The following is a 57,671-nucleotide window of genomic DNA, read 5'->3' as shown; positions in this document are numbered from 1 at the left end:
TAGTGGTACTAGTATGAAATACAGTAGCTTTTTCCAGTATCTTGATAGACAAAAATAGAGAATTGTTACACCAATAATCATAAAATTTAAAACTAATAATTTACTAAACGAAATCCAAATAGTTAATAATAATACTATTAATGCTAGAGTAGGACTAATTATTTTCTTCTGCATAATAATAATTCTCCTTTACATAATGTAGCGTATTCTCTGAAATTTCAATATGATAATCACTCTTATTATTTAGTGGTTCCAGTCTATGACTTACAATAATAAATGATTGTCCAGAAAGTCTTTTATTTTCTTCAATCCAATCCATTATAAATGAGCATGCTCTTTCATCAAGATGGGTAAAAGGTTCATCTAATAGTAGCAACTCGGTTTTCTGGCTCAGTAAACACATAAGTTGAATAAGTTTTCGTTGGCCACCGCTATAATAATAGAGGCTTTTATCGAGTTCTTTTTCTAAATCAAATTCTTTTAAAAGTCTCTCTTGCCATAATGGAGCGTGCTCCCAAATATCTTTTTGCATTGAAATCTCTTCACGAGGCATTAAGCTAATAAACTGTTGAAAGGCATCTTGTAAACAAGTACTTATTTTTTTATACAACCTTCTTGATTTCTTTACTTTTGTCTCATTAAAGAATATATTTCCATCGTATTTTTTTAATTGTGAAATAGCGTGTAATAATGTTGTTTTTCCTGTTCCATTATCTCCCGTTAAAGTCGTAATTCCTTTAAATATATGAAAATCGTCAACATTTAATAATTCTTTTTTTCCTTGTTGTATAGAAATGTTTTCTAGTCTTAAGATTTGTTCAGATTGAGTATTGTTACATAACTTCACATTAGAATTTTTAGAAGTTGGATTTGTTACTAACTTTAAATTCCCATCAGAAAGATAAGTAAAGGTATCTGCATAGTTCAAGTATAGATGATGCTCATGATCGCACACGATTATAGTCACACCATGGTTATTTAAATCTTTCAGAAGAGTTAGTAGTGAATTACGAGTCTTCTTATCGACATTTGCAAAAGGTTCATCTAAAATTAAAACTTCGCTTCCCATTGCTAATGCTACTGCAAAAGCAGCTCGTTGACGTTCTCCTCCAGACAATGTATGGATATGTTTTGTAGAAATTTCACGAGTATTTGTAATAGATAAAGCATAATCCAGTTTTTCGTTAATAACCTGTGGTTCTAGACATAGGTTTTCTAATGCAAATATTATTTCTTCTTCTAAGGTAGGCATAATAAATTGATTAATCGCATGTTGCATGACATAGCCAATATTTTTAAGGTGTTCTTGCATAGGAATATCAACAATGTTTTTCCCTTTGTAAGTAATTACTCCTTCATAATGTTCTTTATTTAATTTACAAATAGTACGAAGCAGGGTAGACTTACCACTACCAATATTTCCAGTTAAAACTAACCAACTATGTTCTTTTATTTTTAAACTAACATTATCAAATAAGACTTTATCTTTAATTTTCAAAGAAAAGTTATCGATTTCTATGATATTCATTATTTACTACCGCTGTTTTGTACTTTATTTACTATATTCAAGATTAGTTTAACACAGATAACTCCAAAGAAGAATACAGAGATAAAACGTACTATTAGAATCGCTAGAATCATACCTACGGAAAATGCTTCGTATCCAGCTTGGAAATATTTATAAGCGAAGCTAAATAGCGTAATACCCACTGCAGAAAGGAATAGTGAAAATGTGTCGTAGCGTTTGTATCTTGTAGCTAAGAAACCAACCTCAGAACCTACTCCTTGTACTAATCCTGAAACTAGCACAGCAGCACCAAAGTATGAACCATATAGCATTTCAGCTAATGCTCCTAGAACTTCTCCAAGTGTAGCACTACCTGGTTTTTGAATAAGTACTGCAGCAACTGGACCAGCCATTACCCATAATCCAAATAAAATTGAGTTAGCAAAAGGTGCGTACCCCACTGCTCCAAGAGCAGCTTTTAACGGAACGTAAACCAAGCTTGTTGCAAGGAATATCCCTCCGAATAAGAAACCTATTAAGGCTATAATAATTATGTCCTTTGTAGACCATTTTTTCATAAGAAAAACCTCCTGTTATTTGTATTCATTAAAACAACAAGAGGTATTTTTAAATTATATATATACTTTAAAATAGACTTGATTAAAAATAAACATTTTCCTACGGTTGTACTAACAACATCAGGTTCTATGGGTATATTCTCAGCAAAAAGCACCCCAAATGTTTTAATGATTTGTTAAAATTATAACATGTGTTGATAACGGTGTCAAAAAAGTAGCTTACAGAAAAAATTTATTTAATTTTTTTAGCTAGCATAGTAGCAAAACGTAGTTTAAACCTATTACCATTAGCATCAGTCTTATGAAGTTGTCCAAAATCCTCATTATATTTAATAAATTCCCAGTCTTTGTAATATTCTTTAAGTTCATTTTCTTTGAAAGTGAAAGGGAAAGGTAGAGGACAAGGAGCATCATCAGTAGACATTGCTGCAACTATTAGATTATAGCCACCTATATTAGTTTGGTCTTGCATATTTTTAATAACATTAGGTATAGATTGTTCTTCGATAAACATTAAAACTACTGTTGAAAAGATGAAATCATAAGTATTTCTAAGAGCTGCTGTATTTATATCATAGCTTCCTATTTTAATATCTAAATTTTCAATTTTTGATGTTTCCATTAAAAATTCTAAAGCGGGAATATTATTATCTACTGCAGTGACTTCAAAACCAAGTTTAGAAAGGAATAAAGCATTACGCCCCTGACCAGATCCTAAGTCCAATGTTTTACAAGGTTTAATAATCTCCATGGCTTCTACTACTTCAGAGTGAGCAGGATTAATATCGTATTTGTTTTTGAAATAGTTTTTTGGTTCGCAGTAAAACTCCAAGAAACATTCTAAATCATCAGATAACGGTGCAACACGGTGCCATGCTTGTGGTTCCGCGAATGGAATATTACTCTCAGGTGTAAATATATGCTCCTTCACAACTTCATTATCTTCAGTTAATTCTGTAAATTGGAGTTTTCCTTTAAGAATAGTTAATTTTGCCCAGACGTCTTTTCTAGTATTGTGTTTTTGCCTAAATGGTTTAGGAAGTGTTTCGGCTGTCCAAAGTGGTAATCGTTTATAGCATACTAAGTTTTTTGTCATATTAATCTCCTTACTAACGGTTAAGTTTAACTTCATTATATCATGTAAAATATAAAAATAAAACAATGGGAGTGACTCAAAAATCGTGATTTCGTAGAAACAAGATTTTGTCGAGTCACCCCTGCACAGTTTATTAGATATCTAAAAAGCTTTTCTAAAGCGATTTTAGATATCTAATAAACCACTGCGTCTATGAGTTCTTATATACACGTTGTTAAAATTTAGGTCTTTTGGGTCACCCCCTTGTCTTTATTGTGTTGAATTAATCTCTTTGTGTTATAATAAGATGGATAATAAATATAAGTGAGGTATTGGAAAAATGGTAAAAGTGTTATTCGTTTGTTTAGGAAATATCTGTCGTTCACCTATGGCAGAAGCAATATTTAGAGATATGGTAGAAAAAGAAGGTTTAAGTGAAAAAATCCTAATTGATTCAGCTGCAACAAGTAGTTGGGAACACGGTAATCCAGTTCACAGTGGAACTAGAAAAGAACTTGCTAAAGTTGGTATCGGGGTAGAAGGAATGTATTCTCGTATTCTAAACGATAATGATTTAGATGCAGATTATATCGTAGGAATGGATGACAGCAATATAGAAAATATTAAAAAATTTATTGCAGGTAGAAAAACAGGAGAGGTTAAGAAATTATTAGAGTATGCTGGAGAAGATAGAATTATCGATGATCCGTGGTATACAGGAGATTTCAAAACAACATTCAATGATGTAACTAAAGGATGTACGGCTTTATTAGATAAAATTAAAAAAGAAGATCTAGTGTAAAATTATAAAGCTATTCCAAAAAGATACTTATAGTTTTATGAGGAGTAAAATGTAAATTGAAAATTTTAATAGAAAGGGGTAAAAGAGGATGAATATAAGCGATTTTGAAAAAACTGTATCGCAAGTAATACTAGATAGAGGATATCTGTATTATAGAGATGATAAGATAGAGTGTTGTAGTCGGAATGCTGATGAATTTATTTTTGACGTAAGTGGAACAGAAAATTATCAAGTAATAGTACAGGTAGATGAGGATAATAATATAAAAAATTCTCGTTGTAATTGTCCGTATGATATCACTTTCACCTGTAAGCATGAAGTTGCAGCATATTATAAGATAAGAGAGACAGTAGAGTGTTTAGCTGAAAAAATTTATCGTGATATAGTTTTTGAACAAGAGACTAAAAGCTTGGTGGAAAACTACAAAGAAAATTTAGAAAATATTGAGAAAAACAAAGAGGAACATGTCAGAAAGATAAGGGAGCTGTTAGAAACTTATTCTAAAGAGAAGTTGTTGGATATTTTATTAGAAATTGTTGAGGAGAACGGCGCAGTTAGGGAAAGATTTTTAAAAGAAATAGAGCGTAAAGAGGCGCTACAATTAGATGAAAGAGAAGTATTAACAAACTATAATGAAAAAATAGATAAGTTATTTTTAGAATATGAAGAACTAGAAGAACAGGGGATAGAAGATTATGAAAATGGATATAGTTATGGTCGTAATTATTGGGAAGAGTATGATGATGACTATGTAGATACAGATGAATTAAAAGATAGAATTTCAGAAACTTTAAATGATGTAGATGGATTATTAAATAATTTTGAATGTCTAAAAATATCAATAAAACTTCTAGAAGGGATAGATAAGTTAAATAAACTGACTGAAACTACTTCTTATCATGAGGTTTGGGAAATAGTTATAGATTATTTTAAAGAAAAGTTAGCTAGTGTAGAGAATTTATCTATTACCTCTAGACAAGAGATATTTAATAGGATTAATAAATTAAATGTAAAAGTTAGTAATAGATATGAAATAGCAGTAGATATAGAAATGTTGGTTCAGTTTTGTGGTTTACCTGGAGCTAAGCAAGTACTTTTATCAAAATTAAATTTCATAAGTGAATTGTATTATGATGAGAGTATAAATAATAGAACAGCAGAGTTAATCTATAAGATTTATAAAAAAACTAATGATGAAAAAGGATTGGTGCAATCTTTAAAAACACTTTTAAGGTATGAGAGCATTAGAGATATTTATATTAGTAAACTTGAAAGAAATAATAATATCGAGAATATTTTAGAAGCAACAAAACCATGGTCAGAAAATGGTAAATATAGGAAAAAATGGTTAGAATATAGGCTTCAAATTTTCAAAAAATTAGATAATAATGCAGACCAAAAGAAAACACTAGAAAGATTAGTATTATTGGGTGAATTTTCTTATTATGATGAATTAAAGAACATTCATAAAGATGATTTTGATAAATATTATCAAAAATTACTAAAAAAATCTAAGAAGAAAAAAGAAATATGGTGTGGGATAATTGTTAGAGAGTGTGATGCAGGAGAGATGCTAAGTTATCTACGAGAATATCCTAATGAAATTTCGGAATATGCTAGTATTATTAAAAATGTGTATTTGGAAGAAGCTAAAAATATGTATATGGATTATATATTTGAGATGTCAGAACCAGTAGCAGACAGGAGTCATTATAGGAATATTTGTAAATATATTGTTAAATATAAAAATCTTTTTGGCTTAGAAGATGGTATTGCTTTGGTAGATTATCTTGATGATAAATATAAGAGAAGGCATTCTTTTAGACATAAATTAAGAGAAATTTTAGATGGGTATAAATAAAGAAGAATAAATGAATTTTAAAAAATAATAATAGGAATAGTGGTATTAGCTACTAAAGCAATTATTGAGTTTGTAAAGGGAAATATTTAAGGAGAAAATCATGATAAATGTAAGAACGGTTGAACTAGAAGATGCTGAGAAGTTGGTAAATATTTATAGACCATATGTAGAGCATACAGCAATTACCTTTGATTGTACAGTACCGAGTGTACATGAATTTGAAGAGAAAATTTCGAAATCTATTCAAAGCTATCCGTTTTTAGTAGCAACAGAAGGGCAGGACATACTAGGATATGCGTATGCTAGTGAGTTTTACCCAAAAGATGCATACAAATGGACGGCTGAGATTACAATCTATCTAGATGAAAAAGCACGTGGTAAAGGTGTTGGAGAGAAGTTGTATTCTGAACTTGAAAAACAACTTTATGATAGAGGTATATGTAGATTGACATCATGCATTGCCTATCCAGACGAAGGAAGTATTTCTTTTCATGAAAAAAGAGGATTTAGAAAAGTAGCTCACTTTGAAAAAGTAGGTTATAAATTTAATCGTTGGTATGATGTAGTTTGGTATCAAAAAGATATTAGAGAAAATATTGAATAGAAGAAAGCGGGAGTGACTCAAAAATCATGATTTCGAAGAAATAAGATTTTGTCAAGTTACCCCCGCACAGTTTATTAGATATCTAAAAAGCTTTTATAAAGTGAATTTAGATATCAATAAACCACTGCGTCTATGAGTTTATAAACCTTGTTAAAATTTAGGTCTTCTGGGTTAGTCCTGTTTAGGTTTATTATGATACTTTTTGAGCAAGTACCATAGCATATGGATAAGGAGAGGCTGTAATATTCTCAGAGTAACTGATGATTTTCCAATCTTTATAATACTCCTTAAGTTCCCCTTCAATAAAAGTGAAAGGAAGTGGCATTAGAGGACGACCGTGTTTTGTTGCATTTAATGCGCTTACGATAAGGTTGTAGCCGTTAAGGTGTGTTTGTTGTTTAATGTTAGTTATAATACTCTGTATTCTTGTTGGATTCAGATACATAAAGACATCAGTAGAGAAAATAAAGTCATAACTTCCCTTAATATTGGCTTTTGCAATATCATGATTAATTACATTTATATCTAGTTGTTCTTTAATAGAAATATCCGTTAATTCATGTAAAAACTCAGCATTGTAATCTATTGCTGTAACATTAAAGTTTAATGATGAAAGATATAGCGAATTTCTCCCTTTTCCAGCGCCAAGATCTAATGTTTTACAGGGTTCTATAAATTTCGTTGCTTTAACAACCTCTAGATGAGGGGAATTAAAATTATATTTATTATAGAAATAGTCTTCACGCGAACAATAAAAGTCTAATTTTAATTGTAAATCTGTAGAGTTAGGTGTGATTTTGAAAACACTAAGAGGTTTAATAAGTTCAACCTCACTTTTTGGATTGAGTGAATATTGTCTAATAATTTCATTTTCTAAATTAAGAAAAGCAAATTTCATTTTACCTTTTATGATTGTTAATTTTGTCCAAACACCATCATCCGCGAAAAATCCCTCTTTATAAATTTTTGGTAAAGAGAGGGCAGTAAGCTTAGATGTGCTTTTAAAACAAAGTAAGTTATTTTCCATATGCTACTCCTTTCTGGATAATTTACTAACATTATATCATGTGAAAAGTTTAATTAAAAACGATAACCGAAAAAAATAATAAATAATATTAGAATATTAGAAAAAGAGATTAGTATAGTTGGAAGATTGCTATTTACAATGCTGTAATTTTGCATTATTATAGAAACAAGAGATAAATAAAGTAGGTGTTTTTATGAGAACAATTGTAATTTCTGATATACATGGAAGTTTTTATACAATGAAAAAATTATTGGATGAGGTAGATTTTGACAGGTATTCTGACAAACTAATTTGTTTAGGAGACATGTGTGATAGAGGAAAAAATACTAAGTTAGTTTGGGAATTTTTTTATAATTTACAAAAAGAAAATTCTAATCATGTTGTACTATTAGGAAATCATGAAGATATGTTTAATTTAGCAATAAAAGAAGCGATATATGGAGGTGATTTGTCAGTAAGGCAGGATCATTATTTTAGGAATAGTGGCTTAACGACATTACAATCATTTTACCCGGAAGCAACCGAAAAAACTAGAGGCATATATTTTAGAAAATTTGCACAAGAGTATAAGTTTTTAAGAAAATGGATAAAAAATCTCCCTACAAGATATGAGAGTCCAGAATATTATTTTATTCATGCCGGAGTAGATTTCAATAAAAATTTCTGGAATCAAAAACATAGAGATATGATTTGGATAAGAGAACCATTTTTGAGTAGCACAGCTAAATATCATAAAAAAGTATTCCATGGACATAGTCCGATAAAACAGGAACCATTTTTTGAAGAGAAAAATAATAGAATTAATATAGATGGTGGTTGTGTGTATGGAGGAAAGTTAAACATAGTAGTAATAGATGAAAATAGTTTATCGGTAAAACAAAGCCCAATATTAGAGGAAGACATTTATAAAGAATAAAAGATGAGCGGGTATAGGTTGAGACTATATCTGTTCATCTTTTTAGTTTAAGTCAAAAAAAACCGAGCACATTTGTCTCGGTCTCTTATAGAAAAGGAAAGTTTATGAAGTTTATAACTATTTACTAGTTATGTGATAATTATACTGGTCGAACCTTAAATATACTTTAAATTTAGTTTTAAAATATATTTAAGAACTAAAACTAGAGAAAGTTGATTTAATAACAATATTAAGTGTTTAAAATGTTTTTAGTTTTAAGTAAGAATTTTAAGTAAACAATAAAAATAAAGTAATTGAGGAATTTTTAATATTTCTAAATTGTTACAAAATGTATTTTGTATTACAAAATGGAAAATCTATTGATTATGAATAAGAAGATGAATTATAATATAAGAGAAATAATTGTTAAAGAGTATTAATAAGGAGAAAGATATCAAATGAAGAAACAAGGATTGAAAGTGACTAGTAAAGTGTTAACAGGTCTTGTGTTGTTGTCAGGGGTAACAGCTCTTCCAACTAAGGCTGTTGATGTTCAACCTGCAGCAGTAGATGTGAATGTAAAGAATGTTAAAGCAAATGTATTTGAAAAAGATGGACACTTTTACGCTAAGTTAGTGGCAGATAAAGAGGTAGCTAATGTAGTAGTTCGTATTACAACTGAAAATAAAGCTGAATTTTTAATTAAAAGAGATATCATTAAAGCAGGTGAAGAGGTTGTAGTAGAATTAGATTTAAATACACAAGTTCCTACTAGAAAATTACCTCACACAGCAACTGTTAAGGCAGAGTCATTTACTACAGTAAATAAGGTAAGTGGGCACACGTTCAAAATTACTGTTCGTTATGAAATTGCAACAGATGAGGTGAAAGCTCAACAAAAAACAAATAATGAATCAAAAAATAGAATCAGAGAAGAAAAAACAGAAACACCTACTGATGTACCAAGCATAGCCGATTTAACTAAGAAAACAGCTCCTACAGTAGGAACACCAGCGCCAGCTGCTCCTGTAGAGAAAACAACAAAACCGGCTGAGACACCAAAAACTACTGAACCATCAACAGTGAAACCAAATACACCTGAAGGTACAAAACCATCGGCTACCCCGACGAATTTAGTGGCTAATACACCTGTGGCAACGGTACCAGTAACTCCGGTAAACACGGTGATGACAAATACACCAAAAACAGAAGCACCTAAGGACGTAGCAAAAGTTGATCCTAAAAAAGTAGAAATACCAGCTCCACCTGTAGCAGGAACTAGAGAAGAACAAATAAAACAAGCATTTTTAGCAAAAGTTGCACAATTAAGAAGTATTAATGGATTACCAGCTTTGATACCGAATGCAGCATTAAACACTTCTTCACAAAGAAGAAGTGCGGATGTTCCAACTCGTGCAATAGATGGTAACATCCATGGACCAAATGGAACTATACGATATGAAACAGATGCAGCAAGAGCAGCGGGATATAATGGTTCAATTCTAGCAAATGTCGCTATATCAGGAGATTATGGAACACCGGAACAAGTGGCACAACATTTATTTGATATTTTATTTAAAGAAATCGGGAATGTAGTCCCAACTTATCCATATGGACACAGAAATACATTATTAGATGCAACTGCTAAAGATGTAGGAGTAGGAGTAACTATAAAAAATGGTCAAGTGTATTTAGTACAACATCAAAGTTCAAATGGAGTGTTCAACGGAACTTCACCAAAAGCAGGGAAATATTTAGACGGTACTACTACAGTTTATTTAAATGGAAATCCAGTAAAATAAATAGAATAAAACAGCTAATTAAGTAATCTTGGTTAGCTGTTTTTTCCGTAAGTTTACTATTTGTCTAGCCTAATGTAAGGTTGTGTAGAGTGTTATTATTATAGTGTAATAGATAGAATGTATATAGCCTTAGATTAATAAGAAAAATTTAATGCCTGATCGTGGTGGTGTAAATGCTAATCACTATGATCACGTACACGTAAGTTTTGTAAAATAAAATATAAAAAATTATAGACAACTAACAGATGAAATTGATTCTAAGTTAGTTGTCTATTTTTACATTAAAAAACTAAATAATGCTTTTAAAAAATGTTCTGAAGTAGTATAATTATAGGTAGGTAATAGTATAATTGGAGGTAAATATGACAGAGAAAAAAATGAACATGATAGTATGCGGAGGGTGAAACTCGAAAATAGGGCCGGGGGCCTTATCAGATATATTAAGAGACCTTCCTAAAAAAGAAGATAAAAATTTAATAGTAGGATATGAATCTTCAGATGATGCAGCCGTTTATAAAATATCTGAAGATAAGGCGATTATTCAAACTTTAGATTTCTTTACGACAATGATTAATGATCCATATTTATATGGTCAAATTGCAGCTACTAATGCGCTTAGTGATGTGTATGCAATGGGTGGAGAAGTTATTTCAGCGTTAAACATCGTTGCTTTTCCTGAAAATATGGACTTAGAAATATTACATCAAATATTAAAAGGTGGAGCCGAGAAAGTTCATGAAGCAGGGGGAGTGCTTGCTGGAGGGCACTCTATTCATGATGCTACACCAAAATATGGTTTATCAGTAACAGGAATTGTTCATCCTGATAAAATATTACAAAATAACAATTGTAAAGTAGGGGATTTACTAATAGTAACAAAACCTTTAGGAGTAAGTATTATTAATACAGCTCATATGGTTAAAGAGTGTTCAGAAGAAGCATTTGCTCAAAGCGTTAAACAAATGACAACACTTAATAAATACTCTGCTCAAATGATGAAAGATTTCAACGTAAATAGTTGTACAGATATCACAGGATTTGGTTTCCTAGGACATCTTGTAGAGATGTTAGATGGTAAACATTCTGCAGAAGTATATACAAAAGACATTCCGTATATTGAAGAAGCATATAAATGTGCCAATGAATTTGTTATTACAGCAGGAGGACAATTAAACAGAACGTTTGTTGAGCCAAATGTAGAATATCAGCTTAAAGACTTTGCATTAGAAGAAATTATGTATGATCCACAAACTTCGGGTGGGTTATTAATAAGCTTACCAGAGAGTGAAGCACATGAATTATTAGAAAAACTTAATACTCTTGAAATTAAGAGTGCTATCGTAGGAAAAGTTATAGAAAAACAAGAAAAAGCAGTTATCGTTAAATAGAACTGTTATAAAAGGAGAATATAAGTATGAAAAAAGAAATTCTAGACGCACAAGGTTTAGCTTGTCCAATGCCAGTTATTCAAACAAAAAAATTATTAGTGGATAATGATGTAGTCGAAACAATTGTAGATAACGTTATTGCTACACAAAATTTAGAAAAAATGGCAACTCAATTAGGATATAACTTTGCGGTAAAAGAGGAAGCAAAAGATAAATACATCGTTACAATCTCTAAAGGAGAGGTTACTGAAGGTGTAGTTGTTGATACATTATGTGATACATGTGTTGTACCTGTAACTCAAGCTATACGTGTATTAGAAAAAGAAACAAAAGTCACGTTATTAGTAAAAACTGAAGACAGTGTTGAAAGTCTTAGAAAATTTGCTGATAAAAATAATTATGAATTTAAAGTTTCTGATATTGAAGGTGGCTTTAAAGTAGAAATTACTAAAGAAGAAGCACCACAATTAGAAGCTGTACCAGTTGTTAAGGATGACAGCTATATCGTTGTAATTAATAAAAATCAAATGGGACATGGTAGTGAAGAACTAGGTAAAAGATTAATAAAAGCTTATCTATATGCTTTAGGGGAACAAGAAGTACTACCTAAAAAAATCATTTTCTACAATGGTGGAGGAGTTTTAGTAGACAAAACTCGTAGTCATGTAATTGAGGAATTAAAAACACTAGAAGATGCTGGTGTAGAAATAGTTTGTTGTGGAGCATGTATTGACTATCATAAGATTGACTTAGCAGTTGGTAATCCAACAAACATGTACTTTATCGTAGAAGATATGAGAAAAGCGAACAAAGTAATTCAACCATAGGAGGAAATAGCGTGGAAGAAGGTTTAATTGTTTTTAATAGTACGCATGATTCAATAAAGGCTGATAATATTTGTTTAGAAAGAAAACTTGCAGCATCCTTAATCCCTACGCATCCATCAATAAGTGTAGGATGCGGTTTTATGCTAAAAACAGCATGGGACAATTTTGATAACATTGTAAGAATGTTACAAGAAGAAAATATTGAATATCGTGGTCTATACTATTCTAAAAAAATTGGAATCAAAAGAGCAATAAAAGAATTAGAAGATTATAAAATTAAATAAAATTTTGAATAGAGATTAACATAGAGAAAGTTTAAAATGTTTAATTTAATTTTCTTAAATAATCTCTATTCTTAATATAGTGTAAAGGTGAAATATATGAATAACAATGTAATTATTGGTACGGCAGGGCACATCGATCACGGTAAGACTACGTTGATCAAGGCTCTGAGCGGAATCGAGACAGATACTACTCAAGAAGAAAAAGACAGGGGGATGTCTATTAACCTTGGGTTTGCATATTTTGATCTACCGAGTGGAAAAAGATGTGGAGTTGTTGATGTTCCCGGCCATGAGAGATTTATTAAAAATATGCTTGCAGGAGTTAGTGGTATAAACTTAGTTTTACTACTAGTTGATTCTAGAGAAGGAATCATGCCACAAACTAAAGAACATATTGATATTTTAACGTTATTAGGGATAGAAAATTATATTATCGTAATGACGAAAATAGATTTAGTTGAAGAAGAATATAGAGAATTAGTAAAAGAAGATATCCAAGAATTTATCTCAGGCACAGTTCTTGAAAATTCTCCAATAATTGAAGTTGATTCAATTAGTAAAAAAGGACTTGATACATTATTAGCTACAATAGATAAGAAAACAGAAGATATCGTAGCTAAAAATGTTGAGAAAAATGCTAGAATTAACATCGACCGTTCATTCCAAGTAAAAGGATTTGGAACAGTTGTAACAGGGACTCTTACAGAAGGTGTTATAAATGTAGGGGATGAATTAGTAATTTATCCAAAAGAAGTAAAAGCAAAAGTTAGGAATATTCAAGTTCACTCAAAAGATGTAGAAACTGCCTATGCAGGTCAAAGAACAGCTATAAACTTAGCGAATATTAAGTTTGATGATGTAAAACGTGGTGATACATTAGCCACTGCAGGTTCATTAACAAAAACATACATGCTTGATACTGAAATAAAACTAATAAATGATGAGAGAGCAAATCTTGAATTATGGGATAGAGTACGTGTTTATATCGGTACTGAGGAAGTAATGGCACGTGTTGTACCGCTTGGAACAGACATATTAAAAGCTGGAGAAAGTAGTTTTGCACAACTTAGACTTGAAGAAGAAATTGCTGTTAAAAACTATGACAAATTCATTATCCGTACATACTCACCTATGATTACAATAGGTGGAGGGGTAATATTAGATGCTAATCCTAAAAAACACAGTAGATTTAACGAAGAAATCTTAGAAAAACTGAAAGTTCAGCTTGAAGGTAATACAACTGATTTAATTGATAATTATTTATTATCGCATACTGACTACTTAAATTCTAAAGAGAATATTTTAAAAGAACTTCAACTTCCTAAAGAAGAGGTAGAGGAGTCATTAACACAATTAGTAGAAAACGCTACAATCTATGAAACAAAGTTAGGTTATATTCATAAGAAAAAATATGATGAAGTGTTAGAAAAACTGAAGAAATTATTAAGTGACTATCACAATAGATATAAATTAAAAGTGGGTATTCCTAAGATTGAAGTACTTTCTAAGTTTAAAATTTCCCAAAAAGAAATGTTGGAGTTGTTAGACTTATTCATACTAAATAACGAAATTCGCTTAGAAGGTAATTTAGTTGCGGAAAAAGATTTCGTAGTTAATTATGATAAGAAACAACTGGCAGAAAAAGAAAGAATAGAAAAAGCATTATTAGATGGTGGATTCACACCTCCAAGTGTTAAAGAACTAACAAACGGTGAAAAACCAAAAGTTGAGTTGTTAGAATCTCTTATAGATAATACGGTAGTAAGATTAGATGCTGATTTAGTTTTACATGAAAAAGTATTTAAAGATGCTGTCCAAAAAGTAGAAGATCATTTTAAAACTAATGATCAAATAGGACTAGCAGAGTTTAGAGATATGACAGGTTCTAGTAGAAAGTACTCTATGGCCATTTTAGAGTATATGGATAAAATTGGCATAACTAGACGCTTAGAAAATTATAGAGTTTTAGTTAAGAAATAAATATTGAAGGGAGCTAGGTTGTTTATGACTTAGACAGGGTAAGTAATATGAGTTATTATTTTGATTACGGTGCAACATCACTAAAAAAACCAAAAGAAGTAGCTGATAAAGTCTATGAGGTATTGTCATCGGCAAAGTATGCTAATGCTTCAAGAGGTAGTTATTATGAAGCAAATAATGCATTCCGTGAAGTTTTTGAAGCGAGAAGTGACGTTGCAAAATTTTTCGGTATGAAGGAAGAAGATAGGGTTGTCTTTACTAGTAATTCTACAGAAAGTTTAAATATTGCGATTTTAGGGTTATTAGAAAAAGAAGATCATGTTATTACGACTTCTATGGAGCATAATTCAGTTTTAAGACCGATATATTTAGCACATGAAACAATAGGGTGTGAATATACTATTGTTAAAGCTGGTAAAACAGGATTAATCAATTATGATGAACTAGAAAAAGCTATTAAACCTAATACGAAGATGATTGCTATCACACATAGTTCAAACGTAACAGGAAGCATAGTAGATTTAGAAAAAGTTGCGGATATTTGTAAAAGACATAATATTATTTCAGTTGTAGATGCTTCGCAAACAGCAGGAGTAGTACCTATTAATATGGATGAGTTGGGAATAGATGTATTATGTTTTACAGGTCATAAAAGTTTATATGGCCCACAAGGAATCGGTGGTCTATGTGTGAGGCTTAAAGAACCAGAGATTAAGAGATTTAAAGTTGGTGGAAGTGGTGTTAGAACATTCGATGAGAAGCACCCTGGGGAATATCCACTACGTTTAGAAGCGGGTACTTTGAATACTTCTGGAATCTTAGGTTTACATGAGGGAATAAAATATATAAATAAGCATGGAATTAAAAATCTTTATAAAAAACAAATCGACTTTGCGAATAGATTCTATAATGAATTAAAAGACTTAGAGTGCTTAGAGTTTTATGGAGATTTCACAAAAGATCGTACTGCGGTAGTAGCATTAAACTTCAAAGGAATATCAGCTTCAGATGTTGCAGATGTTCTTGCTGAGGAATACGATATTGCGGTTAGACCTGGAGCACATTGTGCGCCTTTAATGCATGAAGTATTGGGAACAAAAGAACAAGGGATAGTAAGGTTCTCATTCTCAAGTATGAATACAGATGAGGAAGTAGACTACGCTATTAACGCTATAAAAACATTAGCAAAAGAAATTTAGGAGAATTATTATGTCAAAACAATTATTATCACAAATTCCTGCAATAAATAAGATCTTATTATTAGATGAAGTGAAATCATTAATTCAAGAGTATAGTGAAGTGGCTGTAAAATCAGCAATAAAAAACTATATTGATGGAATTAAACAAGAAATATTAAACGAAGAACTACATGAAGTTCCAAGTTTAGAGAAAATCGTAGAAGTAGTTACACAAATAGTGAAAAGTGAAGATAAGAATTCTTTACGACGAGTTATTAATGCAACTGGAACAATTTTACATACAAATTTAGGACGTAGTTTACTAAGTCAGAAGATTAAAGAAAACATTGAAAGTGTAGCTTTTAACTATTCTAATCTTGAGTTTGATATTGATAATAAAAAACGCGGTAGTCGTTATGTTCATCTTATTGATATTATCAAAAAATTAACAGGTGCAGAAGATGTACTTGTAGTTAACAACAACGCAGCGGCGGTATTATTAACATTAAATACTCTAGTTAAAGATAAAGAAATAGTAGTTTCACGCGGGGAACTGGTAGAAATCGGTGGAGCATTTAGAATTCCTGAGATTATTAAATTAAGTGGTGGTACTCCTGTCGAAGTAGGGACTACTAATAAAACACACTTAAAAGACTACGAGAACGCAATTACTGACAACACAGGAGCATTACTAAAAGTTCATACTAGTAACTATAAGATTGTAGGATTCACTAAAGAAGTATCAAATGAAGAAATATCTTATCTTGCTCGTGAAAATGAACTAGTTTCTATAAATGATTTAGGAAGCGGTCAGTTTGTTGATTTCTCTAGATTTGGCTTACCTTATGAACCAACTGTAAAAGAGGTTCTGGATAGTGGTATTGATATAGTAACATTTAGTGGAGATAAACTTCTTGGAGGACCACAGGCAGGTATTATCGTTGGTAAAAAAGAATATATCGAACAAATGAAGAAGAACCAACTTACTCGTGCATTACGTGTAGATAAGATGACTTTAGCAGCTCTGGAAGCTACATTGAAATTATATCTAGATGAAAAAGAAGCATTGGAACACATTCCTACATTACATATGATTTCAATATCTAAAGAGCGTCTATTCGGTAAAGCTGATGTATTTAAAACAAGACTTAGTGACTTAGACTTCAAGATTACAATAGCTGAAGATAAAGCAGAAGTCGGTGGAGGAAGCTATCCAGCAAGTTACTTAGATAGTGTTGTAGTTAAATTAGAGCACCCAAGGCTAAGTGCGACAGATATTGAACGTCACTTATTAGAAGTAGAAATTCCAATTATTACACGTATTAAAGATAACGAGCTTATCTTTGATATGAGAACTCTTCGTACTAGAGAGTTCGACTTAGTTAAACAAGCATTAATAGAAGTTGCGAAGTAGATTAGAATTTAAGTTGCAGTAAGTTGCACATTAAATAATACTTGATAAAATCAGAAGGTGAGTATATGTTTAGAGAAATAAATATAGAAGATGCACAAGAAGTTACAGAAATTTGTAAAGCAGCATTAGGTTACGATGTAGGTGTTGAAAACGTGAAAAGACAAATAGAGAAACTAACTAATGATAAGAAACAGCATATTATTATCGGTTATGAAGATGAAAACACAAGAAAGATTATAGGATTTGTTCATGCTCAAATGTATGAAAGTTTTTATAGTGATCTTGGTTTAAATATTCTAGGACTTGCTGTTAATCCTGATTTTCAAGGTAAGGGAATAGGTAAGAAACTTATGAGTAAGTTAGAAAACTATGCCGTAGACAATAATATTAGCTTTATTAGGTTAAATTCTGCCATGAAACGTGAAGATGCGCATAATTTCTATGAACATATTGGTTATACCTGTGATAAAGTTCAAAAAAGATTTATAAAGAAGTTTAAGTAGGGGGATTTTAAGTATCTACTTAGATACTTTGTAAAGTACTAATAATTTTAAATAAAGATTTATGTAATTAAACATAAAGTGTTTAATTATGTAAATCTTTTTCACTTGTATTTTTGATTTATATAGTAGGGGGGATAATATTTTTATAAGAGAAATTAAATAAAAATCTAAAGAAAACACACGAGAATCGCACGAGATTATAAAAAATTGCACGAGAATTTTTTAAAGTATTTAGGTAGAAAAAGCTGATATTAAGCTGTTTGCTGTATAAGGGAACAAAATAAAATCTTATGAAAAACACACTAGAATCGCTCGAGATTATAAAAAATCGCTCGAGAATTTTATTAGAGATTAAGCTTTATAAAAATTATAAATGTTTTAATTATAAAATATTCACTCTTTTGTAATATTAGGTTATAATAGTAAAATATTAGAATTTAACTTGTGGATTTATATAAGATAGGAAGATGTGATATAATTAAATTATGAATGATAAATTAGAGAAATTACAACCATTTACAAAATGGACAGGGGGGAAACGAAAGTTACTTCCTAAACTAAAAGAATTATTACCAGTAGATTACAATAATTATTATGAACCTTTTATAGGAGGGGGAGCTCTATTTTTTGAGTTAGCTCCTAAAAATGCGACTATTAACGATTTTAATGAAGAGTTAATTAATTGTTATATTCAAATAAAAAATAATCCTAAGGAATTAATTGAGGTTCTAAGGAAGCATAAAGAAAGAAATAGTAAAGAGTATTATTTAGAGGTAAGAGGATTTGATAGATTAGATACTTTTAGTAATTTATCAGATATAGAGCGAGCAGCTCGAATAATGTATATGTTGAGAGTTAATTTTAATGGATTATACAGAGTCAATTCAAAAAATCAATTTAATGTTCCATATGGGAATTATTCTAATCCTAAGATTGTAGATGAAGAATTAATCAACAGTATTAGTGATTATTTAAATTCAAATGAAATAAAAATTATAAGTGGAGATTTTGAAGATAGTTTAAATACAGTAAAAGAAGGAGATTTTGTCTATTTTGATCCACCGTATATTCCTTTAAATGAAACTAGTTCATTTACATCGTATACTCATGAAGGATTTTCTTATGAGGATCAAGTACGCTTACGAGATACAGTTAGAAAATTAACAGAAAAAGGTGTAAAGGCTATGGTGTCAAACTCTTCAAGTGAGCTAACAATTGAACTATACAATGAATTTAACATACATTATGTCGATGTAACTAGAACCAATGGAGGGAAATCTAGTAGTAGAGGAGTAGTAAAGGAAGTCATAATTACAAATTATTAAGGGAGGGATAATTATGGATATTTATTATAAAAAAGATAATTGTACACTTGCTTTAGGTGATACATTTGAAGTTATTGAAAAAATTAAAAGTGAAAGTATAGATATGATTTTTGCTGATCCACCATATTTTTTAAGTAACGATGGATTTTCCAATTCCGGAGGGAAAGTAGTTTCTGTTAATAAAGGTGATTGGGATAAAATCTCATCTTTTGAAGAAAAGCATAACTTTAATCGAGAATGGATAAGAAAAGCTAAAAGAGTTTTAAAACCAAATGGAACAATTTGGATTTCGGGGACGTTACACAATATTTACTCAGTGGGTATGGCTCTAGAGCAAGAAGGATTTAAAATATTAAATAATATAACATGGCAAAAAACTAATCCAGCACCAAACTTATCTTGTAGATACTTTACGCATTCTACGGAGACTATATTATGGGCAAGAAAAGCTGATAAATACGCTAGGCATTACTATAATTATGATTTGATGAAGGAAATTAATAATGGAAAGCAAATGAAAGATGTTTGGACAGGTCCTTTGACAAAAATCAGTGAAAAATGGGCGGGGAAACATCCTACTCAAAAACCTGAGTACTTACTAGAAAGAATTATTTTAGCTAGTACAGAAAAGGGAGATTACATCTTAGATCCTTTTGTGGGAAGTGGAACAACAGGAGTTGTAGCAAAGAGATTAGGACGTAAATTTGTAGGGATAGATTTTAAAGAAGAGTATCTAGATATTGCAAAAAGAAGATTGGAGGTAGTAAATAATGAAAAGAAAACCAAATAAAAGTGGAGGTGGAGCTAATACTACTCTAAATGGTCTTAAATTCGAGAGAAATATCGAATTTTCAGAATTAGTAGACACACTTCCAAATTATGAATTAAAAGAGATTGATTTTAAGGATAAAAAGACTACTAAAGGATTTGAAGTCTATAGAATTGGAGAAAAAGAACCAATGGGCAAAATTATGCCAAAGAATAGATTTTATGATTTTTTAGAAGATTTAAATATTGAAAATACAAATTCAAAACAATGGGAACCTGACGAAGTATTTATTAATTTCGAAAATAATACGGTTTATATAATAGAGAAAAAGTGGCAAGAAACGAGTGGGAGCGTAGATGAGAAGTTATTAGGCTTTGGTAATAAAAGACGACTATATCAAAGATTATTAGATAAATCAGATAAACCATTCTCTGTAAGTTTTGTATTTGTTGGAAATGATTTTTTTAAAGGAGATTCGTATAGAGACTATTTTGAGATGTTAAGAGGAGATGGGATAAAAATTATGATAGAAAAATATGATATGAACTTTTTTGGATTATATTAATTGTGGAGGAATAAAATGAGGTTTAATGAGTATTTGTCAAGTCAAGTTGATGATAAATTAGATTATTTCTTTTCTACATTATCAGTTACTAATAGAACACCAGAGTATTATGTGAATTGGGATAAGGTAAGAAGAGAAACAAAAGCATTCGAATTGGAGTTACACACTTTAAATTATTTAATAGGAAAAGAAGATATTTATAGTGAGGCTTTAAGGTTATTTCAGAAGCAACCACAACTTTTGAAAGCCATTCCTAGTTTAATAGCCAGTAGAGAAAAAGTTTTAGATATATTATTCTTTGATGTAGATGATATTATGAATTTTTACCAACTAGATTTCAAAAATATTGATAATAGTCAATTAGAAAAGTATGTAGATTTCATGAAAGATGCAGGTCTTTTAGAATTTTTACAAAAAGATGCGAATCGTTCATTAGTTGATTATGTTTATGGAGTGGAAGCTGGTTTAGATAGTAATGCGAGAAAAAATCGTAGTGGTACGACAATGGAGAATATATTAGAGCGTAATGTAGAAAAAATTTGTATTGAACAAAATCTAGTTTATAAGGCTCAAGCAACAGCAAATTATATAAGAAGCTCTTGGGGAATTGAAGTGCCTGTAGATAAATCGGAACGTCGTTTCGATATTGCAGTATTTTCAAAAGAAAAAAATAAAGTATGGCTTATTGAAACTAACTACTATGGCGGAGGTGGAAGTAAACTGAAATCTGTCTCTGGAGAATTTACAGAACTAAGTAAATTAATTCAAACAGCTAAAGATGATGTGAGTTTTTCATGGGTAACTGATGGACAAGGCTGGCATACAGCACGTTATCCTCTATCTGAAGCTTTTGGACATATAGATAATATTTTTAATTTAGAAATGTTAAAACAAGGATATTTATTTGACTTGTTTAAAAAATAATATATAGGAGGAACCATGTCAGATTTAGAAAAATTATTTTTTAAGATAGATAAACAGGTAGAAGAGAACAAAGGTGAAGGGTTGTATTTTGATTCTTTAGTGAATTACTTAACTTTGGAGAATGATGAGGATTATTTTGATATTGTCGATAATTTCTCTAAAGAGGATATTAAAAAAGCTTATCAATTTTTACTATTAAAAGCTCTTAAAGAGTTGAATAATCCTAGTTATGACATTACACCAGAAGTTATAACTATGTATGTATCTCATATTTTAGAGTGTTTATACAATAATGAGAAGATTTCTGTAGCTGATTTTGCTAGTGGAAGTGGAAACTTCTTAATTAACCTATCAGCTTTATCAAAAGGTGAATACGAGTTAACTTCTGTTGATGTTGATAATAACTACGCAAGATTACAACAAAATATTTTCAATTTATTAGAAACTAATGTTGAAATTGTTAATCAAGATGCTCTTAAACCTTTAAATATTAAGAAACAAGATGTAATTATCAGTGATGTGCCTTTTGGCTATTATGCGGATGAGGATAACAGTTTAAACTATAAACTTTGCAGTGCAGAAGGATATAGCCTAAATGCGCTACTATTCATTGAGCAAGTGGCTAATTATTTAAATGATAATGGTGTAGGGGTATTAGTAGTACCTAAGAAATTTCTTGAGCTTGAAGACAATTTCAAGAAATTTTTAGAAGAAGATATTAATCTAAATGCGGTAATTACATTACCAGATGAGATGTTCAAAAATGCTTCTCAACAAAAAGCTATTATTCTTATAACTAAAAAAGGTCAAACAAAGTTGCCAAATCAAGTGTTCTTAGCTCAAGTGCCAAGTCATAAGAATAAAGAAGGATATGCTAATTTTATTGAAGAATTTAAAAACTGGTTATCTGAAAAATAGTTTAATTAATATAAATGAAAAGATTGTTTTTTCAGAAATATGTTAATAAATTGCTATTAAAGGTTGACAAGAACGTAAGAATATAATACAATATGTAAGTAGATTGCTTAAAAGCAGTCTTATTGATTGAATGTTTGTATTTATTTTATATCTTAAACATTTAATTAAGTATTAAATTAAGATTTTGTAGTATCGGAGGGAGGGAAATCCAATGTCAAAAACTGTAGTTCGTAAAAATGAATCACTAGAAGATGCACTACGTCGTTTCAAACGTGCTGTTTCTAAAAACGGAACTATCCAAGAAGTTCGTAAACGTGAGTTTTATGAAAAACCAAGCGTTCGTCGTAAGAAAAAATCTGAAGCGGCTAGAAAACGTAAATATTAATAATTGGTAATTAACACGCAATTTATTAATAAAATCTAAAAATTTTCCCTCTTTTAGATTTATTTAGAAATAATGACCTCATCGTAAGATGAGGTTTTTTTATATCTATTATTAATGAATAGAGCATCTCTTGTTAAAAAAGAGAAATTGTGTTATTCTAATTTTAATTATAAACATTAGGAGAATAGTATGTTTGCAATAATTTGTTTAAATGTTATGTTATTAATCTCATGTTGGTATTTAATTGCGGAAAATCAAAAGAATAAATCTAAAATTAATAGTTTAGAAGATGATTTAAATAAAGCAATTAAAAGATTATCAGCATTAGAAGAGGGAGTGACTCAAAAATCGTAGTGGCTGATCCAAAATCGCGATTTTTGAGGTTACTTCCAGTATAAATTAAAAGAAGATACCATCCAAGACGGACGGAATCTTCTTTTTTAAAATTCTACTTTTCTTATTTTCTTATCTAATTCAGCGATTGTTCTAGCATTCATTAATATCATTAAGAACTTAATTTCTTTTTTCCATTTTTCAATTTCTTGAATTAGGGCATCTTTTCCTTCATTTACAAGAATTTCTAAAAATATTTTAGAAACACCAACTGCTTTAGCACCTAAAGCTAGACATTTCACAACATCAAGAGGATTACGAATACCTCCACTTGCGATAATATCAATTTTATCTTTATAAGAGTAGGCGATTTCTAAGCTTTCTGCAGTAGTATAGCCAATTGCTTCTAGATAAGTTGATTTATCAGTTCTTCGTCCATTTTCGATTCTCGCGAAGTTTGTTCCACCCATTCCACTGATGTCTACAGCGGGGATATTTAAGTCGATGGCTAGTTTAATAGTAGCTTCGTTCATACCAAAACCTGTTTCCTTTAAGATTACAGGAATAGGAGATTTAGAGCTGACTTCTTTTAGGTTAGCGTACCAACTTTCGAAATTATGATCTCCTTCTGGCATAACAATTTCTTGAAGAGGATTAGTATGAAGTTGAATGTATTTTGCTTGTGATTTTTCGATTGCTTTTAAAACAAGTTTTGGATCTTTATCTAAGCCTAGGTTTACTGAATAACCTTTTGGATAAGCTTCTTCGTCCTCTTTACTCTTAAGAGCAGGAGAGTATGATCCTGGGAAAAATTTAATTCCACATTTTTCACTAACTTCCATAAAGTCTTGATTAATCTTATTACAATCTTCCCCGCCAGCAGTAATGGCATTTATGAAGAATGGAAATTTCCAACGGTCACCACAAACTGATGTAGAAGTATCAACATCGTCTAATCCGAAAAGGGGGATACTGTTGTAATCAATTGCGTATGAGTCTAAGCTAGTTACTTTTGTTTTATCAGCAAGTGCTAATCTAATATGATCTTTTTTTCTCATAATTAATCCTTTCGTAGTATATTATAGTTTTTCTAAGTTCAGTTGTAGCTGATACTTATCGTTATTTTTCTCAAATCCTAATACAATGTCACCACTACCTGAACCACTTTGCTTACCAGCTGAATGACTTTCAATATAGTTTTTCATTGCTTTTGTTTCCATTGGTATCTTAGAGAAACTTTCTAAATAAAGTAGGTTTTCTCTAAGTTTTCGTATAGTGCTTAAAGCAGACGTAGCATCTGTTTCTTCTAAATTCTCTTTTAAAGTTTTTACTAGCGTATTAGAAGTTTCAACAAAAACTCTAAATTCTTCTTTGTAGTTATCTTTATGTTTTTTCCACAGTTTTACGTGTTCTTTCGTATCTACAGCTTCACCAGTCCAACGTGCTAGTATGCTTAAATCAGCTTTTGGATGAACTTTTTCGATATGAAGTCCATCCCAATCTGAGTTTATTATTTCTTTAACAGACTTATCTTGATGTATCATATTATTAACGAATTCAGCGTTGAATTTCTCGTAATATGTAATGCCGTCATTAATGCTTGCAGCAACGTCTCCCATAGATCCACTTAGATTGTGTTTGATATTGAATAGGGCGACTAGTTTAAAAATAGTTAAATCGTTATAAGCTACATTTTCAAATGATAATATAGCGCGAGCTATAGCCACAAGTACGGCACCAGAAGAACCTAAACCGTATTTTTTATCGTCATTGTGAAGTTCATTATAAATAGTAAGAGCAAATTTTTTATCACAATTTGTATATTCCGTTAAAAATAGAATAAATTGTTGAACAAGTGTGAAGTTGTTATTTTCTTCTAAAAGTCCAACTTTAGTCTTATTAATCGTATCGAAGATAGTAGTTTTATCACTTTTTTCTACAAATACTGTAATTTTTTTAGGAACACTTGTTATTAGTGCAGAAGCGTAATCCTCTAAAATCGCATATTCTCCAGCGAGATAGAGTTTACCGTAAGCTACTCCATGCACAAAATGATTTTTTTCTTCCATAATTTTGAAATTTCCTCATATAATTTGTTTTGGTCTTCCCTTAAGTAAAGTACTTTCACATTCGGACCAGCATCCATTGTGAAGTAACATTTATAACCTTTAGAACGTAGTTCTTTTACAATATCCATCGCTATATGACTCTCTTCTGTTAAGAATGAGAAGCTAGGAGTAGATGTAGAAGTAGTACCATGCATAGCTAAAGCATTACTTTCTGTAATTTCTCCAATTTTTTCGAAATCAGCATCTTTTAAAGCTTCTTTCATTAATATGAAATCACCTTTAGCTTTTTCAACCCAAGCATCAAAAGTTGTTGATGTTTGAACGCAGCGTTCCATAGCGACACGACTAGAAATTTTCTTTCTATCCTCGTTTACTACAAGAACCATCATTCCAAAATCTAAAGAACATTCTAATTCTTCAACACTTCCATCTTCAAGCCATGCAGCAAGTTTATAGAAACTTCGACATGAAGAACCAGATCCTTCTTTAGCTATTTCAACTAATTCTTTAGTAGTTTTGTTTAATTTAAAATATTCATTACAAGCAAGAACTAAAGCCATTGTGCCACTAGAACTTGAAGAAAGCCCTGCAGCAGTAGGTACGGTATTATAACTTCTAATAGTTATGGTTTCTCGATTTGTTGGTGTGAATTTAGAGATGAACTTAATCATTTTATCTACTTCTTCTTGACTTTGTTTCTCGTCATTGATATAAAATTCATCAATATTATTATCATTTTTCTCGATTTTTGTTTTTGATAAAAGATTGTCTAATCTTAAAGAAATATTAGGATTATAAGGTAAGACAGGATCTTTAGATTTTTTCCCCCAGTACTTTACTAGGGCAATATTAGCATAACCTAAACTGTAACTATCCATGATGAATATCCTTTCTCTTTTAATGCATTTTGAATTTCTAATGCATTTTCTTTTGTTTTGCTAAGACTAATGCAACATCCACCAGCGCCACCACCAGTTAGTTTAGCACCGACTGCATTATTATTTTTACAAATTTCCACAACCTCATCGTTGCTAGCGTGACTTACTCCAAGCTTTTGTAATAAGTCGTGAGCTTTGTACATATAATGTCCGACAAGATCGATGTCTTTATTTTTTAATGGTTCAATTACTAAATCGGTAATTTCGCCTAATTCAGCAATATAATTTTCATATTTATCATAATTATCCGCTATATGCTTTAGAGTTTCTTTAGTAATTCCAACAACTCCTGTATCGATAATTAGTAAATAACTATTCAAGTCAAAATCTAATTCACTAGCTCCTTCTTTTTTAGAAAATAAAAGGGGAGTATCACTAAGTACTTGATTAACATCTATACCACTAGGATTACCGTGAATAAATTTTTCACATTTATTTGCAATTTCTCGTACATTTGGGAGTTTTTTGGCACGTGCAATAGCGATACTTAGCGCAGCAGAAGACCCTAGCCCACGTCCAACTGGAATAGTGCTAGTTATATTAATTTTTGTTTTTTTATCAATTCCACATGTATCCGCGATAAAATCTAAAATTTCATCACGTTGTTGAATTGTCTCTGTATCTTCTAATGTAACTTCGACGTTCATCTGTGGAAGGGGAATAGTTATTCCTTTGTATCCATAAACGACGGCATGTTCACCGAAGAATATTGCTTTTGCGTGTGTCATAAATTTAAAAACTCCAATTTTATTTAAGTATTATTTTAAGCTATTTAATTAAAAAACAATTAAGACTAAAAATACTTTTATATGTACAATAATTATACTTTTAGTATTAGTTTTTGTCAAACGTACGAACAATAAAAAAGATGAAATTATACTTGAAATAACAGGTGTTATAGTGAGTATAATTTCATCAAAATTAATTTAATACGTATGACATGGAATACCATGCGGTTCTAAGTGCACTAAAGTTTCACAATAATAGAATTCTTTAGAGAGTGCTTTTTCAATATTAACCGTAATATCGTGACTTTGTTTAACATTTAAAGAAGGATCAACGGTAACCGTAATATCGATAAAGTATAATAAGCCATGAGTTCTACCTTTCGTATCGACTATAGAAGTTATACCGTTGATGTCAGTTACAATATCATTAACCTTGTCTATCACTTCAGTATCTACACCATCGGTAAGAACATGTGTAGATTCTTTGAAGATACTAACTGATGTGTAAATAATAAGTAATCCTACGATAATTGCGACTACTGAATCAGCTATTGGAATACCGATATATGTAGCAATAATCCCTATTAGTGTACCGATAGAAACAAATGCATCGCTTAGATTGTCAAGTGCGGCAGCTTTAAGTGACTTGCTACCAATTTTTTTAGCAAGACGAATATTATAGAAATATACACCAAGCATAATTATACTAGCTATAAATGCTACAACTGCTGACAGTATGCTAGGTTGTTCAATCGTTCCTGAGATAATTTTTTTAATTGCGTACATTACTACTTCAATTCCAGCGTATAGCATAATAAATGAAGCTATTAATGTAGATATAAGCTCGGCTCTAAAGTGACCATAAAGGTGGTCTTCATCTGCTGGTTTTCTGGAAATCTTCAAACCGATAAGAACACAAACTGATGAAATCACATCGGTAGCATTGTTAATACCATCGGCAACAAGAGCTGAAGACTTAAAGAATATACCAGCGCCAAGTTTTAATACTGTAAGTAACAAATATGATAAAATACTAAGTTTAGCGCCCTGTTCAGCATGTTTTAATTTATCGAAAATTGAGTTATTCATGGCTTCTCTCCTAAAATAATGTTTTACCATTATAACAGGTTTAAAAAAATTATTCAAGAGAAAAAATGTTATTTTTAAATTAAAATTATTTCTCTAAGGTGAACTTTTATAAAAATTAGCTCGACCAATAGAATAGTCGAGCTAGGTTACTATATCTTTTTAGAATAGTATTTTTTAAAAGTTAAAAAAATGTATATATAAGAAAGTGTACTAAAGATTCCAAATAAGTATAAGAAGTTAGTTGATACTGTTACTTCTAGAGAAAGATACTCTGGAAGTAGCTTTAGTTTATTTAGAATAGGTATTAGAATAAAAGAAATCTCAAATATAATTAACGAAGAAATATATATAAACCACTTATTTTTATCTGTTTTTTTATAAATTAATAGATATAAGCAAACTGATGATCCTAAAGCTAATAATAATATAGAGAACATTGTTATAATTGGTTGTATAGTTCTAGTGAATACAGAAGGTACTAGAGAACTAATAATTAATATTAAAAGATAAACTAGAGAAAATCTTAATAGTTTTCCTTTATTTTCCTTTGGAAGTTCTACAAGTATTGATGAAGATAATTTATCTATGTCATCCCCAAAAACATCGGTAAAGTTTTTTCCATGTTTTTGATATAGTATTAAATCTTGCAAGATTTCAAGTAGCTGAATTTCTAGTTCTGATTCTTTTTTTGTAGTATTTTTCATCCGACAAGCAACTAAAAGTTCTTCATAATATTTCTTATTATCTTCATTAAGTTGTGATCTAAGTTTGTTATTTTGTTTTATTAAGTCAGCGATGTTCATAATAATTCCTCCCTGTTGACGTTATTTATTTTCTAAAATTTTTGTTATTGTAGTACTTATATTTTCCCATACATTTTTAAATGAGTTTATATACTCTTCACCATTTTTGGTAATTGAATAATATTTTCTAGGAGGTCCAGAGTTACTCTCCTTTAAGTAACTAGTGACCATATGTTCCTTTTCTAATTTTAAAAGTAGAGGATAGATAGTTCCTTGGGCAACCATATCAAGCCCGTAATTAGAAAGCTGTTCAGTTATTTCGTAGCCGTACATTTCTTTATTTTTTATTAGCTGTAAAATACATGCTTCTAATGTACCTTTTAGTATTTGGGAAGTGTTTATCTCCATTCTGTTCCTTCTTTCTTTTAATATCTAGTCGTGATTAGCTAGGTAAGAGATGTTCTTGATAAAACTATTTTAGAAATAATTTTCAGCTTTAGTTCCGCTATCTTGTTATACATAATAGTATCATAAACAGGCTATCTTGTAAAGCAAAATAGCCTGAGAGAAGAACTAGTGAGTATATAGTGAATAAAGGATTTAGTAATAGGTTAAGTGTAGTCGAAGGTTGTTTGAAGATTCTTGTCAGTGAAGATTGACTAATAAAATATGAACGTATATAATAAAAATATGAAACAATCTCAAAGTGAAAAAGCCTATGAAATAGCTAAGAAAGCTCATTTAGGACAAATTGATAAAGCTGGAGAAGATTATATTAAACATCCTGAAAAGGTGGCTGGTTTTGTAAATTCTGATGAAGAAAAGGCGGTAGCGTATCTTCATGATGTTATTGAAGATACGGAATTGACCTTAGAAGATTTACGTGAGTATGGATTCTCTGAAGAAGTTTTAGAAGCTGTTGATGTTATAACAAAGAAAAAAGGACAAGATTACCAAACTTATTTAAATTCTGTAAAAGAAAACAAACTTGCTCGAGTGGTAAAATTAGCAGATTTGCGTCATAATTCAGATCTTACGAGGTTAATAAATATTACAGAAAAAGATATAGAAAGAAAAGAAAAATATCAAAAAGCTATCGATTTTTTAAATTCCTAAAGAGTTACTAGTTATCAGTAATTTGGCTACATAGATATAATAAAAAAAGACAAGGTTCGAAAACCTTGTCTTTTATACTATACCAGCAGCCGGGGTCGAACCGGCACGATGTTGCCATCGCTGGATTTTGAGTCCAGTGCGTCTGCCAATTCCGCCATGCTGGCATATGTATATGATAACACACATAAAATACTTTGTCAATTTAGCAATAATGGGAAACTGTAGAAGAGGAGTGTTCATTGTTATTTAATTTATATTTTAATTACATGGGTTATAATATAATATGGTAGTAAGACTATGTAAAGAAATATTTTTTGAGTGTATTATTATATAATTTATTTTAACTAATCAAATAAAAAATGTAAGGGTAAAACAAAAAGCTTGCGTCTACAAGGATAGTCAAGAATTAAACTATGTAAAATAAGTGTTTTTAGTTGACAAATTAAAATATTTTTTCAATAGTATATTGTAAAACTATAATATATGTAGTATAATTATAGGAGTATATAGAATTATAAAAATATTAATGTTATTTTTATAAAGGAGTGTGAGTGCTGGTGGTAGTTACATTGTTTACATCGCCAAGTTGTACTTCTTGTAGAAAAGCTAAAGCTTGGCTTATTGAAAATGGAATAGACTTTGTGGAAAGAAATATTTTTTCAGAAGCTCTGACAACAGATGAGATTAAAGACATTTTGTCTATCACGGAGCACGGAACAGAAGATATAATCTCATTCAGATCGAAAACTTTCCAAAAATTGAATTTGGATATTGAAAGTATGTCAATTCAAGAATTATATAAAGTTATTCAAGATAATCCAGGAATGCTTAGAAGACCTATCATTGTCGATGATAAGAGATTACAAGTTGGGTATAATGAAGATGAAATAAGAAGATTCCTTCCAAAGGAAATAAGAGTAAATCAATTAAAACAAATAAAAAATATGGTTAAGTAAGTACGCCCTGATACTACTTTTTCCGATTAATTTAAGGGGATGACCCAAAAGCCCTAAAGTTTAAAAAAGTGTATATTATAACTCATAGACGTAGTGGTTTATTGATATCTAAAATTCGCTTTATAAAAGCTTTTTAGATATCTAATAAACTGTGCGGGGGTGACTCGACAAAATCGATTTCTCCGAAATCGTGATTTTTGAGTCACTCCCTTTTTTATGAGATGAAATGTAGTAACAATGCTGTAGGAAGTTATACAATAAATAAAAGAAAGAGGTACTTGATGGAAAGAGAAGATATAAAATTTATTACTGGAGAAATCCATTTTTTAGAGTTAGTAGAGAAGAAAAGTTCATCATTAGTTTTTAAAGGACCGAATGAAGAGGAAATTAGCTGTAATGAATCTGACGTAGAAAGTTTAGATGATTACGAAATTGGAGAAGAGTATTCAATGTTCGTATATCCTTCACGTAGTGGAAAATTATTTGCAACGCCGAATATTCCGGAAGTTACGGTTGGGGATTATTCGTTTAGTAAAGTAGTAAAAGTAGAGGAAGACCGAGTAGGTCTTGATATTGGGTTCTCTCGTGAAATTCCACTTTTAGGAGAAGATTTACCAAAGTTACGAAGTGTTTGGCCTAAAGAGGGTGACGAACTATTTATTACTTTACGTCGTGATTTTAGTGGACAATTATTTGCGCGTTTGGCGACAGAGACTATCGTAGCATCATTATATTCTAAAGCAACTAAGAATATGAAGAATAAAGATATTGAAGCTTATCCATACCGTTTAATGCGCGTTGGGACATTTCTATTAACAAAAGATGGTTATAAAGTATTTGTTCATGAAAGTGAACGTGAAAAAGAACCACGTTTAGGAGAAAAAGTTACTTTGCGTGTTATTGGTGTTAAAGATAACGGAGAAATTAATGGTTCATTCTTACCTCGTGCTCACGAAAGAATGGATGCTGATGGTCAAGCTATTATGGATTACATTGAAAACAACGGATATTGTGAGTTTACAGATAAATCAGATCCAGAAGAAATTAAAGCAGTGTTTGGAATGAGTAAGGGAAGTTTCAAACGTGCTGTTGGAAGATTATTCAAGAATAAACTTATTATGATTGAAGAAGACGGGTTATATAAACGTAAAGGAAGATAAAATTATGAAAAAAGTAAAATTAGATAAAAACGCATTATTAGGTGGTATTGTATTAGAAAATGATAAATATCAAGTGGTACATATGAATCTAAAAGTAGGGAATCAAACAGACTCATATAGCAATGATAAAAATATTTTATTATTGAATATTAGCGGAAAGATTACAGTTTCTTTTGAAGAAGAGGTTGAGACTGTAAATAAATTTGAACTATTAGAAATTCCAGCAGGGGTAGAGCATGTAATAACTTGCTTACAAGATGCACAGGTTTTTGTAGTAAAACTATAACTTACATAAGGTGGCTTAAATGGAATATCTTTTTAGGCCACCATTATTAATTTTAAAGTAGAGGAATACGATGGAAGTACAATTTTTAGGAACAGGAGCTGGGCTTCCAGCAAAATTTAGAAATACACAGAGTTTTGTATTTAATTTTATGCAAGAACTAAAAGAGTGTTGGATGTTTGACTGTGGAGAGGCGACTCAACATCAGATTTTGAAAACAAACATTAAACCAACAAAAATAACTAAAATTTTTATTAGCCATCTTCATGCTGATCATGTATTGGGGTTAATTGGTTTTTTATCTTCTAGAAGTTTTCTTTTAGATACGAATGCTTCAAAGGTTACTATCTATGGTCCAGTAGGGATTAAAGATTTTATAGAAAAGAACATGATGTTCACACATTGTTCACTTTCTTATAGCGTGGAATATATTGAAATTTCTAGTGAACAGTGTATAATAGATAATAAAACTGTTACTGTTTTTAGCTATCCATTAGCTCATAATATTGAATGTTTTGGATATAAAATTATATTTAAAAAACAAAAAGGGAGCTTAGATGCAGATAAGTTAAGAGAATTAGGAATTATGCCAGGGCCTTTTTATAGAGAAATAAAGGAATCAGATACTTTCGAATTTAATGGAAAGGTATATAATTCAAGTGAATTTTTATCTGAAGATAAACCTGGAAAAGAAATTTCGATTATACCAGATACAAGATACTTTGAAGGATTGGATGAATTTGTTAAAAATAGTAATATCATTATTACAGAGTGCACATATTTATTAAAAGAAGATGCACACCATGCGAAAAAAAATTATCATTTGAGCATTTTAGATGTTGAGAAGATGATAGAAAATAGTAAGGTTGAAAATTTATTTTTAACACATATTAGTGCAAGATATGATAGAAATATCGAAAAAGACGCTGTAGAGTCGATATGTGATAAATGTAGTGTGAAGGTTGCACATGATTTAGAAGAATATACTTTGTAAAGATATGGAGGAAATTATGAAAATAGATTTAGAAGAAAAGACTATTGAAGTTGAGAAAATATTCGAAGGTAAAGTTCTTGATTTAGAAGTACATACTGTTACTTTGCCAAACGGAGAAACTTCAACACGTGAGCTGATAAATCATAGAGGGGCAGTGGCAATATTAGCCTTGACAAAAGATGATGAGGTTATTCTGGTTGAGCAGTATAGAAAAGCTATCGAAGCTGTAACTTTAGAAATTCCTGCAGGTAAGCTAGAGCCTGGAGAAAGCAATAAGAAACTAGCAGCTATTCGTGAATTGCAAGAAGAGACAGGATATGTGGTTGAAGAAGAAAAATTAGAAAAACTATGTGACGTACATGTTGCTCTTGGTTATAGTTCAGAATTAATCACTATATATTATGTTGATAATTTAGAATATGCTGGAGAACAAAATCCTGATGATGATGAATTCATTAATTTACGAAAATACAAAGTTGAAGAAGCATTTAAACTTTTAGATGATAATGTTATAACTGATAGTAAGACTATGCTTGCATTATCTTACTTAAAAAATAGGAAAGGCGCAAATTAGTATATGAATATTTATGATGAGATAATTAAAATAATTCAACAATCACCATATAAACTAACACCTCAAAGGGAAAAAATCGTTGAGATTTTAGTAGAAAACGATGAACAGCACCTTAGTGCTGAGGAATTATACTTTATTTTAAAAGAGAAAACACCAGATATCGGTATTGCTACAGTTTATAGAACTTTAGATATTTTCTATGAATTAAAAATCTTAGAAAAAATTTCTTTTAGCAATGGTGTTTCTAAATATCATTTAAGACAATCTGTAGATGATGAATTGCATCATCATTTAATTTGTACTAACTGTAATAATATAGAGAAAGTATCAAATCCTATATTTAATAAACTTATTGAATACATGAGAAAAGAATATTCATTTGAAGTTCAGGATAACTCTTTATCATTTTATGGTACTTGCGCTAAGTGCAAGGATAAAGGTGGAAATTAATGCATTTTGACAAATTAGAGAAAATATTATTACTTATCTCTAGTATAGTTTACATAGTATATATCGGATTTGTTGGAGGAATGATTAACCTATTTCGAGAATATGTAGGAAATGAGTATTTAAGAACTAAAATTGTTGATCAGATTCGTGAACAAACGCGCTTTACTCAAGATAGTGCCAACGTATCAACGAAGGATATGCATTTTATCTTTCAAGTGATGGGACAACTTGCATGGTTATATTTTGCATTATTAATATTATTATTTTTACTATTGTTATTTGTGATATTAAAAAAGGGAATAAATCACAATATAGTAGCATTTCTATTTTTATTGTATAGTATATTACTATTAATCTTTAGTTTAGGTATATTATTTATTAGTTGTATAATATATTTCTTCCTAGGAATAAGAATAATATTAATACGAAATTCAGAAAAATATAAAAGTGAATTATAGTTTCCGGAGAAAGTCGGTTTCTTCGGAAATTTTTTTATTACTTTTTTAATTTATAACAAAATAATAAGCATCATGTTATAATAAAATTAGAAAGAATTTAAAGAAAATAAGTAGGAGAGAAAATGAACATTAGAGATAATTTTGAGATAATAACAAGAGAAATAGCAGAAACTTGTAAGCAAGTAGGAAGAAATTCTGATGAAGTGAAATTAATAGCTGTAACTAAATATGTTACTGATACTAGAGTTGAAGAAGCAATAGAAGCTGGAATTACTGATTTTGCTGAAAATCGTTCGCAAAATTATGTTGAAAGAAAGGGTAAATATTCTAATAAGACTTGGCATCTAATTGGAAGTTTACAAACTAGAAAAGTACGTGATGTGATTAATGAGGTTGATTATTTCCACGCATTGGATAGAGATAGCTTAGCTAAAGAAATCGAAAAACGTGCAGAAAAAGAGATTAAATGTTTCGTGCAGGTGAATGTTTCTGGAGAGGAGAGTAAACATGGTTTAACTTCAGAAGAAGCTATTGACTTTATTAAAGCATTGGGAGAATATTCAAAAATAAAAGTTGTCGGACTTATGACTATGGCACCTTTTGTTGAAGATGAAGAAATATTACGTAATTGCTTTAGAAGATTAAGACAGTTACGTGATGAAGTAAAAGGGTTGAATTTAGCATATGCACCATGTGAGTTTTTATCTATGGGGATGAGTAACGACTATAAAATTGCAATTGAAGAAGGTGCGACTCATATAAGAGTCGGTACTGCATTGGTAGGTTGTGAGTTAAAATAATAAAATATAGAGGAGGGGTAGCATGCAAAGAGTAATAACTGTAGATGATTTAATCATCACTATTAAATACAGAAGAAAAATGAAAAACATCTATTTAAAAGTTGAAAAAAATGCTGATGTAGTAGTGAGTGCCCCTCCGAGAACACCTAACTATATCATAAAAAAACTTGTTCAAGAAAATATAGATGAGATAAAACTTAGAAGAACAAATATCTTGAAGAATGGTCATACTGTTAAAAACTATGTAACAGGTGAAAAACATTATGTTTTCGGGAAAGAATTAACTTTAGAAGTTAGACTGGGAGATAAAAATAAGGTAACTATTTCTAATGATAAGTTAATTCTAGACGTTAAAGATAAATATCAGGATAGAGAACAAATAGTAACAAGGGAACTTAGAAAGGTTGTTTATAATAAATGCTTGGAGTTTCTTAGTAAGTACGAAAAGCTTATGAATGTTCATACTGAACAGCTTAGAATTAAAAAGATGAAAACACGTTGGGGAACCTGTAATATCGAAGCGAAAAGAATCTGGATAAACTATGAACTTGTAAAATATCCAGTTGAGTGTTTGGAACATACTATTGTTCACGAACTTACTCACTTTTTGGAAACAAATCACACACCGAGATTTTATACATTGTTAGGAAAATACTATCCTAATTACAGAGAAAATGATAAATTAATAAAAGAATTTAGTAAACAACTAATCGGTAGATAAAAAGTATAGAAGTATTACAATTTTTTTGAAATTTATTATTAAATGAGAGTGGGTTAAATAATTTTTTGAAACTATTTAACTTACTCTTAAAAACAATAATTTGAGTATGTAACGATTGACTTTTTACGCTATTTACTATATAATTAATCAAGAGTTTTTAGTATTTTTTATACTAACATTTTTGATGATACTTAAAAGTATTTTTGGAGGAAAAATAAATGTCACAAATTTTAAATAAAGAAGATGGAAAAGTAGTTATCGCTTTTTCAGCAACAAAAGAAGAATTTGCGAAAGGATTAGATCAAGCATTCAAACGTGCAGTTAAACGTGTTAACGCACCTGGATTCAGAAAAGGTAAATTACCAAGAGCCGTATTCAACAAAATGTACGGTGAAGAAGCATTATTCCAAGATGCAGTAGATTTCGTATTACCAGCAGCTTATACAAAAGCTATCGATGAATTAGAAGTTTCACCATTAGCTATGCCTGATATCGATGTTAAAGAAATCAGCAAAGAAGAAGGTGTTAAATTCGAAGCAGTTGTTACTGTTAAACCAAACGTTGAATTAGGTGAATATAAAAACCTTGGATTAGAAAAAGACTCAGTAGAAGTAACTGATGCTGATGTAGAAGAAAGATTAGATAGCTTATTAAGCCGTCAAGCTGAATGGCAAATCAAAGAAGGAGAATCTAAAAAAGGTGATATCGTAGTTATCGACTTTAAAGGATTCATCGGAGACGAAGCATTTGAAGGTGGAGAAGCTAAAGGTTACGAATTAGAATTAGGTTCAGGTTCATTCATCCCTGGATTCGAAGAACAATTAGAAGGAAAAGTTGCACCAGTTGACACAGAAGTTAACGTAACATTCCCAGAAAACTACCAAGTAGCTGACCTTGCAGGTAAAGCGGCTAGATTCGAAGTTACAGTTCACGATGTAAAAGAAAAAGTTTTACCAGAGTTAACTGATGAATTCGTTAAAGAATTTTCTAAAGAAGCAGCTTCAACTGTAGCTGAATACAAAGAAAAATTAAAAGAAGAAATCAAATTAGAAAAAGAAAACTTAGCAGAAAAATCTTACTCTGATAAAGTAATTTCTACAGCTGTAGAAAACGCAAAAGTTTCTGTACCAGAAAAATTAGTAGAACAAGAAGTTAACTCTATGTTCGAACAATTCACTGGAAACTTATCTCGTCAAGGATTATCATTCGACTTATATGAGCAATTCACTGGAAAAGGTGAAGCTGATCTTAAAGCAGAAATGAAATCAGACGCTGAAAACAAAATCAAAACTTCATTTGTACTAGGTGAAATCGCTGAAGTAGAAAAAGTTGAAGTAACAGAAGCGGACATCGATGCAGAAGTTAAAGAACTTGCTACTATGTACAACATGACTGAAGAAGGAATCAAACAACGTATTAGTGTTGAAGACTTACGTGGTGAGTTAGTAATCCAAAAAACTGTTGATTTCTTAAAAGCTAACAACTAATTTTAGCAAATCATCCTTAAGCATATAGAATGTCTAGCATTCTATATGCTTTTTTTATGATAATAAGGTGGTGACAGTAGTTGAACGAATATATTAAAAGCCTAGAACAAGAATTTTCTTTAATAAAGAGCGGATTTAAGGAAGAAGAGAAGAGAGCCTTGGCTGATTATAAAAATAACGATAGAGCTTATATTAAGAAGTTGGCTTTCTTATCATACGAATCAAAAGTATATCAAGTTAGAATGTACGGTGTGTTTCTTTTCGGTTATTTATCAGATGATAGTGATATCCTAACTTTTATGAGAGATGAAGTATCTAAAGATGATAATTGGAGAGTGCAAGAGGTACTTGCGAAAGCATTCGATGAATATTGTAAAAATAAAGGTTATGAAAATTCAATCTCTGTAATTGATGAGTGGCTAAGGTCTGATAATCCGAATACGAGAAGAGCTGTTACAGAAGGATTAAGGATATGGACCAGTAGACCATATTTCAAAGAAAATCCACAAGAAGCAATAAAAAGAATAGCCTCATTAAAAGAAGATACTAGTGAATATGTAAGAAAATCAGTAGGAAACGCATTAAGGGATATAAGTAGAAAATTTCCAGAACTTATAAGTGAAGAATTAAAAACTTGGAATTTAGAAACTAGGGAAATCAAACAAGTATATAAATTAGCGAGTAGGTTTGTTGTGGAGTAAGTATAATAAGATAAAGTAGTAAAAGGGTACTGTACTCAAAAAGTTAGACAGAATTCTATTCTTAGTCAAATTCGGTTAATTATAAAAGGTTAATTTCCAGATAAAAACTAGTTTCAAATTAAATTTCAGTATGTTTACTTTAACTGGAATTTACTTTGGGAATTAATGTAATAATTCTACTATATCCTTTCCTTCAAATTTATTGACAAGAATAAAATAGATATGTTAGAATGTAATTAAGTGAATTGGATGAATATATTCACATATAAACACGAAAAGCAACTGAAGTGGAGTTTCAGTTGCTTTTTTATATGTATTAGCGTACTCACTTTAGTAGGCTAATATATATTCATACATGAAGTGATACATGCACGTCGTACCTAAATAGAGCTACTTCTTCCTGTTGTTTTTATCATTTAGGTATAAATAGGAGAATAACTCCTACAAATAGCCCAACAAGGATTTGGATGAATATATCAACCATATAAACACCTCCCTTCCGGGCAAGTAGCCTACTTTTATTATAACACTATAAATCTTGTAAGAAAAGATATTCCTATAATATTTAGAATTAAAATTGCATTTTTAAGATTATGTAAATAGAAGATAAAAAGTGGTTCAAGCCCTCAGAATTCTAAAAAATCATATAAAAACTCATAAACCGCTACGGTAGTGACTCGACAAAATCTTGTGACTCCTAAATCACGATTTTGGAGTCATTCCTTTCCATTTAAAAATTAGTTTCAGGTTAAATTCCAGTTTTTTATTTGAACTGGAATTTACTTTGGGAATTAATAAGTAATAATTTTACTATATCCTTATAATATTTTACATTGAATTTTATAGATTTTTATAATATAATGAAAGTAATAAGAGATGTCTATCCTCCTCCCCCGTTGTTATTTTTTGGAGGGGGATCGACATCTCTTTTTTATGTTGCTATTTCATTTGTTCACTTATTCTACTTACTTTTTCTAGAATTTCATCTAGACTGAAGTAGCCACTTTTTTGAATAGATAATCTTCCTTCGATATATACTTCTACAGTTGGTGCAGAAAGAATGCCTCGTTGAGCGGCAATTTCCATATTTTCTTCTAATGAAATGTAGTATGCCGTGATATCTTTATGATCTTCTAGCCACATAGTAATTCTGTTTTTTATTGAGTGACATGGCATACAAGTAGCTGTTCCGTATTGAATAATCGTTATGTCATTATCACTGATAATTTTATTTAAGTCGTCATTTTTTGTAAAGTCAATCATATTTTATCTTCCTTTATTTTTTTGTATAAGAAGCAGTGTAGTAAGGTGTCTTCTTTTAATATGTGTATATTATAGTTGTTTTAAAGGAGAATAACAACTATTTTTAATTGTGTATATACATGATCTAAAAATAAGATATTATAAAAATTTTCTGAAAACTATTGACAATAATTTTTAAACGTGATATTATTTTTATAACGTAAATAGAGTAAGTATTATAAAAAGAGGCCGCGATGACTAATTTAAAAGGTAGCATCGCCGAAGTGATTTATTTCACTGGGGTTATGTCGAATAGGCATAGCACTGTCATTAGAAAATGCCCATTTTCTTCATGGTGAGCTTTTTATAATAAGGGCAAGAGGAATAGGATAGAATTATAAGCTAGACTACAAGGACCTTTTGTTCTTGTAGTCTATTTTTTATAACTTATTTGAAGGAGAAAGTAATGAGATTATTTGATGGCATGACGGTGGAAAATGGTGAACTAAATATTTCTGGTGTTGGGGTTAGTGAGTTAAAAGCTCAATACGGAACACCACTTTATGTTTATGATGAGAATATGTTAGTGAACCAATGTAGAACTTTTATTAATAATTTCAAAAGTTCGAGGTTCAATACAGAAGTTCTTTACGCATCGAAAGCTTTTAGTTGTTTAGAGGTATTAAGAATTGCGAGTAGAGAAGGCTTAGGTGTAGATGTGGTTTCACTTGGTGAAATTCATACAGCATATAAAGCTGGATATGATATGAGACGAGCTTATTTCCACGGAAATAATAAAACTCGTGAGGAACTACAATATGCTTTAGAAGTTGGTGTAGGAACTATCGTTGTAGATAATGACTATGAATATGAAATGATTAATGAAATTGTAAGAGAGAGTGGAAATACTGTAGATGTATTATTAAGAATTAATACAGGTATCGATGCTCATACTCATGAATATATCAAAACTGCAAAAGATGATTCGAAATTTGGTTATTCAGTATATGATGAAACAATTTATGATTTAATCGCAGATATTAATAACCAAAGTAATCTTAATTTTGTGGGATTCCATTCACATATTGGATCACAAATTTTTGAAAAAACTTCATTTTTCGAAGCTGTAAAAGTAGTAATGGAATTTACGAAAAAAGTTCAAGAAAGATTAGGTTTAACTATAAGTGTTCTTAACCTAGGAGGAGGTTTCGGGGTTTATTACACTGAAGAGGATAGACCTTTTGAACTTGCTGAATTTTTAAGAGAGTATATCGAAGTAGTTGAACGTGAGAGTGATAATTTCGGATTAGACTTAACTAAGGTAGTTATTGAACCCGGTAGAAGTTTAACATGTAACGCTGGTAGCACATTATACAGTGTTGGTGGAGTTAAGAAGACTTTTGCAGGTCGTGAATATGTGTTTGTTGATGGTGGTATGGCAGATAACCCCCGCTATGCATTATATAAAGCAAAATATGAGGCTATGTTAGCCAACAAGATGAATGAAGAAGCAGATACAACTTATACAGTTGCTGGTAAGTGTTGTGAGTCTGGAGACATGTTAGTAATGGATGCAAAATTACCTAAAGCTGAGCAAGGTGATTTACTATTAGTATCATCGACAGGGGCATATAACTACAGTATGAGTAGTAATTACAATAGATTACCGAAATTACCGGTAGTATTTGTAAAAGATGGAACTAGTCGCCTAGTAGTGAAAGGTGAAACTTTAGAAGATTTAATTAGACAAGATATTTAATTTTAAAACAATAATAAAAAGCATTATTAAAAATATACAAAAATAACATAGATACAAGGAGAACAAGATTATGACAATTTATACAGGAAGCGGAGTAGCAATAGTAACACCATTTTTCGAGGATGGAAGTGTGGATTATAAAACATTTGGAGAGTTAATCGAATTCCAAATTAGTGAAGGTACAGATGCGATTATCGTAGCGGGAACTACAGGTGAGAGTTCAACTATGCCTGATGATGAGCAAGTAGCGGTTATTAAATTCGCGATTGATAGAGTTGCAGGACGTGTACCAGTTATCGCAGGTAGCGGAGTTAACGATACAGCTCACTCAATTAGATTAAGTAAAGAGATTGAAAAATTAGGACCGGATGCATTGTTAGTAGTAACTCCTTACTACATCAAAACTAGCCAACAAGGTTTAATCGAGCACTTCGAAGCAATCGCTAATAGTGTCGATTTACCAATTGTACTTTATAATGTACCAGGAAGAACTGGGCAAGTTATGGCGCCTGAGACTATTTTACACTTATCTCAACACAAAAATATCGTAGCGTACAAAGATGCTGTAGGTGATATTGCTCATACTTTAGCAGTTCGAAACTTAGTAGGGGATAACATTGATATTTACTCAGGAAATGATGACATCAATGTACCGATTATTTTAGCTGGAGGTAAAGGAACGATTTCTGTTTTAGCTAACGTTTATCCAAAAGCAACACATTTAATGTGTAAATACGCCTTAGAAAGACAAGTGGATAAAGCTTTCGGACTTCAACTTAAATATTTAGACTTTATCCACATGTTATTCGCTGAGCCAAATCCAATGCCAGTTAAAAAATGTGTAGAATTAATCGGAAAAGCAGCTTGTCACTACCGTCTACCAATGACACATGTTGCACCAACATTAGCGACAAGATTAGAGCAAGAAATTGCAAGACTTAATTCATTACAAGGAGAGTAAAAATGAGAGTTTTATTAAGTGGTTATAATGGAACTATGGGGCAAGTTCTAAAAAATTATATTCAAGATAGTACTGATTTAGAAATTGTTGCAGGTGTAGGACGTGAATTATTAGAGGAAAAGTTTCCTACTTATACTTCATATGAAGGTTTAGAGAAGATTGCTGATGTAATTATTGATTTTTCTCATCATGCGGGTACTGGTGAACTAGTGGAGTATGCTAAACGTACATCAACAAAAGTCGTAATTGCGACAACTGGTCATACTACAGAAGAATTAGAATTAATCGATGACCTAGCTACACAAGTAGGGGTAGTTTACGCAGGAAATTATAGCCTTGGAGTAAATGTCTTAGTAGAATTAGTAAAAAAAGCTAGCGAATTGTTACTAGGATATGATATTGAAGTTATTGAAAAACATCACAATAAAAAAGTAGATGCTCCTAGTGGAACTGCAAAAATGTTAGTTGATGCGGTTAAAGACGTAGAAGATTACAATAGAGTCTATGGTCGTCACGGAGATATGAAACGTCAAGAAAAAGAAATTGGAATCCATGCGGTTCGTGGTGGAACTATAGTAGGTGAACATGAAGTGATTTTTGCTGGTGAAGATGAGGTAATCGAGATTAAACATACAGCTTTAAGTAAAAAAATGTTTGCAAAAGGTTCTGTTATAGCTGCACAGTGGCTTAACAGTGTAGAAGAACCTAGATTATATTCTATGAAAGATGTGCTAGGTATAAAATAATAAAGTCAGAAGAGAATAATAAAATTAGTGTAAGCTAATAAAGTTTGGAGCGACTCAAGTGATTTTGAGAAAATAATATTTTGAGTTTTCTCCACTAAGTTTATAAAGATATTAATAAACACGGGGCTGCGCCAAAAGTCCTAAATTTTAACAAAGTGTATATGATAACTCATAGACGCAGTGGTTTATTGATATCTAAATTCGCTTTATAAAAGCTTTTTAGATATCTAATAAACTGTGCGGGGGTGACTCGACAAAATCGATTTCTACGAAATCGCGATTTTTGAGTCACTCCCTAAAAAAATACTATAATAAAGTTAGTTTGACATATGTAAAAATTAGATATAAAATAGAAAAAAATCATATAGATAATAGGAGAAAGAAATGAAATCAACAGAAGAGATTATTAAATTTATAGCAACATCTGAAAAGAAAACACCGGTAAAAGTCTACGTTAATTTTAATGCTGATGTAGAATTTCCAGAGACTTTAGAGGTTTATGGAGAAGGAAATTCAAAAATTATTTTTGCAGATTTCGCTGATTGGGTGGAATTTTATGAAGCTAACAAAGCTGTGGTAGTAAATCATCGCGTAGAAAATGACCGCCGTAATAGTGGTGTACCGATGATTGATTTAACTCAGTTTAACGCTCGTATCGAGCCAGGGTGTTCAATTCGTGAACACGTTAGTATTGGAGATAACGCGGTTATCATGATGGGTGCTGTTATTAATATTGGGGCTAAAATCGGTAAAAACACGATGATTGATATGAATGCTATTTTAGGTGGACGAGCAGAAGTTGGTGAGAACTCTCACGTTGGCGCTGGCTCTGTGTTATCAGGAGTTATTGAACCAGCTAATGCTACACCAGTACGTGTAGGTAACAATGTTCTTATCGGGGCTAATGCGGTAGTTTTAGAAGGTGTTCAAATTGGAGACAATGCTGTTGTTGCAGCTGGAAGTGTAGTAACAAAAGATGTAGCTAGTGGTGATGTTGTGGCGGGAGTACCTGCACGAGTAATTAAAACACGTAGTGAAGTTGCAGAAGAAAAAGTAGACATTATTGCAGAATTGAGAAACTTATAATAAAGTAGGAAGAGAAGATGAAAGTAATTATTGAAGAGAATTTAACATCATGGCGTAGGCACCTGCACCAAAATCCAGAGTTATCTTTGGAAGAGCATAAAACTAAAGAATTTATCGCTAGTATCTTAAAAGAATATGGTATAGAATATCAAGAAACTCTTGAGACAGGGTTAGTGGTAATCTTCAAGGCAAGTGTAGATACTAAAGATACGATATTATTTAGAGCTGATATTGACGCACTTCCTATTTCAGAGGAAAATGATGTTTATTTTAAATCAAAAAATGATGGGGTAATGCATGCATGTGGCCATGATGGACATACTACTATGCTTTTAGGAAGTGTTATTGAAGCGGCTGATTATTACAAAAATAATGATACGAAGGTGAATAGTATTTTTGTATTTCAACCGGCTGAAGAAACTTTCGGCGGTGGAAATTTATTAATTAATGATTTCGATTTTTCACCGTATAACATTTTAGCAAGTTATGCCCTGCATATGAATCCAGATTATCCTGAAGGTCATATTATTTCTAAACCAAAAGAAATTATGGCTAGTGCTAATGAATATAGAATATATATTAAAGGTCGTGCAGCGCATGTTGGTTTGAAAAATACTGGAATTGATGCTCTTAATGTGGCAACAATGTTTTTTCAAGAGATGCTAAAACTTAATGCGTTACATACAAAAGCTCGTAATACCAATATTATTCATATTGGTAAAATGTACGGTGGGGATGCGATGAATGTCGTTGCTGAGAATGCATATCTGGAGGGAACGATTAGAACATACAGTATGGAAGATTTAATGACGATTAAAACTGCGATTGAAAATACGCGTGTAGGACTTGAGCATCTTACTGGTGCAAGCATTCGAGTTGATTTTGCTGAAGGATATCCTGCGGTAATCAATGATGAAGTTCCTTATCAAGTAATTAGAGAAGTCATAGAAAAAGAAAGTATCGATTATATTGAGTTGGAGGAAGCTTATCTATATGGGGAAGATTTTTCATTCTTCAGTAGACTTTCTCCTATAAACTATAGCTTTTTAGGTTTAAGAAACGAAGAGAAAAACTATGTTTCAGGATTACATACACCAACTTTCAACTTTGACGAAAAAATATTAAAAGTAGGTGTTCAATATTACCTTGGTATATTGAGTCACTATAACAAGTAACTTTATAATATAAAATAGATGTTAACCCAAAAGTTCAAAACTTTTAAAAAGTTTATATGAGAACTCATAAATGTAGTGGTTTATTGATATCTAAATTCGCTTTATGTTAACTTTTTAGACATCTAATAAACTTTGCAGGAGTGACTTAACAAAATCGATTTCTCCAAATCACGATTTTTGAGTCACTTCCTTTTATCTAAGAAAGGATCTTTTATGGCAACAATTGAGTTAAATTATAATAATATACGACAAAATGCTATTAATTTAAAAGAACGAGCACAAGACATAATAGCCGTAGTTAAAAATAATGCGTATAATTTAGGTTTAAGAGAATGTGTAAAATTATACTCAGAAGTAGGAATTAATTATTTTGCTACAACAAAAGAAGAAGAGTGCAAGGTAATTAGGGAAATATTAGGAAAGGATGCTAATATCTTTCTTCTAAATCCAACTTACGACTTTGCATTAGCAAGAGAGTATAATATCGAGATAAATATAGCGAGTCTTGACTATTTAAAAGAAAACCTAGAAAGACTGAGAGATTTAACGTTACAGTTGGAATTCGCTGGTAGTATGAGACGCGCTGGAGCAAAAAATCTAGAAGAAGTATTAGAAATTATAGCTTTCTGCAAAGAAAATAATTTGAAATTAAAAGGATTTTGGTCTCATTTTTCATTTGCGGATGAGTTTGATGGTTTCTATGAAAAAGAAAAAGAATTGGTGTTAAATGTTCTTGATAAAGCATTGAAAAATTACAATTTCGAAGTAGTTCATCTACAAAATAGTGCTTCATTTTTACGTGATGGTGTGTTTGAGAAAACAACACACCAGAGATTAGGGATTATTCTTTATGGAGCTATGCCTTATGATGTGAAGGAAAATCCAGTTGCTCTAAAAAATTTAGTTATTAAGAATCCAATTACGGTTTATGGTAAAATAATTAGTATAGTAAAATTAAATAAAGGTGAGTGTATAGGGTATTCAAATTCTTATATAGCTGATGTTGATAAAAGAGTAGGAATTGTAAATATTGGCTATGGTGATGGAATACTACGAGACAGATTAAAAGGAAAAACTTGTATAATTAATGGAAAAGATAGAAATATTTACTCAACTATGATGAGTCACTTAGTTGTTGAAATAGGCGAAGAAGAACAAATAGGTGATAGAGTTTATGTTTATGATGACAAACAACAACTTCATGATTATACTAAGTATTTTGGACCGAATTCTGTTCAACTTGCTGCATTGAATTATGATAGTTTAATAGTGAAAAAGATATATTAAAAATAAGGGAGCTGACCCAAAAGTCCTAAATTTTAACAAAGTGTATATGAAAACTCATAGACGCAGTGGTTTATTGATATCTAAATTCACTTTATAAAAGCTTTTTAGATATCTAATAAACTGTGCGGGAGTTACTCGACAAAATCGATTTCTACGAAATCACGATTTTTGAGTCACTCCCATTTTATATTTGTAAATTTTTGGCGTAATTAAAAGAAAGAAGCGATTCATGATAAACATGAGTCACTTCTTTTAAAAAAAGGAAAAATTTTAAATGAATTTAAATTAATAAATATTAATCTAAATATATTAGAGATACTTAATTTTATTTTTCTTGTTCTTCTTGGAATTTTTTAGCAATTTTTGCTTCAAAATCTTGAGGGATAGAACTTTGTTTGATTACTATTACGTCAGATTTAGCATATCTAACGATACCTTCAGAAACTGATCCCATAAGCATACGTTTGAATCCTGTTAATCCTGAAGATCCACAAACTACAAGGTCAATACCTTTTTCATCAACGATGTCTTCACTAAGAACAATTTTAGGAATACCTTGTTCAACGATACCGAATACTTTAGTTAGGCCAGCTTCTTTAGCAGAATCCACATAACTATCAACTAATTCTTTAGTACGTTTATAGAATGAGTTAAAAATATATGGATCTGATAGACCAGAAGTTGCGATTGTCGCATCGATAACAGAAGCGATGTATAATTCCGCATCTTCATTTCTTAATGCTATAGCTACAGCATTAGTGAATGCCCACTCAGCTTGTTTAGAACCGTCCACTGCGACTAAAATTTTAGAATATTTGTTTTCCATGATCAGAACCTCCGATTTCTATTTCTTTACTTATATTATACCATATTTATAAAAAAAGTAAACGCTATTTTCATAAAAACAGTATTAATTTTTAAAAATAAAGTAAAGAAAAACCTATAAGACTATACAGCTTTGTATTTTCCTATAGGTTTAATTTTTTTAATTTTATGAATGTCGATTATCCGTTTTCATCAATTACAGTGATAAGTCTTTTTCTCTTGTGTTCCTTATCATCTATTGTTACTTTATACACTAGTTCATAAGTACCTGGCTTGGTATTATCTACTTCACCTTCGATAATAAGATCATCAAGATAAGATTGCCCAGCTTTACGAGCAATTATACCTTCTTTACCTAAATCTACCTCTTCTCCTACTTTAATAGTAGTATTTTCAGGAATAATAAAGTAAAAAGTACGCTCAAGACGACGCTCAAGACGTTTTCTGTATTTTTCTTCATCTTCTGCACTCATGCGATCTCTAAGTTTTTCATCAACTAAAGGCATTAGTTCGACTTCAGTATCAGCAATACAAATTCTACTATTAACAAGTGTAAAGGTTTGAGTTCTTCCCGGTCCGCAGTAAGATTGACATCCTATGATGAATTCAGCATTAGGTGCTTTCTTTTTTAATTTAGGAATTAAAGTTTTTAGATTAACACCAAGGCAATCATCGCACAATCTAAATGTTACTTTATCTTCAGTAACAACATTTTTATCATTCTGAGCCATAATTTATCCTTTCATATTTTTATTTATTTTAAACTAAAATTTATTATATCACATAATCTTTATAAATAAAATTTTAAACGCACTTCTTAAGTGGAAATTATTTTAAATTTCTTCTTGAATATGTTATTTAATACAAAAAGAGATACAAATAAAATCAGTATATGTAAAATTATCGTTGTAATTAGACTTATAAAGAAGTTTTCAGGAACCATTTTTATAAGGTTAGATTCATCAGGACTTAATAACCATAGATCATTAGAAAATAGTAATTGATGGAATTTTATCCAAAATGAATTGAAATTGTATGAAATTATACCAGCTAATACTATGATTAAAAGAATAAAAGCTAATAATGTTTTATTAAATATTTTTGTGATATAAAATATAGTGTAATTCTTATATACTAATGCTATTAGAATAGTAGAGAGAATAAATATAATAATAAAGAGTATCATAAGATTGAAACTTACATTATATAATGTTTTAACATCTTTCATATGAAGGATATCTTTTTCAGAAAACCAAGTTGTATTTAGTTCGACTTTGTTAGTAAGATATTCTAATAAATTATTTGTATTTTCTATTAATTCATCATCTGTAGTATTAATACTAGGGGCTAAATTTTCTCTTAGATAGAAATTCTTATAAAAATTTAGATTAAAACAATTGTAAAATATTATACCGAGTATTGAACTAATAAATAGTGAAAAATTTTGAATAATGATTAGTATTTGTCTCAAATATTTGTTCATAAAAGTACCTCCGTTTAATATTATATCACATGAAGAGAGTTGTAGTTAAAGTTTTTCCTTTATATTTGGTTTACATATTTACAGAAATTAACAAAAAATAATGAATTATAAAAGTTTTTGAGTAAAAAATATTTAATATTTATGTGAATTATGTTAAAATATATGTATATAGTTATTTATTTTGGGGGAAATCATGAATAAGTTTTTTAAGATCTATTTAGAGTTAAGAGAAAAAATAGAAAATAGGCAATATAGGTCTAACTCACTCTTGCCGAGTGAAAATGAGCTTGCAAGAGAATATGATGTTTCTAGGGAAACTATAAGAAAGGCATTGTTATTATTATTGGAAAATGGATATATCCATAAAATTCAAGGTAAGGGGTCTATTGTTCTTGATGTTCATAGATATAGATTACCGGTAACAGGTCTTTTAAGTTTTAAAGAACGTAGACAATTTCAAGATGTTGAAACAACTACTAAGGTATTAGTAAATGAAGAAGTATATGCTCCGGATTTTCTAGTTAGGTTAGGACTTGTAAAACAAGATGAGAAATTAATTTATTTAGTTCGTCAGAGATTTGTCGATGGCGAAGCGATAATTTTAGACAAAGATTATATAAGAAAGAGCGCAATTGGAGAGTTACCGACTGATCGTGTAGAAGAATCTTTATATGAATATTTGGAGAATGATTTAGGAATAAAGATTTCATATGGAAATAAAGATTTTAAAATTGAACCAATTAATGAAGAAGATTCGATATATATCGATTTGAATGGTCATAAACATATTGCAGTATTAAGAAGTGATGTGTATACAGAAGGAACTGATTTTTTACATTATACAGAAAGTCGTCATAGAGTAGACAAGTTTCATTTTTCAGAATTTGCTAGAAGAAAATCAACTAGAGTAAATTAAACTAGTAATAGAAAAGAACTTTAAACAAAATTATTTGTTTGAAGTTCTTTTCTATAAAATTTCAAGTAAAAAATTCTTAAGTATTTTTTTTTCTATAATATTTTTACTATTAATATTTCTAAATATTGATTAATAAACATCAAGAATATTAAATAAGTATAGAAATTTTGAAAAATTTTTTTTGGCAATTTTTTGCAAAAAATAATCATTGAAAAATCATAAAATAGGGTGTATAATAAATATAACATTTAAATTTCCGGGAAATAATCCTTGGAAATATTTTTATGGGAGTGTGAGGAAATAATGAAGATTATTGTTTATTCATTGACTGGAAATTGTAAAAGATTTGTAGACATGTGTGAAATTCCCGAAGAAGATGTAATTTATTTACAGGATATTGATTACGATGTTAATTTCGATTATATCTTAATAACACCGACATTTGGTTTTGGAGAAGTACCAGTTGCAGTCTCTAAGTTTTTAAAAGAGAACTATAAACATTTAAAAGGTGTTGTTGGTAGTGGGAATAAAAATTGGGGTGAAAGATTTGCCAATGCTGCTGAAATTATTAGCAGTAAGTATAGCATTCCGCTACTAATGAAAATCGAATTACATGGCAATAAAAAAGATATAAGTGAATTTAAAAAAATATATTTGGAGAGTGTAAAGAATGGAGAAATTTAACCATATTGAACTAAATAATGAAGTAACAAAAAGAGGCGATAATGGATTTTTCAAATTAGAAAAAGACGTGGAAGCTATTGAGGAATTTCTTCGTGAAGTAGACTTTCGTACAAAAAAATTTAGTTCTGAAATGAAGAGACTTAGATATTTAGTAGAGGAGAATTTCTACTATAATATTTTTGATAAATACATTGAAGATGAAATTTTAGAATGTTTAGAATTAGCTGCAAATTTCAAGTTTGAATTTAAGAGTTATATGGCGGCTAGTAAGTTCTATAAGGACTATGCATTAAAAACTAATGATAAAAAACAATATTTAGAAAACTTTAATCAACATGTATTTATCGTAGCTATGTACTTAGGTGATGGCGATGTTGCTTTAGCTAAAGAACTTATGATTTCAATGCTTGAGCAAAGATTACAACCTGCTACACCAACATTTCTAAATTCAGGAAGAAGTCGTCGTGGTGAGTTAGTATCATGTTTCTTATTAGAAGTAGGAGATTCACTAAATTCTATTAACTATATTGATTCAACAGCTAAGCAACTTTCAAAAATTGGTGGAGGAGTTGCGATTAACTTATCAAAACTACGTGCACGTGGTGAAAGTATTAAAGGTATTAAAGGAGTAGCTAAGGGTATTATTCCTGTTGCTAAATCTTTAGAACAAGGTTTTGCATATGCCGATCAACTTGGACAACGTCCAGGAGCAGGAGCTGTATACTTAAATATCTTCCACTATGATGTATTAGAATTCCTAGATACTAAGAAGGTTAATGCCGATGAAGAATTACGTCTTCCAACGATTTCTACAGGAATTATCGTACCATCACTATTCTTCGATTTAGCTCGTGAAAACAAAGACTTCTATATGTTTGGACCTCATTCAATCTATGAAGAATATGGTTTAGTGTTAGACGACATCGATATTGCTAAGTACTATGATGAATTTGTAGCGAATGAAAATATTATGAAACGTAAATTCGATGCTCGTGATATGCTTAACTTAATAGCTCAAACTCAATTACAATCAGGATACCCATACTTAATGTTCAAAGATAATGCGAACAAAAATCACGCACTTCGTGAAATTGGACAAGTTAAGATGAGTAATCTATGTACTGAGATTTTCCAATTACAAGAAACTTCAGTAATTAAAGATTACGGTGAAGGGGATATTATTAAACGTGATATTTCTTGTAACTTAGCTTCATTAAATATCGTAAATGTAATGGAAAGTAAAAAAATTAAAGAATCTATTTATTCAGGAATGGATTCATTAACATTTGTAAGTAATTCTACTAAGATTAAAAATGCGCCTGGTGTAGTAAAAGCCAATGATGAGTTTCACTCTGTAGGTTTAGGAGCTATGAATCTTAATGGATATTTAGCGAAGAATCTGATTGCATATGAGAGTGAAGAAGCAAAAGATTTTGCTAATGTCTTCTTCATGATGATGAACTATTATACATTAGAACGTTCAATGCAAATTGCTAAAAAACGTAAAGAAACATTTAAAGATTTTGAAAAATCGGATTATTACAATGGAAGTTATTTTACTAAATATATTGAAAATGACTACCTACCAGTAACTGATAAAGTAAAAGATTTATTTGAAGGAATCTATGTTCCTACAAAAGAAGACTGGAAGAGCCTAAAAAATAGGGTAAAAGAAAATGGTCTATATCACGCTTATAGAATGGCTATTGCACCGACTCAAAGTATCTCATATGTTCAAAACTCGACATCAAGTGTATTACCAATTGTTGATAAAATTGAACGTAGAAGTTATGGAAATGCTGAAACATTCTATCCGATGCCATACTTAAGTCCAAAAACTCAATGGTACTATAAATCAGCGTTTACTATAGATCAAATGAAACTTATTGATTTAATGTCAGTAATTCAAGAACACGTAGACCAAGGTATTTCTGTGATTTTATTCGTAAATTCTGATATTACAACAAGAGAACTTGCAAGATATTATATTTACGCACATCACAAAGGATTGAAATCATTATATTACACAAGAAACAAACTACTTTCTGTAGAAGAATGTACTTCTTGTTCTATATAGAAAAGAGAGGAAAAATTACTAATTATGAAAGCAGTAAACTGGAATAAACAAGATGACTTAACTTTCATGTATTGGCGTCAAAATATTGCACAATTTTGGGTTGATACTGAGTTTAAAGTGTCAAAAGATATTAAAAGTTGGAATGAAGATTTAAACGATAAAGAACGTGAAGCTTATAAAAAAATATTAGCTGGTCTAACGGGACTTGATACTCAACAAGGTGATAAAGGTATGCCACTTGTATCTTTACATACTGAAGATATGAGAAAACAAGCTGTTTATAGCTTTATGGGAATGATGGAGCAAATTCACGCGAAAAGTTATTCTACTATTTTTACATCATTAATTCCTTCACAAGAAACAGACTACTTATTAGATGAGTGGGTTCCTAGTAATCCAGAACTTCAATATAAAGCGAAATTAATTGAAGACTACTACATGAAACTGTTCAAGCCAGAAGTTCCTAAATATGATTTATATATGGCTCGTGTTGCGTCAGTATTCTTAGAAAGTTACATTTTTTATAGTGGATTTTTCTATCCATTATATTTAGCTGGGCAAGGAAAGGTAACGACTTCTGGAGAGGTTATTCGTAAAATTTTATTAGATGAAACTATTCACGGAAGTTTTACAGGATTTGATGCTCAAGAACTATTCAAAACTCTTACTCAAGAAGAGCAAGAACGTGCTGAAAAAGAAATGTATAAACTACTATTAGATTTATACGAAAATGAGTTAAAATATACTAAAGATATATATGATGAAATTGGTTTATATGAAGAAGTAAAAGACTATGTAGAATATAATGCTAACCGTGCATTAGCTAACTTAGGATATCCTGGATACTTCGAAGATAAAGAAATTAATCCAATTATTGAAAATGCGATGAATACAAATACTAAGAACCATGACTTCTTTAGTGTTAAAGGTGATGGATATGTAGTTAGTATGAATATTGAATCAATTGAAGATGAGGATTTCATTTTTGAATAGGTAAAAATCATGAAAATATTATTAGTAAGACATGGTGAGACAGATTATAATAAAAATAGACTAATTCAGGGTCATAGTGACATTGAATTAAATGAAACTGGTAGAAATCAAGCGACTTCTGCGGGAGAAAAGCTAAGTGATCACAATATCGATTATGCTTTTAGTAGCCCATTAAAAAGAGCAGTAGAGACTGCGAGACTTATGCTTGATAACTCTAATAATAGTCAAAATATTTCTAAAGAAATAACTACCGATGAGCGTTTAATCGAAAAATTCTTTGGAGATTTTGAAGGTAGTACATTTGATGAGTATTTTTTTGCACTTGAATCTGAACAAGGATTAGAGTCGATAGAGAAAGATGAAGACGTTTATGAGAGAGTTAATTCATTTTTCAGTGAACAATATTTAAAACATAAAGACGAAACAATTTTAGTTGTTTGTCATGGTGCATTAATCCGTATATTTTTAACTGCAGTAAGAGCATATCCAAATACGACTACATTGGTGGATAATACTGGATTAAATATCTTAAACTATGATGGACAAGAGTTCATATTAGAGAAATTTAATATATAGATAAAACAAGGGGAGACTTAGAGATTGTGAACTAGTAAAAATCAATTTCTATAAGTTGCCCCCTTATTTTTAATAAAGGAGAAGAATATATGCGTATAATTTTAGCACGACATGGAGAAACAGATTATAATAAAAATAAAATGGTTCAAGGGCATACCGATATTCCTCTAAATGAAGAGGGAATTCGTCAAGGAATTGCAGCGGGCAAGAAAATTGAAGATTATGATATTGATATAGCTTACAGTAGTGTTTTAGGTAGAGCATACGATACAGCTAGATATATGCTAGATAATTCAAACAGTGAAGATAATAAAAAATTAGAAGTAATTAAAGATAAAAGATTAATAGAGAAGTCATACGGGGAGTATGAAGGAGTTTCTTTTGCCGAGTATGGAGCAGGAATGAAGGCAGGTGAAACGAGAGGAATGGAACTAGATTCTGATGCAGCTGATAGAGTGGAGGCATTCTTTAAAGAAAAGTATGAAGAACACCCAGATAAGACAATATTAGCAGTATGTCACGGTGGATTAATTCGTTCTTTTTTAACTCAAAAAGGTATTAAAGAGGTAGGACGTGGAGTTATTATAAATACTTCAGTTAGCATCCTTGAATACGATGGTAATAAATTCGAACTTATAGAGTTTAATAAATAAGTAGTTAATAGGAACTTTTGCTAATGTATTGCAAGAGGATAACTTTTAAAATTGAGTTGTTTGAAACTTTGATTTTGAAAGTTATCCTTATTTTTATTTAGAGTTCAAATAATTGTTAAGATTGCAACGGAAGATAAGTTCTATAAAAAATAATTTAGTGGATTTTTTATTTTTTGTATCGGAATATTTATAATGATATGTGATGTTGATTCTGTAAATCCCTGTAAATTAATCGTATTATTAGAGGCGTTTCATCTACATAGTCTCTTTTTGTATAAACTAAAAAAGCCTAATTATTTTATATAGTGCGTTGACTAGTCACATTAAATAGTATATAATTTTATATGAAAGATGATTTTAAAAGGAGAATGATTATGAGTTTTAAAAAAAATACACCGTATGAAAAATATAATACATTCAGTATTAAAAAATTTAAAGTAGGTGTAGTATCTGTGCTAGTTGGTTCTACATTTTTTGTTGCTGGAGGAGTGGCTTTAGCAAGTGACAAAGAAGAGATAGCTAGTAATATAACTACTCCAGTCGCAGAAACTACAAGTCCTTCAACTTTAACAGGGGGTAATGCAGATGTATCAACTGAGAGTAATGGGAACTCTCTTCAAGGAGTACCTCGTACAGCGGAAGTAAGAAATGAAAATGGTGCAGCGGGAACAACATTAGGAAGTGATAGAGCTGCATCAACAGAAAATACTGAAGCAAGCAACAATAATGAGAAACCTAGAGGGCTTGATAGAGCAACAGTACCAGCAAATTATGATGGTAAAGTGAGCCTTATTGGTCAATGGACAAGGGAATCAAACGAAAAAAAAGATACTGAAAATACATATAAGAATGCTACAGATAAATTAGGGAATCCATTGCCTAATCCCGGTCTTTTCCGTGGTATCGCAAAAACTTTTCTTGGCTGGTCTGATAAGCCACCTATAGATGGAAAAATTGCAGAAGGAGCAAGATTGTTCTCTCCAGAAGACACTTTAGCCACTGCCTTTCCAGATGGATTGAAAGCTGATTCCAAACTATACGGTGTATATGCCAGTTTGAATGACCAGGATAAGCCTTTCCCTACCAGTAAATTTTCTATGGGATTTGCTATTATCAATGGAATGAGGAAGTTTGAAATCAATGATAACAAAGTCAAAATTGACACTAATGTAGAATCAGAGGATGTTTTACCAAATACTAAGTTAAAAAAAGAAACGAATGACGATAAAACTAACACTCGTAGAATAATTGATGAGTATCAACCTTCTAATAACGATACTACAAAAGTCAATGAAGTAGTTTTAAAATCCGAATTTGAAATGGATAAAACTACAGCAATGCTTGTTTATAAAAATCCTTGGGTTGGGTATGTTGGTCCAGTTTTATCTAATTCATACAAAGGTAATAAATTTGAAATAGATGAAGTGGAAAAAACTTACACATATGTAGATTTAAATGTAAAATTAGACAAAGATTTAGTTATTCCGGAAAAATTATATGCAGAGTTTAATGGTTACTCATGGAGACCCTTATATGCAATTGGTCATAAGGAAGATGGAACGAAAGAACTTCTACATGTATATTCAAAAAATGGAACAGATTTAGGAAATTCAAAAGATAGCTTTAATTCATTAGTTAGTAATACAGATCCTAGTGTTATGTTTGGTGTTGAAACTAAAGGTAACCATAATATAACATTTAGAATGATTCTTAGATCGTTAAATGATAAGGATAGTGATCGTCCGGAAAACGAACGTAATGAGCGTATAGCTGAGAGTGTAGTAAAACCGGATGAAGGTAAGTCTATTGCTGAAACAATTGTGCGCAGTATGACACTTCGCTCTCTTACATCAACAGAACTTAAAGCTTTATTCTCTAATAAGAGTGATGAAGAAATCAATCAGATGGTTGTTCGTATTAATCAAGAAAAAGCCAAAGAGTTAGCAGACACAAATGGTACAACAGTTTTAAAAGTAACAGGAACAGTTGAAGGAAATGCTCATCCAAATGCAGGTAGAATCGGTAGTGGTTGGTTAAGCATGGATTCAGCTACAGATTTACCTATTGGCAAAGTAGAAGCTAACGTTTTAGAACTAGGTTATGTTACATTTTATAATGTATCTTATAAATTCCAAAGCGGAACTGAAGGAAAAACATTACCAGCAGTAATCGAAAACTACAAGCCAAAAGATACAGCTACTTACGAAAATGAAGCTAATGTAACACCAACACAACCAACAAAAACAGAATACGTAGATGAAGAAAATGATGGGAAATGGGTATTTAAAAAATATGATGCAGATACTAAAGCAGTAAATAAAGCAGATGTAGAGTTTGTAGGAACATGGGAGTTTACAGCGAATAAATATGGAGTAACCTACAAATTCAAAAGCGGAACACAAGGTAAAGTATTGCCAGAAGCGATAGAAGGCTACAAACCAACAGACTCAAATCGTTATGTAGACAAAGATAATGTAGGTGCAACTCAACCGACAAAAACAGAGTACGTAGATACAGAAAACGATGGAAAATGGGTATTCAAGAGCTACGATGCTGAAAATAAAGCAGTAAATAAGGCAGATGTAGAGTTTATAGGAAAATGGGAATTCGAAGCTAACAAATACGGTGTAACATACAGATTCGAAAGTGGAACACAAGGTAAAGCATTGCCAGAAGCGATAGAAGGCTATAAACCAACAGACCAAAATCGTTATGCAGATAAAGCGAATGTAGGTGCGACTCAACCGACAAAAACAGAGTACGTAGATGCAGAAAACGATGGTAAATGGGTATTCAAGAGCTACGATGCAGAAAGTAAAGCAGTAAATAAAGCAGATGTAGAGTTTATAGGAAAATGGGAATTTGAAGCTAATAAATACGGTGTAACATACAAATTTGAAAGTGGAACACCAGGTAAGACATTGCCAACAGCAATAGAAGGTTATAAACCAACAGACCAAAATCGTTATGTAGATAAAGCAAATGTAGTTGCGACTC

Annotated in this window: 60 protein-coding genes, 1 tRNA gene, 1 pseudogene and 2 riboswitches (1 of these 64 running past the window's edge); of the genes and pseudogenes, 44 read left to right on the top strand and 18 right to left on the bottom strand. The window is 30.7% G+C overall.

The features are described 5' to 3' along the window. The 4 genes from RWQ74_RS01165 to tehB (RWQ74_RS01150) all read right to left on the bottom strand — a co-directional run. Positions 1 to 174 carry the 5' end (the start) of an energy-coupling factor transporter transmembrane component T gene (locus RWQ74_RS01165; protein ID WP_314396026.1) on the bottom strand. The gene continues 483 nt to the left of window position 1, outside the view, so only the first 174 of its 657 coding nucleotides appear in the window; it begins with the start codon at positions 172 to 174; its stop codon lies beyond the left edge, outside the window. After that, positions 155 to 1,528 (bottom strand): ABC transporter ATP-binding protein, encoded by a 1,374-nt coding sequence (locus RWQ74_RS01160; protein ID WP_314396024.1) that lies wholly within the window; start codon positions 1,526 to 1,528, stop codon positions 155 to 157. Before RWQ74_RS01160 ends, RWQ74_RS01165 begins: the two co-directional genes overlap by 20 nt. Next, positions 1,528 to 2,085, bottom strand: a complete 558-nt coding sequence (locus RWQ74_RS01155) for an ECF transporter S component (RefSeq protein WP_314396023.1) — start codon at positions 2,083 to 2,085, stop codon at positions 1,528 to 1,530. The genes RWQ74_RS01160 and RWQ74_RS01155 overlap by 1 nt, the downstream gene beginning before the upstream one ends. An 80-nt stretch (positions 2,086 to 2,165) precedes the next feature. Continuing rightward, a riboswitch (TPP riboswitch) is annotated at positions 2,166 to 2,254 on the bottom strand. Between the two features lie 63 nt (positions 2,255 to 2,317). Further along, the gene (tehB, locus tag RWQ74_RS01150; RefSeq protein ID WP_314396020.1) at positions 2,318 to 3,181 is read right to left on the bottom strand and encodes an SAM-dependent methyltransferase TehB; all 864 of its coding nucleotides are present in this window, start codon (positions 3,179 to 3,181) and stop codon (positions 2,318 to 2,320) included. 319 nt (positions 3,182 to 3,500) lie between these two features. On the opposite strand from tehB (RWQ74_RS01150), the gene RWQ74_RS01145 reads away from it, so the two are divergent. The 3 genes from RWQ74_RS01145 (at position 3,501) to RWQ74_RS01135 (ending at position 6,427) form a co-directional block, all read left to right on the top strand. Then, positions 3,501 to 3,962, top strand: a complete 462-nt coding sequence (locus RWQ74_RS01145) for a low molecular weight protein-tyrosine-phosphatase (RefSeq protein ID WP_314396019.1) — start codon at positions 3,501 to 3,503, stop codon at positions 3,960 to 3,962. Positions 3,963 to 4,050: 88 nt separating this feature from the next. Then, complete coding sequence (locus RWQ74_RS01140; protein ID WP_314396017.1) at positions 4,051 to 5,823, top strand: hypothetical protein; 1,773 nt, start codon at positions 4,051 to 4,053, stop codon at positions 5,821 to 5,823. A gap of 100 nt (positions 5,824 to 5,923) precedes the next feature. Beyond that, positions 5,924 to 6,427: a GNAT family N-acetyltransferase gene (locus RWQ74_RS01135; protein ID WP_314396015.1), complete on the top strand. Its 504-nt coding sequence runs from the start codon at positions 5,924 to 5,926 to the stop codon at positions 6,425 to 6,427. Positions 6,428 to 6,617: 190 nt separating this feature from the next. Here the strand turns inward: RWQ74_RS01135 and tehB (RWQ74_RS01130) are convergent, their stop codons facing one another. Further along, the gene (gene tehB / locus RWQ74_RS01130; protein WP_314396013.1) at positions 6,618 to 7,454 is read right to left on the bottom strand and encodes a tellurite resistance methyltransferase TehB; all 837 of its coding nucleotides are present in this window, start codon (positions 7,452 to 7,454) and stop codon (positions 6,618 to 6,620) included. Between the two features lie 193 nt (positions 7,455 to 7,647). Here tehB (RWQ74_RS01130) and RWQ74_RS01125 point away from each other — a divergent pair, with 193 nt between their 5' ends. From RWQ74_RS01125 to RWQ74_RS01050, 16 genes are all read left to right on the top strand, one after another. Beyond that, on the top strand, positions 7,648 to 8,370 hold the full coding sequence (locus RWQ74_RS01125) for a metallophosphoesterase (protein ID WP_314396011.1): 723 nt from the start codon (positions 7,648 to 7,650) through the stop codon (positions 8,368 to 8,370). Positions 8,371 to 8,807: 437 nt separating this feature from the next. After that, a complete protein-coding gene (locus RWQ74_RS01120; RefSeq protein ID WP_314396009.1) occupies positions 8,808 to 10,151 on the top strand; it encodes a CAP domain-containing protein in 1,344 nt (447 codons plus the stop codon). 413 nt (positions 10,152 to 10,564) lie between these two features. Continuing rightward, positions 10,565 to 11,539 (top strand): selenide, water dikinase SelD, encoded by a 975-nt coding sequence (selD, locus tag RWQ74_RS01115; RefSeq protein WP_399540720.1) that lies wholly within the window; start codon positions 10,565 to 10,567, stop codon positions 11,537 to 11,539. A 26-nt stretch (positions 11,540 to 11,565) separates the two neighbouring features. Beyond that, positions 11,566 to 12,366, top strand: coding sequence for a sulfurtransferase-like selenium metabolism protein YedF (yedF, locus tag RWQ74_RS01110; protein WP_314396005.1), 801 nt, complete (start codon positions 11,566 to 11,568; stop codon positions 12,364 to 12,366). Between the two features lie 11 nt (positions 12,367 to 12,377). Next, positions 12,378 to 12,650, top strand: coding sequence for a DUF3343 domain-containing protein (locus tag RWQ74_RS01105; RefSeq protein WP_314396003.1), 273 nt, complete (start codon positions 12,378 to 12,380; stop codon positions 12,648 to 12,650). A gap of 96 nt (positions 12,651 to 12,746) precedes the next feature. After that, positions 12,747 to 14,630 carry a selenocysteine-specific translation elongation factor gene (gene selB / locus RWQ74_RS01100; RefSeq protein WP_314396002.1) on the top strand — a complete coding sequence of 628 codons (1,884 nt, stop codon included), beginning with the start codon at positions 12,747 to 12,749 and terminating at the stop codon, positions 14,628 to 14,630. Between the two features lie 47 nt (positions 14,631 to 14,677). Further along, positions 14,678 to 15,829: an aminotransferase class V-fold PLP-dependent enzyme gene (locus RWQ74_RS01095; protein WP_314395999.1), complete on the top strand. Its 1,152-nt coding sequence runs from the start codon at positions 14,678 to 14,680 to the stop codon at positions 15,827 to 15,829. 10 nt (positions 15,830 to 15,839) lie between these two features. Beyond that, the gene (gene selA, locus RWQ74_RS01090; protein ID WP_314395997.1) at positions 15,840 to 17,222 is read left to right on the top strand and encodes an L-seryl-tRNA(Sec) selenium transferase; all 1,383 of its coding nucleotides are present in this window, start codon (positions 15,840 to 15,842) and stop codon (positions 17,220 to 17,222) included. Positions 17,223 to 17,287: 65 nt separating this feature from the next. Next, positions 17,288 to 17,725 carry a GNAT family N-acetyltransferase gene (locus tag RWQ74_RS01085; RefSeq protein WP_314395995.1) on the top strand — a complete coding sequence of 146 codons (438 nt, stop codon included), beginning with the start codon at positions 17,288 to 17,290 and terminating at the stop codon, positions 17,723 to 17,725. Positions 17,726 to 18,210: 485 nt separating this feature from the next. Next, a complete protein-coding gene (locus tag RWQ74_RS01080; RefSeq protein ID WP_314395992.1) occupies positions 18,211 to 19,050 on the top strand; it encodes a DNA adenine methylase in 840 nt (279 codons plus the stop codon). Positions 19,051 to 19,063: 13 nt separating this feature from the next. Further along, positions 19,064 to 19,840: a site-specific DNA-methyltransferase gene (locus RWQ74_RS01075; RefSeq protein ID WP_314395990.1), complete on the top strand. Its 777-nt coding sequence runs from the start codon at positions 19,064 to 19,066 to the stop codon at positions 19,838 to 19,840. After that, complete coding sequence (locus tag RWQ74_RS01070; protein WP_314395988.1) at positions 19,821 to 20,384, top strand: PD-(D/E)XK nuclease superfamily protein; 564 nt, start codon at positions 19,821 to 19,823, stop codon at positions 20,382 to 20,384. The genes RWQ74_RS01075 and RWQ74_RS01070 overlap by 20 nt, the downstream gene beginning before the upstream one ends. 15 nt (positions 20,385 to 20,399) lie before the next feature. Beyond that, positions 20,400 to 21,308, top strand: a complete 909-nt coding sequence (locus RWQ74_RS01065; protein WP_314395986.1) for a type II restriction endonuclease — start codon at positions 20,400 to 20,402, stop codon at positions 21,306 to 21,308. Positions 21,309 to 21,323: 15 nt separating this feature from the next. Then, entirely contained in the window at positions 21,324 to 22,226 is a 903-nt protein-coding gene (locus RWQ74_RS01060) for a class I SAM-dependent methyltransferase (protein ID WP_314395984.1), read from the top strand. A gap of 211 nt (positions 22,227 to 22,437) precedes the next feature. Continuing rightward, complete coding sequence (gene rpsU / locus RWQ74_RS01055; RefSeq protein ID WP_003147339.1) at positions 22,438 to 22,611, top strand: 30S ribosomal protein S21; 174 nt, start codon at positions 22,438 to 22,440, stop codon at positions 22,609 to 22,611. A gap of 189 nt (positions 22,612 to 22,800) precedes the next feature. Then, positions 22,801 to 22,965 (top strand): hypothetical protein, encoded by a 165-nt coding sequence (locus tag RWQ74_RS01050; RefSeq protein ID WP_060913604.1) that lies wholly within the window; start codon positions 22,801 to 22,803, stop codon positions 22,963 to 22,965. A gap of 86 nt (positions 22,966 to 23,051) precedes the next feature. Here RWQ74_RS01050 and fni read toward each other — a convergent pair whose 3' ends face one another. The 7 genes from fni to RWQ74_RS01015 form a co-directional block, all read right to left on the bottom strand. Beyond that, complete coding sequence (fni, locus tag RWQ74_RS01045; protein ID WP_314395981.1) at positions 23,052 to 24,002, bottom strand: type 2 isopentenyl-diphosphate Delta-isomerase; 951 nt, start codon at positions 24,000 to 24,002, stop codon at positions 23,052 to 23,054. 21 nt (positions 24,003 to 24,023) lie between these two features. After that, complete coding sequence (locus RWQ74_RS01040; RefSeq protein ID WP_314395979.1) at positions 24,024 to 25,013, bottom strand: phosphomevalonate kinase; 990 nt, start codon at positions 25,011 to 25,013, stop codon at positions 24,024 to 24,026. Further along, positions 24,980 to 25,891, bottom strand: a complete 912-nt coding sequence (gene mvaD / locus RWQ74_RS01035; RefSeq protein ID WP_314395977.1) for a diphosphomevalonate decarboxylase — start codon at positions 25,889 to 25,891, stop codon at positions 24,980 to 24,982. Before mvaD ends, RWQ74_RS01040 begins: the two co-directional genes overlap by 34 nt. Continuing rightward, a complete protein-coding gene (mvk, locus tag RWQ74_RS01030) occupies positions 25,873 to 26,679 on the bottom strand; it encodes a mevalonate kinase (protein ID WP_314395976.1) in 807 nt (268 codons plus the stop codon). The genes mvaD and mvk overlap by 19 nt, the downstream gene beginning before the upstream one ends. Positions 26,680 to 26,877: 198 nt before the next feature. Continuing rightward, complete coding sequence (locus tag RWQ74_RS01025; RefSeq protein WP_314395974.1) at positions 26,878 to 27,768, bottom strand: cation diffusion facilitator family transporter; 891 nt, start codon at positions 27,766 to 27,768, stop codon at positions 26,878 to 26,880. A gap of 149 nt (positions 27,769 to 27,917) precedes the next feature. Then, a complete protein-coding gene (locus tag RWQ74_RS01020; protein ID WP_314395972.1) occupies positions 27,918 to 28,571 on the bottom strand; it encodes a hypothetical protein in 654 nt (217 codons plus the stop codon). Positions 28,572 to 28,592: 21 nt separating this feature from the next. After that, positions 28,593 to 28,919, bottom strand: a complete 327-nt coding sequence (locus RWQ74_RS01015) for a PadR family transcriptional regulator (protein ID WP_314395970.1) — start codon at positions 28,917 to 28,919, stop codon at positions 28,593 to 28,595. A 261-nt stretch (positions 28,920 to 29,180) separates the two neighbouring features. On the opposite strand from RWQ74_RS01015, the gene RWQ74_RS01010 reads away from it, so the two are divergent. Then, positions 29,181 to 29,627 carry an HD domain-containing protein gene (locus RWQ74_RS01010; RefSeq protein WP_314395968.1) on the top strand — a complete coding sequence of 149 codons (447 nt, stop codon included), beginning with the start codon at positions 29,181 to 29,183 and terminating at the stop codon, positions 29,625 to 29,627. Positions 29,628 to 29,707: 80 nt separating this feature from the next. Here RWQ74_RS01010 and RWQ74_RS01005 read toward each other — a convergent pair. Beyond that, a tRNA-Leu gene (locus RWQ74_RS01005) sits at positions 29,708 to 29,791 on the bottom strand. Positions 29,792 to 30,184: 393 nt separating this feature from the next. Between RWQ74_RS01005 and spxA the strand changes: the two genes are divergently transcribed. The 11 genes from spxA to RWQ74_RS00950 all read left to right on the top strand — a co-directional run bounded on the left by spxA (position 30,185) and on the right by RWQ74_RS00950 (position 38,211). Further along, positions 30,185 to 30,583 carry a transcriptional regulator SpxA gene (spxA, locus tag RWQ74_RS01000; RefSeq protein ID WP_294682247.1) on the top strand — a complete coding sequence of 133 codons (399 nt, stop codon included), beginning with the start codon at positions 30,185 to 30,187 and terminating at the stop codon, positions 30,581 to 30,583. A gap of 281 nt (positions 30,584 to 30,864) precedes the next feature. Then, complete coding sequence (locus RWQ74_RS00995; RefSeq protein WP_274459897.1) at positions 30,865 to 31,743, top strand: S1 RNA-binding domain-containing protein; 879 nt, start codon at positions 30,865 to 30,867, stop codon at positions 31,741 to 31,743. Positions 31,744 to 31,747: 4 nt separating this feature from the next. After that, complete coding sequence (locus RWQ74_RS00990) at positions 31,748 to 32,029, top strand: hypothetical protein (protein ID WP_314395965.1); 282 nt, start codon at positions 31,748 to 31,750, stop codon at positions 32,027 to 32,029. Positions 32,030 to 32,099: 70 nt separating this feature from the next. Then, positions 32,100 to 33,020, top strand: a complete 921-nt coding sequence (gene rnz / locus RWQ74_RS00985) for a ribonuclease Z (protein WP_314395963.1) — start codon at positions 32,100 to 32,102, stop codon at positions 33,018 to 33,020. 22 nt (positions 33,021 to 33,042) lie between these two features. Next, positions 33,043 to 33,594, top strand: a complete 552-nt coding sequence (locus RWQ74_RS00980; protein WP_314396070.1) for an NUDIX hydrolase — start codon at positions 33,043 to 33,045, stop codon at positions 33,592 to 33,594. 3 nt (positions 33,595 to 33,597) lie between these two features. Then, on the top strand, positions 33,598 to 34,044 hold the full coding sequence (locus tag RWQ74_RS00975; protein WP_314395962.1) for a Fur family transcriptional regulator: 447 nt from the start codon (positions 33,598 to 33,600) through the stop codon (positions 34,042 to 34,044). Then, positions 34,044 to 34,502 carry a hypothetical protein gene (locus RWQ74_RS00970; RefSeq protein WP_314395961.1) on the top strand — a complete coding sequence of 153 codons (459 nt, stop codon included), beginning with the start codon at positions 34,044 to 34,046 and terminating at the stop codon, positions 34,500 to 34,502. Before RWQ74_RS00975 ends, RWQ74_RS00970 begins: the two co-directional genes overlap by 1 nt. A 122-nt stretch (positions 34,503 to 34,624) precedes the next feature. After that, positions 34,625 to 35,302 (top strand): YggS family pyridoxal phosphate-dependent enzyme, encoded by a 678-nt coding sequence (locus RWQ74_RS00965; RefSeq protein ID WP_314395959.1) that lies wholly within the window; start codon positions 34,625 to 34,627, stop codon positions 35,300 to 35,302. A 22-nt stretch (positions 35,303 to 35,324) separates the two neighbouring features. Beyond that, positions 35,325 to 36,023, top strand: a complete 699-nt coding sequence (locus RWQ74_RS00960; protein WP_314395957.1) for a SprT family zinc-dependent metalloprotease — start codon at positions 35,325 to 35,327, stop codon at positions 36,021 to 36,023. Positions 36,024 to 36,241: 218 nt separating this feature from the next. Then, entirely contained in the window at positions 36,242 to 37,510 is a 1,269-nt protein-coding gene (gene tig / locus RWQ74_RS00955; protein ID WP_314395955.1) for a trigger factor, read from the top strand. An 80-nt stretch (positions 37,511 to 37,590) separates the two neighbouring features. Further along, positions 37,591 to 38,211, top strand: coding sequence for a DNA alkylation repair protein (locus RWQ74_RS00950; RefSeq protein WP_314395953.1), 621 nt, complete (start codon positions 37,591 to 37,593; stop codon positions 38,209 to 38,211). A gap of 939 nt (positions 38,212 to 39,150) precedes the next feature. Here the strand turns inward: RWQ74_RS00950 and RWQ74_RS00945 are convergent. Further along, positions 39,151 to 39,474: a thioredoxin family protein gene (locus tag RWQ74_RS00945; RefSeq protein WP_314395951.1), complete on the bottom strand. Its 324-nt coding sequence runs from the start codon at positions 39,472 to 39,474 to the stop codon at positions 39,151 to 39,153. Positions 39,475 to 39,688: 214 nt separating this feature from the next. After that, positions 39,689 to 39,824: riboswitch (Lysine riboswitch) on the top strand. A 95-nt stretch (positions 39,825 to 39,919) separates the two neighbouring features. Between RWQ74_RS00945 and lysA the strand changes: the two genes are divergently transcribed. The 6 genes from lysA to alr all read left to right on the top strand — a co-directional run bounded on the left by lysA (position 39,920) and on the right by alr (position 46,467). Then, the gene (gene lysA / locus RWQ74_RS00940; RefSeq protein ID WP_314395949.1) at positions 39,920 to 41,212 is read left to right on the top strand and encodes a diaminopimelate decarboxylase; all 1,293 of its coding nucleotides are present in this window, start codon (positions 39,920 to 39,922) and stop codon (positions 41,210 to 41,212) included. Between the two features lie 70 nt (positions 41,213 to 41,282). Beyond that, positions 41,283 to 42,173: a 4-hydroxy-tetrahydrodipicolinate synthase gene (dapA, locus tag RWQ74_RS00935; protein ID WP_314395947.1), complete on the top strand. Its 891-nt coding sequence runs from the start codon at positions 41,283 to 41,285 to the stop codon at positions 42,171 to 42,173. A 2-nt stretch (positions 42,174 to 42,175) separates the two neighbouring features. Continuing rightward, positions 42,176 to 42,919 (top strand): 4-hydroxy-tetrahydrodipicolinate reductase, encoded by a 744-nt coding sequence (gene dapB, locus RWQ74_RS00930; protein WP_314395945.1) that lies wholly within the window; start codon positions 42,176 to 42,178, stop codon positions 42,917 to 42,919. 384 nt (positions 42,920 to 43,303) lie between these two features. Continuing rightward, on the top strand, positions 43,304 to 44,005 hold the full coding sequence (gene dapD / locus RWQ74_RS00925; protein ID WP_314395943.1) for a 2,3,4,5-tetrahydropyridine-2,6-dicarboxylate N-acetyltransferase: 702 nt from the start codon (positions 43,304 to 43,306) through the stop codon (positions 44,003 to 44,005). 17 nt (positions 44,006 to 44,022) lie between these two features. Further along, on the top strand, positions 44,023 to 45,180 hold the full coding sequence (locus tag RWQ74_RS00920) for a M20 family metallopeptidase (RefSeq protein WP_314395941.1): 1,158 nt from the start codon (positions 44,023 to 44,025) through the stop codon (positions 45,178 to 45,180). A 213-nt stretch (positions 45,181 to 45,393) separates the two neighbouring features. Further along, on the top strand, positions 45,394 to 46,467 hold the full coding sequence (alr, locus tag RWQ74_RS00915; protein ID WP_314395939.1) for an alanine racemase: 1,074 nt from the start codon (positions 45,394 to 45,396) through the stop codon (positions 46,465 to 46,467). A gap of 325 nt (positions 46,468 to 46,792) precedes the next feature. On the opposite strand, the gene RWQ74_RS00910 is transcribed toward alr, so the two are convergent. The 4 genes and pseudogenes from RWQ74_RS00910 to RWQ74_RS00900 form a co-directional block, all read right to left on the bottom strand. After that, positions 46,793 to 47,293: a universal stress protein gene (locus tag RWQ74_RS00910; protein ID WP_314161105.1), complete on the bottom strand. Its 501-nt coding sequence runs from the start codon at positions 47,291 to 47,293 to the stop codon at positions 46,793 to 46,795. A 178-nt stretch (positions 47,294 to 47,471) separates the two neighbouring features. Next, the gene (locus tag RWQ74_RS08690) at positions 47,472 to 47,675 is read right to left on the bottom strand and encodes an immunoglobulin-like domain-containing protein (protein WP_399540719.1); all 204 of its coding nucleotides are present in this window, start codon (positions 47,673 to 47,675) and stop codon (positions 47,472 to 47,474) included. 33 nt (positions 47,676 to 47,708) lie between these two features. Continuing rightward, a pseudogene (locus tag RWQ74_RS08685) lies at positions 47,709 to 48,023 on the bottom strand (DUF5011 domain-containing protein); the annotation flags it as partial. 86 nt (positions 48,024 to 48,109) lie between these two features. Then, positions 48,110 to 48,775 carry a TIGR01906 family membrane protein gene (locus RWQ74_RS00900; protein WP_314395935.1) on the bottom strand — a complete coding sequence of 222 codons (666 nt, stop codon included), beginning with the start codon at positions 48,773 to 48,775 and terminating at the stop codon, positions 48,110 to 48,112. Between the two features lie 193 nt (positions 48,776 to 48,968). Between RWQ74_RS00900 and treR the strand changes: the two genes are divergently transcribed. The 7 genes from treR to RWQ74_RS00865 all read left to right on the top strand — a co-directional run. Then, positions 48,969 to 49,691 carry a trehalose operon repressor gene (gene treR / locus RWQ74_RS00895; protein WP_314395933.1) on the top strand — a complete coding sequence of 241 codons (723 nt, stop codon included), beginning with the start codon at positions 48,969 to 48,971 and terminating at the stop codon, positions 49,689 to 49,691. A 303-nt stretch (positions 49,692 to 49,994) separates the two neighbouring features. Next, positions 49,995 to 50,375: a class Ib ribonucleoside-diphosphate reductase assembly flavoprotein NrdI gene (gene nrdI / locus RWQ74_RS00890; RefSeq protein WP_314395931.1), complete on the top strand. Its 381-nt coding sequence runs from the start codon at positions 49,995 to 49,997 to the stop codon at positions 50,373 to 50,375. Further along, positions 50,362 to 52,452, top strand: a complete 2,091-nt coding sequence (gene nrdE / locus RWQ74_RS00885) for a class 1b ribonucleoside-diphosphate reductase subunit alpha (RefSeq protein ID WP_314395929.1) — start codon at positions 50,362 to 50,364, stop codon at positions 52,450 to 52,452. Before nrdI ends, nrdE begins: the two co-directional genes overlap by 14 nt. A gap of 24 nt (positions 52,453 to 52,476) precedes the next feature. Continuing rightward, entirely contained in the window at positions 52,477 to 53,445 is a 969-nt protein-coding gene (gene nrdF / locus RWQ74_RS00880; protein ID WP_314395927.1) for a class 1b ribonucleoside-diphosphate reductase subunit beta, read from the top strand. Positions 53,446 to 53,454: 9 nt separating this feature from the next. Next, entirely contained in the window at positions 53,455 to 54,021 is a 567-nt protein-coding gene (locus tag RWQ74_RS00875) for a histidine phosphatase family protein (RefSeq protein WP_314395925.1), read from the top strand. A gap of 89 nt (positions 54,022 to 54,110) precedes the next feature. After that, positions 54,111 to 54,674, top strand: coding sequence for a histidine phosphatase family protein (locus tag RWQ74_RS00870; RefSeq protein WP_314395923.1), 564 nt, complete (start codon positions 54,111 to 54,113; stop codon positions 54,672 to 54,674). Between the two features lie 374 nt (positions 54,675 to 55,048). Continuing rightward, positions 55,049 to 57,671 (top strand): SHIRT domain-containing protein (locus tag RWQ74_RS00865; RefSeq protein ID WP_314395922.1); only part of this gene is annotated, 2,623 nt, incomplete at its 3' end.

Origin of the sequence: uncultured Gemella sp., from assembly GCF_963525165.1 — a bacterium.
In the GTDB taxonomy this organism is placed as follows: Bacteria; Bacillota; Bacilli; order Staphylococcales; family Gemellaceae; genus Gemella.
Note: the sequence above shows the minus strand (reverse complement) of the source record. Positions and strands in the feature narration are given on the sequence as shown.

Bases quoted from the DNA above. Each gene is read 5' to 3' on its own strand.
- RWQ74_RS01160 (WP_314396024.1), bottom strand. From the start codon at position 1,528: ATGAATATCATAGAAATCGATAACTTTTCTTTGAAAATTAAAGATAAA.
- RWQ74_RS01155 (WP_314396023.1), bottom strand. From the start codon at position 2,085: ATGAAAAAATGGTCTACAAAGGACATAATTATTATAGCCTTAATAGGT.
- tehB (WP_314396020.1), bottom strand. From the start codon at position 3,181: ATGACAAAAAACTTAGTATGCTATAAACGATTACCACTTTGGACAGCC.
- RWQ74_RS01145 (WP_314396019.1), top strand. From the start codon at position 3,501: ATGGTAAAAGTGTTATTCGTTTGTTTAGGAAATATCTGTCGTTCACCT.
- RWQ74_RS01140 (WP_314396017.1), top strand. From the start codon at position 4,051: ATGAATATAAGCGATTTTGAAAAAACTGTATCGCAAGTAATACTAGAT.
- RWQ74_RS01135 (WP_314396015.1), top strand. From the start codon at position 5,924: ATGATAAATGTAAGAACGGTTGAACTAGAAGATGCTGAGAAGTTGGTA.
- tehB (WP_314396013.1), bottom strand. From the start codon at position 7,454: ATGGAAAATAACTTACTTTGTTTTAAAAGCACATCTAAGCTTACTGCC.
- RWQ74_RS01125 (WP_314396011.1), top strand. From the start codon at position 7,648: ATGAGAACAATTGTAATTTCTGATATACATGGAAGTTTTTATACAATG.
- RWQ74_RS01120 (WP_314396009.1), top strand. From the start codon at position 8,808: ATGAAGAAACAAGGATTGAAAGTGACTAGTAAAGTGTTAACAGGTCTT.
- yedF (WP_314396005.1), top strand. From the start codon at position 11,566: ATGAAAAAAGAAATTCTAGACGCACAAGGTTTAGCTTGTCCAATGCCA.
- selB (WP_314396002.1), top strand. From the start codon at position 12,747: ATGAATAACAATGTAATTATTGGTACGGCAGGGCACATCGATCACGGT.
- RWQ74_RS01095 (WP_314395999.1), top strand. From the start codon at position 14,678: ATGAGTTATTATTTTGATTACGGTGCAACATCACTAAAAAAACCAAAA.
- selA (WP_314395997.1), top strand. From the start codon at position 15,840: ATGTCAAAACAATTATTATCACAAATTCCTGCAATAAATAAGATCTTA.
- RWQ74_RS01085 (WP_314395995.1), top strand. From the start codon at position 17,288: ATGTTTAGAGAAATAAATATAGAAGATGCACAAGAAGTTACAGAAATT.
- RWQ74_RS01080 (WP_314395992.1), top strand. From the start codon at position 18,211: ATGAATGATAAATTAGAGAAATTACAACCATTTACAAAATGGACAGGG.
- RWQ74_RS01075 (WP_314395990.1), top strand. From the start codon at position 19,064: ATGGATATTTATTATAAAAAAGATAATTGTACACTTGCTTTAGGTGAT.
- RWQ74_RS01070 (WP_314395988.1), top strand. From the start codon at position 19,821: ATGAAAAGAAAACCAAATAAAAGTGGAGGTGGAGCTAATACTACTCTA.
- RWQ74_RS01065 (WP_314395986.1), top strand. From the start codon at position 20,400: ATGAGGTTTAATGAGTATTTGTCAAGTCAAGTTGATGATAAATTAGAT.
- RWQ74_RS01060 (WP_314395984.1), top strand. From the start codon at position 21,324: ATGTCAGATTTAGAAAAATTATTTTTTAAGATAGATAAACAGGTAGAA.
- rpsU (WP_003147339.1), top strand. From the start codon at position 22,438: ATGTCAAAAACTGTAGTTCGTAAAAATGAATCACTAGAAGATGCACTA.
- RWQ74_RS01050 (WP_060913604.1), top strand. From the start codon at position 22,801: ATGTTTGCAATAATTTGTTTAAATGTTATGTTATTAATCTCATGTTGG.
- fni (WP_314395981.1), bottom strand. From the start codon at position 24,002: ATGAGAAAAAAAGATCATATTAGATTAGCACTTGCTGATAAAACAAAA.
- RWQ74_RS01040 (WP_314395979.1), bottom strand. From the start codon at position 25,013: ATGGAAGAAAAAAATCATTTTGTGCATGGAGTAGCTTACGGTAAACTC.
- mvaD (WP_314395977.1), bottom strand. From the start codon at position 25,891: ATGGATAGTTACAGTTTAGGTTATGCTAATATTGCCCTAGTAAAGTAC.
- mvk (WP_314395976.1), bottom strand. From the start codon at position 26,679: ATGACACACGCAAAAGCAATATTCTTCGGTGAACATGCCGTCGTTTAT.
- RWQ74_RS01025 (WP_314395974.1), bottom strand. From the start codon at position 27,768: ATGAATAACTCAATTTTCGATAAATTAAAACATGCTGAACAGGGCGCT.
- RWQ74_RS01020 (WP_314395972.1), bottom strand. From the start codon at position 28,571: ATGAACATCGCTGACTTAATAAAACAAAATAACAAACTTAGATCACAA.
- RWQ74_RS01015 (WP_314395970.1), bottom strand. From the start codon at position 28,919: ATGGAGATAAACACTTCCCAAATACTAAAAGGTACATTAGAAGCATGT.
- RWQ74_RS01010 (WP_314395968.1), top strand. From the start codon at position 29,181: ATGAACGTATATAATAAAAATATGAAACAATCTCAAAGTGAAAAAGCC.
- RWQ74_RS00995 (WP_274459897.1), top strand. From the start codon at position 30,865: ATGGAAAGAGAAGATATAAAATTTATTACTGGAGAAATCCATTTTTTA.
- RWQ74_RS00990 (WP_314395965.1), top strand. From the start codon at position 31,748: ATGAAAAAAGTAAAATTAGATAAAAACGCATTATTAGGTGGTATTGTA.
- rnz (WP_314395963.1), top strand. From the start codon at position 32,100: ATGGAAGTACAATTTTTAGGAACAGGAGCTGGGCTTCCAGCAAAATTT.
- RWQ74_RS00975 (WP_314395962.1), top strand. From the start codon at position 33,598: ATGAATATTTATGATGAGATAATTAAAATAATTCAACAATCACCATAT.
- RWQ74_RS00970 (WP_314395961.1), top strand. From the start codon at position 34,044: ATGCATTTTGACAAATTAGAGAAAATATTATTACTTATCTCTAGTATA.
- RWQ74_RS00965 (WP_314395959.1), top strand. From the start codon at position 34,625: ATGAACATTAGAGATAATTTTGAGATAATAACAAGAGAAATAGCAGAA.
- RWQ74_RS00960 (WP_314395957.1), top strand. From the start codon at position 35,325: ATGCAAAGAGTAATAACTGTAGATGATTTAATCATCACTATTAAATAC.
- tig (WP_314395955.1), top strand. From the start codon at position 36,242: ATGTCACAAATTTTAAATAAAGAAGATGGAAAAGTAGTTATCGCTTTT.
- RWQ74_RS00945 (WP_314395951.1), bottom strand. From the start codon at position 39,474: ATGATTGACTTTACAAAAAATGACGACTTAAATAAAATTATCAGTGAT.
- lysA (WP_314395949.1), top strand. From the start codon at position 39,920: ATGAGATTATTTGATGGCATGACGGTGGAAAATGGTGAACTAAATATT.
- dapA (WP_314395947.1), top strand. From the start codon at position 41,283: ATGACAATTTATACAGGAAGCGGAGTAGCAATAGTAACACCATTTTTC.
- dapB (WP_314395945.1), top strand. From the start codon at position 42,176: ATGAGAGTTTTATTAAGTGGTTATAATGGAACTATGGGGCAAGTTCTA.
- dapD (WP_314395943.1), top strand. From the start codon at position 43,304: ATGAAATCAACAGAAGAGATTATTAAATTTATAGCAACATCTGAAAAG.
- RWQ74_RS00920 (WP_314395941.1), top strand. From the start codon at position 44,023: ATGAAAGTAATTATTGAAGAGAATTTAACATCATGGCGTAGGCACCTG.
- alr (WP_314395939.1), top strand. From the start codon at position 45,394: ATGGCAACAATTGAGTTAAATTATAATAATATACGACAAAATGCTATT.
- RWQ74_RS00910 (WP_314161105.1), bottom strand. From the start codon at position 47,293: ATGGAAAACAAATATTCTAAAATTTTAGTCGCAGTGGACGGTTCTAAA.
- RWQ74_RS00900 (WP_314395935.1), bottom strand. From the start codon at position 48,775: ATGAACAAATATTTGAGACAAATACTAATCATTATTCAAAATTTTTCA.
- treR (WP_314395933.1), top strand. From the start codon at position 48,969: ATGAATAAGTTTTTTAAGATCTATTTAGAGTTAAGAGAAAAAATAGAA.
- nrdI (WP_314395931.1), top strand. From the start codon at position 49,995: ATGAAGATTATTGTTTATTCATTGACTGGAAATTGTAAAAGATTTGTA.
- nrdE (WP_314395929.1), top strand. From the start codon at position 50,362: ATGGAGAAATTTAACCATATTGAACTAAATAATGAAGTAACAAAAAGA.
- nrdF (WP_314395927.1), top strand. From the start codon at position 52,477: ATGAAAGCAGTAAACTGGAATAAACAAGATGACTTAACTTTCATGTAT.
- RWQ74_RS00875 (WP_314395925.1), top strand. From the start codon at position 53,455: ATGAAAATATTATTAGTAAGACATGGTGAGACAGATTATAATAAAAAT.
- RWQ74_RS00870 (WP_314395923.1), top strand. From the start codon at position 54,111: ATGCGTATAATTTTAGCACGACATGGAGAAACAGATTATAATAAAAAT.